The 56,383-nt window shown below is 59.5% G+C and carries 46 protein-coding genes and 1 pseudogene; 27 read left to right on the top strand and 20 right to left on the bottom strand.

Annotated elements, in window-relative coordinates:
* The first annotated feature begins 478 nt into the window (after window positions 1–478).
* The gene (locus NKJ77_RS30010) at window positions 479–664 is read left to right on the top strand and encodes a hypothetical protein (protein WP_023681021.1); all 186 of its coding nucleotides are present in this window, start codon (window positions 479–481) and stop codon (window positions 662–664) included.
* Between the two features lie 747 nt (window positions 665–1,411).
* On the opposite strand, the gene NKJ77_RS30005 is transcribed toward NKJ77_RS30010, so the two are convergent.
* Window positions 1,412–1,783 carry a response regulator gene (locus NKJ77_RS30005; protein ID WP_023670881.1) on the bottom strand — a complete coding sequence of 124 codons (372 nt, stop codon included), beginning with the start codon at window positions 1,781–1,783 and terminating at the stop codon, window positions 1,412–1,414.
* Window positions 1,784–2,269: 486 nt separating this feature from the next.
* On the opposite strand from NKJ77_RS30005, the gene NKJ77_RS30000 reads away from it, so the two are divergent.
* The gene (locus tag NKJ77_RS30000; protein WP_023830916.1) at window positions 2,270–2,962 is read left to right on the top strand and encodes a N5-glutamine methyltransferase family protein; all 693 of its coding nucleotides are present in this window, start codon (window positions 2,270–2,272) and stop codon (window positions 2,960–2,962) included.
* 54 nt (window positions 2,963–3,016) lie between these two features.
* On the opposite strand, the gene NKJ77_RS29995 is transcribed toward NKJ77_RS30000, so the two are convergent.
* The 5 genes from NKJ77_RS29995 to NKJ77_RS29975 are packed head-to-tail and all read right to left on the bottom strand — an operon-like array spanning window position 3,017 to window position 10,646.
* Entirely contained in the window at window positions 3,017–3,283 is a 267-nt protein-coding gene (locus NKJ77_RS29995; protein WP_023670883.1) for an acyl carrier protein, read from the bottom strand.
* Between the two features lie 55 nt (window positions 3,284–3,338).
* Complete coding sequence (locus NKJ77_RS29990) at window positions 3,339–4,895, bottom strand: class I adenylate-forming enzyme family protein (RefSeq protein ID WP_023830100.1); 1,557 nt, start codon at window positions 4,893–4,895, stop codon at window positions 3,339–3,341.
* Window positions 4,885–6,912 carry an asparagine synthase (glutamine-hydrolyzing) gene (gene asnB, locus NKJ77_RS29985; RefSeq protein ID WP_023697128.1) on the bottom strand — a complete coding sequence of 676 codons (2,028 nt, stop codon included), beginning with the start codon at window positions 6,910–6,912 and terminating at the stop codon, window positions 4,885–4,887. The genes NKJ77_RS29990 and asnB (NKJ77_RS29985) overlap by 11 nt, the downstream gene beginning before the upstream one ends.
* 6 nt (window positions 6,913–6,918) lie before the next feature.
* Window positions 6,919–7,899, bottom strand: a complete 981-nt coding sequence (gene nadE / locus NKJ77_RS29980) for an NAD(+) synthase (protein WP_280790677.1) — start codon at window positions 7,897–7,899, stop codon at window positions 6,919–6,921.
* A complete protein-coding gene (locus NKJ77_RS29975) occupies window positions 7,896–10,646 on the bottom strand; it encodes a non-ribosomal peptide synthetase (RefSeq protein WP_023691500.1) in 2,751 nt (916 codons plus the stop codon). The genes nadE and NKJ77_RS29975 overlap by 4 nt, the downstream gene beginning before the upstream one ends.
* 342 nt (window positions 10,647–10,988) lie before the next feature.
* Between NKJ77_RS29975 and NKJ77_RS29970 the strand changes: the two genes are divergently transcribed.
* The gene (locus NKJ77_RS29970; RefSeq protein WP_023670888.1) at window positions 10,989–11,714 is read left to right on the top strand and encodes an AAA family ATPase; all 726 of its coding nucleotides are present in this window, start codon (window positions 10,989–10,991) and stop codon (window positions 11,712–11,714) included.
* Window positions 11,715–11,793: 79 nt separating this feature from the next.
* Here the strand turns inward: NKJ77_RS29970 and NKJ77_RS29965 are convergent, their stop codons facing one another.
* Together NKJ77_RS29965 and NKJ77_RS29960 are read right to left on the bottom strand one after the other, a co-directional pair.
* Window positions 11,794–12,006 (bottom strand): DUF768 domain-containing protein, encoded by a 213-nt coding sequence (locus NKJ77_RS29965; RefSeq protein WP_023670889.1) that lies wholly within the window; start codon window positions 12,004–12,006, stop codon window positions 11,794–11,796.
* Between the two features lie 89 nt (window positions 12,007–12,095).
* Window positions 12,096–13,574 (bottom strand): M10 family metallopeptidase C-terminal domain-containing protein, encoded by a 1,479-nt coding sequence (locus NKJ77_RS29960; RefSeq protein ID WP_023670890.1) that lies wholly within the window; start codon window positions 13,572–13,574, stop codon window positions 12,096–12,098.
* A gap of 1,001 nt (window positions 13,575–14,575) precedes the next feature.
* Between NKJ77_RS29960 and NKJ77_RS29955 the strand changes: the two genes are divergently transcribed.
* The 6 genes from NKJ77_RS29955 (at window position 14,576) to NKJ77_RS29930 (ending at window position 24,919) form a co-directional block, all read left to right on the top strand.
* Window positions 14,576–15,802 (top strand): glycosyltransferase family 4 protein, encoded by a 1,227-nt coding sequence (locus tag NKJ77_RS29955; RefSeq protein WP_023670892.1) that lies wholly within the window; start codon window positions 14,576–14,578, stop codon window positions 15,800–15,802.
* Window positions 15,799–17,058, top strand: coding sequence for an O-antigen ligase family protein (locus tag NKJ77_RS29950; protein ID WP_023691498.1), 1,260 nt, complete (start codon window positions 15,799–15,801; stop codon window positions 17,056–17,058). Before NKJ77_RS29955 ends, NKJ77_RS29950 begins: the two co-directional genes overlap by 4 nt.
* A gap of 1 nt (window position 17,059) precedes the next feature.
* Window positions 17,060–19,057: an asparagine synthase (glutamine-hydrolyzing) gene (gene asnB / locus NKJ77_RS29945; protein WP_023706585.1), complete on the top strand. Its 1,998-nt coding sequence runs from the start codon at window positions 17,060–17,062 to the stop codon at window positions 19,055–19,057.
* A gap of 1 nt (window position 19,058) precedes the next feature.
* Window positions 19,059–21,260: a GumC family protein gene (locus tag NKJ77_RS29940; protein ID WP_023706586.1), complete on the top strand. Its 2,202-nt coding sequence runs from the start codon at window positions 19,059–19,061 to the stop codon at window positions 21,258–21,260.
* Between the two features lie 69 nt (window positions 21,261–21,329).
* On the top strand, window positions 21,330–23,498 hold the full coding sequence (locus tag NKJ77_RS29935; RefSeq protein ID WP_031194976.1) for a polysaccharide biosynthesis C-terminal domain-containing protein: 2,169 nt from the start codon (window positions 21,330–21,332) through the stop codon (window positions 23,496–23,498).
* A gap of 215 nt (window positions 23,499–23,713) precedes the next feature.
* Window positions 23,714–24,919 (top strand): acyltransferase family protein, encoded by a 1,206-nt coding sequence (locus NKJ77_RS29930; protein ID WP_050589855.1) that lies wholly within the window; start codon window positions 23,714–23,716, stop codon window positions 24,917–24,919.
* A 49-nt stretch (window positions 24,920–24,968) separates the two neighbouring features.
* On the opposite strand, the gene NKJ77_RS29925 is transcribed toward NKJ77_RS29930, so the two are convergent.
* Window positions 24,969–26,105 (bottom strand): NAD-dependent epimerase/dehydratase family protein, encoded by a 1,137-nt coding sequence (locus tag NKJ77_RS29925; RefSeq protein ID WP_023737042.1) that lies wholly within the window; start codon window positions 26,103–26,105, stop codon window positions 24,969–24,971.
* A gap of 158 nt (window positions 26,106–26,263) precedes the next feature.
* Window positions 26,264–26,941: a helix-turn-helix transcriptional regulator gene (locus NKJ77_RS29920; RefSeq protein WP_023689781.1), complete on the bottom strand. Its 678-nt coding sequence runs from the start codon at window positions 26,939–26,941 to the stop codon at window positions 26,264–26,266.
* A 254-nt stretch (window positions 26,942–27,195) separates the two neighbouring features.
* On the opposite strand from NKJ77_RS29920, the gene NKJ77_RS29915 reads away from it, so the two are divergent.
* Window positions 27,196–28,914, top strand: coding sequence for a PAS domain S-box protein (locus tag NKJ77_RS29915; protein WP_023824741.1), 1,719 nt, complete (start codon window positions 27,196–27,198; stop codon window positions 28,912–28,914).
* A gap of 101 nt (window positions 28,915–29,015) precedes the next feature.
* On the opposite strand, the gene NKJ77_RS29910 is transcribed toward NKJ77_RS29915, so the two are convergent.
* On the bottom strand, window positions 29,016–29,693 hold the full coding sequence (locus NKJ77_RS29910) for a LuxR C-terminal-related transcriptional regulator (RefSeq protein WP_023670902.1): 678 nt from the start codon (window positions 29,691–29,693) through the stop codon (window positions 29,016–29,018).
* Between the two features lie 634 nt (window positions 29,694–30,327).
* On the opposite strand from NKJ77_RS29910, the gene NKJ77_RS29905 reads away from it, so the two are divergent.
* The 9 genes from NKJ77_RS29905 to NKJ77_RS29865 all read left to right on the top strand — a co-directional run bounded on the left by NKJ77_RS29905 (window position 30,328) and on the right by NKJ77_RS29865 (window position 40,898).
* On the top strand, window positions 30,328–31,056 hold the full coding sequence (locus NKJ77_RS29905) for a nucleotidyltransferase family protein (RefSeq protein WP_023681041.1): 729 nt from the start codon (window positions 30,328–30,330) through the stop codon (window positions 31,054–31,056).
* A gap of 49 nt (window positions 31,057–31,105) precedes the next feature.
* Window positions 31,106–32,257, top strand: a complete 1,152-nt coding sequence (locus NKJ77_RS29900; RefSeq protein WP_023670904.1) for a DegT/DnrJ/EryC1/StrS family aminotransferase — start codon at window positions 31,106–31,108, stop codon at window positions 32,255–32,257.
* A complete protein-coding gene (locus NKJ77_RS29895) occupies window positions 32,254–32,928 on the top strand; it encodes a sugar transferase (protein ID WP_023681043.1) in 675 nt (224 codons plus the stop codon). The genes NKJ77_RS29900 and NKJ77_RS29895 overlap by 4 nt, the downstream gene beginning before the upstream one ends.
* A 44-nt stretch (window positions 32,929–32,972) precedes the next feature.
* Entirely contained in the window at window positions 32,973–33,977 is a 1,005-nt protein-coding gene (locus tag NKJ77_RS29890) for an SDR family NAD(P)-dependent oxidoreductase (RefSeq protein WP_023711226.1), read from the top strand.
* Complete coding sequence (locus tag NKJ77_RS29885; RefSeq protein ID WP_023741171.1) at window positions 33,974–35,251, top strand: hypothetical protein; 1,278 nt, start codon at window positions 33,974–33,976, stop codon at window positions 35,249–35,251. Before NKJ77_RS29890 ends, NKJ77_RS29885 begins: the two co-directional genes overlap by 4 nt.
* Window positions 35,238–36,497: a polysaccharide biosynthesis/export family protein gene (locus NKJ77_RS29880; RefSeq protein WP_023681046.1), complete on the top strand. Its 1,260-nt coding sequence runs from the start codon at window positions 35,238–35,240 to the stop codon at window positions 36,495–36,497. Before NKJ77_RS29885 ends, NKJ77_RS29880 begins: the two co-directional genes overlap by 14 nt.
* A 71-nt stretch (window positions 36,498–36,568) precedes the next feature.
* Window positions 36,569–37,483 carry a class I SAM-dependent methyltransferase gene (locus NKJ77_RS29875; RefSeq protein WP_245266077.1) on the top strand — a complete coding sequence of 305 codons (915 nt, stop codon included), beginning with the start codon at window positions 36,569–36,571 and terminating at the stop codon, window positions 37,481–37,483.
* A gap of 335 nt (window positions 37,484–37,818) precedes the next feature.
* Window positions 37,819–39,531, top strand: coding sequence for a type I secretion system permease/ATPase (locus NKJ77_RS29870; protein WP_023737037.1), 1,713 nt, complete (start codon window positions 37,819–37,821; stop codon window positions 39,529–39,531).
* A gap of 71 nt (window positions 39,532–39,602) precedes the next feature.
* Entirely contained in the window at window positions 39,603–40,898 is a 1,296-nt protein-coding gene (locus tag NKJ77_RS29865) for an HlyD family type I secretion periplasmic adaptor subunit (protein ID WP_348528062.1), read from the top strand.
* Between the two features lie 289 nt (window positions 40,899–41,187).
* Here NKJ77_RS29865 and NKJ77_RS29860 read toward each other — a convergent pair whose 3' ends face one another.
* Window positions 41,188–42,618: a coiled-coil domain-containing protein gene (locus tag NKJ77_RS29860; RefSeq protein WP_023830914.1), complete on the bottom strand. Its 1,431-nt coding sequence runs from the start codon at window positions 42,616–42,618 to the stop codon at window positions 41,188–41,190.
* Between the two features lie 523 nt (window positions 42,619–43,141).
* On the opposite strand from NKJ77_RS29860, the gene NKJ77_RS29855 reads away from it, so the two are divergent.
* Window positions 43,142–43,402 carry an aminotransferase class I/II-fold pyridoxal phosphate-dependent enzyme gene (locus NKJ77_RS29855; protein ID WP_081732334.1) on the top strand — a complete coding sequence of 87 codons (261 nt, stop codon included), beginning with the start codon at window positions 43,142–43,144 and terminating at the stop codon, window positions 43,400–43,402.
* A complete protein-coding gene (locus NKJ77_RS29850) occupies window positions 43,399–43,875 on the top strand; it encodes an aminotransferase class I/II-fold pyridoxal phosphate-dependent enzyme (RefSeq protein WP_155923931.1) in 477 nt (158 codons plus the stop codon). The genes NKJ77_RS29855 and NKJ77_RS29850 overlap by 4 nt, the downstream gene beginning before the upstream one ends.
* An 821-nt stretch (window positions 43,876–44,696) precedes the next feature.
* Here NKJ77_RS29850 and NKJ77_RS29845 read toward each other — a convergent pair.
* Entirely contained in the window at window positions 44,697–45,209 is a 513-nt protein-coding gene (locus NKJ77_RS29845; RefSeq protein ID WP_023753040.1) for a response regulator, read from the bottom strand.
* A gap of 53 nt (window positions 45,210–45,262) precedes the next feature.
* Between NKJ77_RS29845 and NKJ77_RS29840 the strand changes: the two genes are divergently transcribed.
* The 5 genes from NKJ77_RS29840 to NKJ77_RS29820 all read left to right on the top strand — a co-directional run bounded on the left by NKJ77_RS29840 (window position 45,263) and on the right by NKJ77_RS29820 (window position 47,587).
* Window positions 45,263–45,685, top strand: coding sequence for a hypothetical protein (locus NKJ77_RS29840; protein WP_245263538.1), 423 nt, complete (start codon window positions 45,263–45,265; stop codon window positions 45,683–45,685).
* A complete protein-coding gene (locus tag NKJ77_RS29835) occupies window positions 45,678–45,905 on the top strand; it encodes a hypothetical protein (RefSeq protein WP_245263537.1) in 228 nt (75 codons plus the stop codon). The genes NKJ77_RS29840 and NKJ77_RS29835 overlap by 8 nt, the downstream gene beginning before the upstream one ends.
* A 98-nt stretch (window positions 45,906–46,003) precedes the next feature.
* Window positions 46,004–46,249, top strand: a complete 246-nt coding sequence (locus tag NKJ77_RS29830) for a hypothetical protein (protein WP_023670916.1) — start codon at window positions 46,004–46,006, stop codon at window positions 46,247–46,249.
* 117 nt (window positions 46,250–46,366) lie between these two features.
* On the top strand, window positions 46,367–46,681 hold the full coding sequence (locus NKJ77_RS29825; protein ID WP_155923930.1) for a hypothetical protein: 315 nt from the start codon (window positions 46,367–46,369) through the stop codon (window positions 46,679–46,681).
* A gap of 729 nt (window positions 46,682–47,410) precedes the next feature.
* On the top strand, window positions 47,411–47,587 hold the full coding sequence (locus NKJ77_RS29820) for a hypothetical protein (protein WP_155929682.1): 177 nt from the start codon (window positions 47,411–47,413) through the stop codon (window positions 47,585–47,587).
* Here the strand turns inward: NKJ77_RS29820 and NKJ77_RS29815 are convergent.
* A pseudogene (locus NKJ77_RS29815) lies at window positions 47,515–47,849 on the bottom strand (sunset domain-containing protein). The gene NKJ77_RS29820 and the pseudogene NKJ77_RS29815 overlap by 73 nt on opposite strands.
* 798 nt (window positions 47,850–48,647) lie before the next feature.
* On the opposite strand from NKJ77_RS29815, the gene NKJ77_RS29810 reads away from it, so the two are divergent.
* Window positions 48,648–49,070 (top strand): acetate/propionate family kinase, encoded by a 423-nt coding sequence (locus tag NKJ77_RS29810; protein WP_023830908.1) that lies wholly within the window; start codon window positions 48,648–48,650, stop codon window positions 49,068–49,070.
* A gap of 305 nt (window positions 49,071–49,375) precedes the next feature.
* On the opposite strand, the gene NKJ77_RS29805 is transcribed toward NKJ77_RS29810, so the two are convergent.
* The 6 genes from NKJ77_RS29805 to NKJ77_RS29780 form a co-directional block, all read right to left on the bottom strand.
* Window positions 49,376–50,128 carry a GGDEF domain-containing protein gene (locus NKJ77_RS29805; RefSeq protein WP_023729554.1) on the bottom strand — a complete coding sequence of 251 codons (753 nt, stop codon included), beginning with the start codon at window positions 50,126–50,128 and terminating at the stop codon, window positions 49,376–49,378.
* 165 nt (window positions 50,129–50,293) lie between these two features.
* Window positions 50,294–51,001: a thermonuclease family protein gene (locus NKJ77_RS29800; protein WP_352536207.1), complete on the bottom strand. Its 708-nt coding sequence runs from the start codon at window positions 50,999–51,001 to the stop codon at window positions 50,294–50,296.
* A gap of 13 nt (window positions 51,002–51,014) precedes the next feature.
* Window positions 51,015–52,214 (bottom strand): ABC transporter substrate-binding protein, encoded by a 1,200-nt coding sequence (locus tag NKJ77_RS29795; protein WP_023830906.1) that lies wholly within the window; start codon window positions 52,212–52,214, stop codon window positions 51,015–51,017.
* A 98-nt stretch (window positions 52,215–52,312) separates the two neighbouring features.
* Window positions 52,313–52,939 (bottom strand): lytic transglycosylase domain-containing protein, encoded by a 627-nt coding sequence (locus NKJ77_RS29790; protein ID WP_502902135.1) that lies wholly within the window; start codon window positions 52,937–52,939, stop codon window positions 52,313–52,315.
* Window positions 52,940–53,096: 157 nt separating this feature from the next.
* Window positions 53,097–53,465, bottom strand: coding sequence for a hypothetical protein (locus NKJ77_RS29785; RefSeq protein ID WP_023830904.1), 369 nt, complete (start codon window positions 53,463–53,465; stop codon window positions 53,097–53,099).
* A 73-nt stretch (window positions 53,466–53,538) separates the two neighbouring features.
* The coding region (locus NKJ77_RS29780; RefSeq protein WP_352536206.1) for an SPM autocatalytic domain-containing protein at window positions 53,539–56,383 on the bottom strand (2,845 nt) is incomplete at its 5' end.

Raw genomic sequence — 56,383 nt, 5'->3', positions numbered from 1 at the left:
GGAATCGGTGACGTTGAACATCACCAGCCTGCCATGACCGCCCTCTCTCAGCGAATTTGCAGAACTCTCAGCACACTACCCAGAGCACCTGCCGACGTGATCTTCGATCGCTCGCGTCCTTGCGGCGGGGCGACTATCCAAGCCGGCTCGGTTCGTCGCTCCTGACGGGTTCGGCGGTCCCACCACAGCAGGATGATCATTCGGCAATTTTTGGCAGCGCCGGTATTCAACTCACGCCCAAAGCGATTGAACTGAAGCTGGCCGTCGATGTCGTGACTGACGCAGCATGAGCCGAACAGGCGAGGCAAGCGCAAGCCTTGGGGCCCAACCTCAGACAGACGAAGCACGCTCGTGCAGTCTGGAGACAGCGCAACGAGTTATTCATTCGGGCGCCTTCGCATCACCAGCGGAACGAAAGAGTTAACTGGCGGTTTACTAGGGAAGGATTGCAGGACGAAAAACATTGAGGATTTCTGCCATGACAATGTTGTTCGAACCACTCGACTCTGAAGGTTACAAGCGCAGCGTGGTCTACCATGCGGCACGCTTGTCCATGCTCCACAATCGAATGCTGAAGCGTTTCGACAAGGTCGATAAAGCGGCTGAAAAGGTTGAAGCCGAGGTGGAGTTGTTTGATGAAGCTGTTCGCACTCTCTACGAATGAGCGGCATGTTGACCGCCGACGTTCCTGCTAGCGCGTATACGGGCGCGGGGTTCACCGTTGCGTCACCAGGCGATGTCGCGCCGCGTATTTGGGCTTGATAAGCACGATCTAATGTATACGATTCACCCAGCCGGCCTGGCTCCCCCGCCATCGGGCCGGTCAGGCCCGACGGTTCAACGCACCACCCCAAACGACTGTCGGGCCGCTAGGACTCTCACTGCGCAGCCGGGTTCATGCTTTGCCTTTTTTTCTCGAAAAGCGCGAGCTTGGTCATATAACCAATTCTGATTTTTGCATGGCATTGGGTGCAGTTGAAGTTGGATATCACCTTCAACCACGATCCCTTTTTTATGATGACATGAGAACAGTTTGGACATTCCAGTTCCAGGTACTCGTCCCCCATATCGTTTGAAATCGGCACTACGACACTCCCCAACAGTTGCCCGTGAAACTTGCGCTTCGAGATCGGCCGGCACCTCCGTGCTCAAACCCCGAACGTGGGTCCTTGGCAGATGTTCCGCAATCCGACCTCTGGCGACCGGGATCGGACCAAAGTCCAAATCGCCGCAACAGGCCGAGAAGTGGAACCCCGGCGGATGCTTTTTGAACGCTGAATTTCCGTCCTCGCCGGTCGTAGTCCGCCGTCCTCATGGCCAAAGCGCCAATGTTGCCCTTTGTGAGACTGACCTCGTCCGGCCTACCAGGTCGCCAGGGCGCAACTCCGGTAATAATGCGGCGGAGCGAATGTCAGCGCGAAGCTGTGCGCAGGGACGCCAACTCGCTGACAGCAGCAAGGATGACAGCATCGGTTGCCGGCTTCGGCAGGAATCTGCAGTCGCGGAAAGCCGCGGGAACGTCGGCGGGGCCAAATCCCGACAAGAAGGCAAAGGGGATGCCTCGCGCCTGCAATATCCTCGCCACCGGCAGACCCGTTTCACCGTTCAGCTGGATGTCTAGCAACGCCACGTCAATCTTGTCCGATTCGACAAGACGCAGAGCGGCGGATACCGACGGCACAGGTCCGACCACCTGATAACCGGCGCGACGCAGCCGCGCGGCAGTGTCCTGCGCGACTAGCCATTGATCCTCAACAATCAGAACACTCACGCTTTCGCTCACGGCCCCTCTCTGCGATTGACCGGAAATGAGATGTCGATCCGAGACCTTCGGACAGTTGTTTCGACATGTCCGCAAACCTATAGGTAACCTCTCCATGCAGCAAGGTGAGGCTGATGCTGGAGCGGAGGCGCTTCCACCGACCACTTGCTGAATTACCGGAGCCGAAGATTAGCGCGTCAATGGAGCTGCGGTCCGCGCCTCCGCTCCATCAGAGTTGGATAGGCGTTTACCCCTCTCCACGATCCACAAAATCTAAAAGCCGCCGTACCGCGCCATTGGCTCTTCAAAGCATGAGCAGCACCTCTCTCTCCATCTTTGGCGACCTGAGATTGCAATCGGTCAATGAGCGTCAGAAGTGCGATGCACCGAGTTTGTGCCTGCAGTTTTTCGAAGGAAAGGCTTGAGAATTCATGATTTCGGAGCAGGTTTGGCTGGCGCATGAGCGCCGCAGATCTATACTGGGGAGATCAAGCGATGGGGTCGGCCATGAGCAAAGAGTTCAGTGTAGCTGATGCCTATGGCGCCGGCCGCGCCATGTTCATGGGACTTGAACTGCTGGTTTCGCCCGGTGCGCTCGTCCCCAGACCTGAGACCGAGTTGCTCGGCAAGACCGCGCTTGGTGTGTTGCATCAGATGAACCTGCCGGCTCCGCGCATAGTTGATATGTGCTGCGGCACTGGGAATCTGGCGTGCGCGATCGCCTACCATGTGCCCAGCGCCCTTGTCTGGGCAAGCGATCTCACCGATGAATGCGTCGAAACGGCACGCCGCAACACCTCACATCACGGCATGGCTGAGCGTCTTTCGGTGCTTCAGGGCGACTTGTTCGACTCTCTCATCGGCCTTGGGTTAGACGGAACTATCGACGTAATCGTCTGCAATCCGCCTTACATTTCTGAAAAGCGGCTCGAGGGCGACCGCGCCCATCTGATCGAGCTTGAGCCGCGCGAGGCGTTTGCAGCCGGCCCTTACGGCCTGAGCATTCATATGCGCGTACTGAAAGACGCACCGCGATACCTGCGGCGTGGCGGCATCCTGCTCTTCGAGGTCGGGCTTGGCCAAGACCGACAGGTAGCGGGTCTGCTGGAACGCAGCAAGGCATTCGAGAACATCCGTTCGGTCTCGAACGAAGCGGGCGAGGGCCGGGTGGTTCTGGGGCAAGTCAAGAGGCAGGCATGAATCCTGCGACAATCAGACCAAATACGGGGCTGCTCTGGGCGTTACGCTTACCCATCAGTTCATTTTGCGGATGATGTATTGCTCGATCCCCTGGATGGAATCGAGGTTTTCAGGCAGAAGTTCGCTATCCTCGACGGTAATGCCAAAGGTCTCCTCGATGAAGCCGATAATCTCAAGCACACCCGTCGAGTCGACAATGCCTTGATCGAGCAAGGATGCGTCATCCAGCAATGCCTTGACGTCGCTGACGTAGAAATTCGAAACCAAGAAACTACGAATCTGCTCGCTGTAGATTCCGGTGCGTTCCTTGATGGTCAACATGAATTCGTCCTCCGTGGCGTCACCATTAAATCAGCGACTTGGTTCTGGCCCCGTATCATGACAGCGCCGTTTTCTTGAGTTTTCCCGTGTCCGTCATCGGCAGGTTCGCCACAACGACGATGGATTTCGGGACCATGAAGTTTTCCAGACGCTTCTGGCACTCCTTCTGCAGTTCCCTTTCGCCAATGGCTCTTCCATGCTCCATCACCACAAAAGCTTTCACCGCTTGCCCGAGGAGCTCGTCGGGAACACCTATGACAGCCGCTTCTCGGACTCCTGGAATGTCCATCAGTACATTTTCCACTTCCCTTGGCGCCACCTTCTCGCCTCGCGACTTTATGATCTCATCCCCACGGCCAACGAAGTAGAGGTAACCCTCCGTATCCATCCGGCAGTAGTCGCCGGTGTATAGGACCTGCTCGCCGGGCAGCGGGCCGGGTTTGAGTTTCCTGGCCGTTGCCTCGGGCTTGCCCCAATACCCGTTCATCACCGTTGCGCCGCGAATGACGAGTTGGCCGACAACGCCTGGGCCTATCCGCCTGTCATGCTCGTCAACGATCCACATCTCCGTATTCGGGATTGCGATCCCTACGCTCAATGGCTTTCGCTCGAGGTCCTCTGGCGGCAAATAGGTGCAACGTTTGCATTCGGTGAGACCGTACATCGAATAGATGCGTGCACCCGAAAACAGCTCGCGAAGCATGAAAATATGCTTGAGGGGTAGGGCTGCCGCAGTGTTTGTGACGTAGCGGATGCTCGAGAAATCCTGGTCTTTGAGGGACCTGAGTTCGGAGAGTGCGGCAAAGATTGTGGGCACGCCGGGAAAGCCCGTAACTCCCTCCTGCCTGATCAACCCGAGGATCTGTGCCGGGAAAGCGAACGAGCGTTCGAGCACCAGCCGGGCGCCGGTACGAAAAGCCATGATCATCTGGTACAGTCCATAATCGAAGGCGAGGGGTAGGACATTGAGGATCACCTCGTCCTCGGCAATCGCCAGGTAGGAAGCGACAGACGCGCACGCGGCCATCATGTTTCTGTGCGTCAGCATCACGCCCTTGGGTTCGCCCGTCGACCCGGACGTGTAGATGATGGCTGCCAGATCAACATCGATGCACTGCCGTGCCGGCGGCGTATCCGCGCCATTGGCGAGGGCGGCGTCCCAGCGCACGGCAAACGGCAGCTGGGCGAGTTCGACGTCGTCGATCGGTCCCGATACGATCACCCGCAGAAGTGACGGGCAGCCGCGCGCCGGCTCGCGGAAGATCGCTTGCAGATGGCCGTCCGTGATGAGCGCCGTCGGCCGGCAGTCGTTGAGCAGATAATCGAGCTTGTCGCTCTTGGTGAGCGGGTTGACGATGCACACCACCGCATTCGCCTTTAGCACCGCCCAGAAGCTAACCACCGTCTCGACGGTGTTGTCGGCGAAGATCATCACGCGATCACCGCGAACGACTCCGGATGCGGACAGGTCCCAGGCGATCGCGTTGGCTCGCGTTTCGAGTTCGAGGTAGGTGACACGCTGCCTGTTGCACACCAGCGCCACCTTACTTCCGTGTCGGACGGCGGAATGGGCGAGGTAGTCATGCAGCAATGGTACGGCATCATGCAACATACAGGCGCTCTTCCCGATGTTCGCAGTCGACGTCGACGCTGAGCGTGCATTCGAGCGTTGCACTGGGACAACCCGCGACGAACTGCTGATGAAGAAGTTGGGTCGACAACACGCCGACCAGCGCCATGTTGTCGGCATTGGACAGGTCGCCATCGCCAGTTCTGGCCTGGCATTTGGCAAGCAGGTGCGTGACCCCCTTTGGATCGAAGACATTCGCCTCGCGCAGGGCCTTCTGCGAAACCGCCTCGCGAGCGTAATCCGGAGCGTCTGCGCCGACGAAGCAAAGCGCGTTGGGCGCGCGGAAGGGCTGCTTCTTGCGGGCTACGATCTCGGAGGGCAGGATGGGTGCCGCCATGCGCTTCAGCACGTGCTTTTCGTCGAGGCCGCGGAGTTTGAAGGAGGGCGGCAGCGAATTCGCGAGCCTCACAAGTTCATCGTCCAGGAACGGGAAGCGCCCCTCGACGGAGTGAGCCATCAGCATCCTGTCGCCTTGCGAGGAGAGCAGATAGCCCGACATCAGTGTTTGCACCTCGAGATACTGGTCCTGCGCAAGGGGACTCCAACGGGCAAACTGCGCGGGCAGACGGGCGAGCAACTCGGACACGGCGTCGCGGCCCTGCGTTCGAGCCCGCATATCGGCCGTAAACAAGCGCTTGATGGCCCTGGTGGTTTGCCAGCGGGTTTCATGAGCAAAGCCCGGCGCGTCGTAAGCCTGAATATTTCGCCCGAAGAACTGACGCGCCATCGCCTGCTGTTGCACCGGCGAGCGGGTGAGATAGGGGTAAAGGCGTTCCAGGAGCCGAGAGCGTCGTGTCGAAGTCGGGTGGCGCCCCCAGAAGCGGCGGACCTTGCCTTCGCGGAACAGGTCGTAGCCGGCGAACATTTCGTCAGCGCCTTCGCCGGTCAGCACGACCTTGATTCCACGCTCGCGCACTAGGCGCGAGAGCAGGAAGAGTGGCGCCGGGGCAGTCCTCAGTATCGGGCGTTCGGTGTGTCGGATTACCTCCGGAAAGATTCCGGCTATATCTCTGCGCGAAACGACCACTTCATGGTGCTCACTGCCGGTCGCCTCGGCAACCATTCGCTGGAAGCGGGTCTCGTCATATTCGGCGTCGGCAAAACGCAAGGAGAAGGTTTGGAAGCGATCGCCCGCGAAGCGCCTCGCGAGCGCGGCCACAAGCGAACTGTCCAGCCCTCCGGAGAGGTAGCACCCGACAGGCACGTCGGCGCGCACCATTCTGAGCGCCGTCGCGGCCTCAAGAGCGCTAGACACGCGGTCCACCGCGTCGTTGGAGGACCCGGGGAACTCGCCCTGCCGCGATCCGAAATTGTCGGGATAGGAAGGCTGCCAAAAAATCCGCTCACGAACGGTGCCATCCTGATAGATGCGGACACGACCCGGCTCGAGTTCGTTGATTCCGTGGAAAACTCCTTGCGGCGGAACGACCGTCCAGAGCGTGAACGTCTGATCGATGCCGGCTGGATCAAGGGCGCGAGGTATGGTTCGATCGGCCGCGAAAATGGCTTTCACTTCGCTGGCGAAATAAAGCCGGTGCGCATGCTCGCTGAAATACAGCGGGCAAATGCCGAAGCGGTCGCGCGACAATATAAGACGATTGGCCACTGAATCCCAGATCGCAATTGCCCATTGGCCGTTCATCCGCTCGAAGGCCGTTTCTCCCCACTCACGATAGGCGTGTAGCGCGACCTCCGTGTCGCTGCGGGTTCGGAAGCGGTGGCCGAGCGCCGTGAGTTTTTCACGCAATTCGACGTAGTTGAATATCTCGCCGTTGAACACGATCCACGTCGTATCGCCTGTGTCCGCCATCGGTTGCTGGCCACTGGAAAGATCGACGATGGACAGGCGCACATGCGCCAGCCCCGCGCGTCTGTCCCGGTAGAGACCGCGCCCGTCGGGGCCGCGATGCGCCAGCGCGCCCATCATCTGCATCAGCGCCTGCCGCGAAGGAGAAGCCGCTGTGGCATTCAGCGCCACGATTCCAGCGATGCCGCACATGCTCGGTCAATCTCCGCCTTCCGCGGACAGCAAAGGCCGCGCGTGAAGATAGTGGGCCGCCCTTCGTTTCGCTTCGATGTCCTTGAACACTTTCTGAAGCTGGGGCTCGGTGAGGCCAGCAACCGCCGCGAGCTCATTGCTGGCGACCCCGTGGTTCAGGCCGTAGAGGCATAGATCCATCAGGTGATAGGGCAGCGCGAAATAGAATTCTTCCTGGCTTTGGGTCATGGAAAAGGTGTCGGTGGTCGGTGGCCGCTGCCGGATTTCATCATCCACCTCGAGATATTCCGCGAGTTGATAAACCTGGGTTTTGTAAAGGTGAACGATCGGCATCACGTCGGCGGCTCCGTCGCCCTGCTTGACGAAAAAGCCCTGGTCGTACTCGAGGCGATTTGGAGTGCCGACAACCGCGTATTTGAGGCGGTCGGCGTGATAGTATTCCGTCATCTTGCGCAGGCGCTGCTTGTAGTTTGTCGCAGCAACGATCTGCAGATAGGCAGCTGGCGGCAGACGCACGGTATCTACTTTACCCTGCGGATCCTGGACCGTGAGGCGGGTTATATTGAGCCCGCTGCTCTCCAGAACCGACGCGATCACCAGCTTGCATTTCCACCCTTCCCCATAGTCGGGAACGACGGTCTGGATCGCATCGATCTGCCGGCGGTAGGCCCCAATGGCCTCCAGTGCCGGTGCTATGTCCTCAAGGACGCTTTCAATGCCAAGCTGTGCCGCGACGCGGCGGCCAAGTCTCAGGGAGTCGCCGGAAGAATCCCGCTCCGGCATGAACAGTCCCAGGACCTTGTCTTTCCCGAACGCGCGCATGCACAAGGTCGCGACGACGGAGCTGTCGATACCGCCGGAAAGACCGACAACCACGCCGCGACGATGCAGGGTGCCGAGAACCTGAGTGCGCAAGGTGTCAACGATGCGATCGACCTCCGCGCGGGCATCGAGCGTCAGCATGTCCTTGCTGAATTCCGGAATTATGTCGATGACAAGTCCTCCCTTTTGCGAGATTCGGCGGGGGAATAGGTCTGCACGATGGCCGTCTCGATAAGCGGACGGTTGGTGGCAAGGTTTGGTTCGACGACAAGGTCGATGTGGCTGCCCGTGATCGAAATGACGTCCAGGTGTGCCAAGACGCTGTCCCAGCCCAAGGCCCGCGGCATTCCCTCCCTGCGACATCGGAACAAGGTACCGGAGAGGGGCAGAGCCGGTTTCGGTGCCTCAAGCCACTGGAAGAATGACTTCGCCCTTAAAACTTCCTGCAGTTCCAGTTTGGTCCTGAAGATCGTCGGGTTGAACTCTCCATTGGCAAATCTGTCCAGAATCCTGGCCAGACGCGCTTCGCCGCCCACGGCGACGGTGATCTTCGCAAGGGCTCTGCAAGCCATCCGGTGCGCGGATATGCGGTTGGTGCGAATACGATAGAACGTACGGGTAAGAGTCTCCCAATGGTTGCTCGGCTCGTCCAGAAGGCTCGTGTCGAGGATGCCCAGGAACCGCACCGTTCGCCCGGCCTTCATGAGCCGTGCGGCAACCTCGAATGCAACCGCGCCACCCAGAGAATGGCCGAGAAGTCGCACGGAACCCGCAGGTTGGATGCGGCTTATCTGCTCGAGTGCGGCGCCAGCCATGGCGCTGAGGGTGTTGTGTCCGTCCAGTATCGCCGCAAGGCTCGGATATCGGATCGGGTTTACACGGGCGACTTTCCCCATGGCGGCTGCGAACGCAGCGAGGCTCGGACCATAGCCAACGGACCCTGGAAACAGGAAAAGAACCGGGGGGTGGTGCTTCTTTTCGCGCCCTTCGCCCGACCGTGCAGAGACGACCGCCTCAACCATCTCGTCCAAGCTCATGCCGACGGTGAATGCTTCGAGGCCCAGCTCTTGCCCGATGGCGTTTTCGATCGCCATCACGCAGTGCAGCAGCTGCAGCGAATCTCCTCCAGCATCATCCCAGTTTCCCGTGGCAGTGCCTGTGTTGAGAACCTGCGTCCACGCGTGCTGCACTATTTGACGTGTGTCCTTTGCTCCTCCGGCGGGCGGAGCATCGAGAGTGGACGACCGGGCGACTCGCGCCCTCCTTCCGTGCGAACGATCTATCTCGGCCAGTGTTGCCAAATCGACCTTACCTCCCGACAGGCGTGGGATTGCGTCAACGGGGTGCAATCGCAAGGGACGCAATGGTGCCGGCAAGGTCATTCTGAGGAGCTGGCGAAGGTCGTCTGCAAAAGCGCCGCCTGCGAAGCGCTGGGGAACCGCGAAGGCGATGAGTTCCTGCGCGGCCGTTACCATCACCACGGCATCCGCCACCGAAGGCGCGCAACGCAAGACCCGTTCGAGTTCGGCGGGCTCGATGCGTCGACCATTGATCTTGATCTGGCGCCCTTTGCGGCCGACGATCCTCAAGATGCCATCATCGTCGAGCCGAACGAGGTCCCCGGTCGAAAAAAGCCGAGCCTCGGGATCGTCGGGGTCCGGCTGCGCGGGAACGACCACACCGTTCTCCCAATGACCAAGCAGGACATAGCGGCTTTTGATCAGAAGCTCTCCACTTTCGCCTGGCCCTACATTGCGCTCCGCTTCGTCGACGATAGCGAATGTCATACCAGGGAGCAGCCTGCCGACGGGAACCGACGCGTCTTGCTCGGGCCAGTCAGGCGGCAAGAACCATTGCGAACCGATGGTTTCAGTCGATGAGTAGCCGATCTGGATCAGACACTGGTCCGAAACGGCTTTGCGCAGCAAAGCGATGTCCGTCCATGACACTTTCTCCCCACCGATTCGGGCCACTCTGAGCGGCCAGGAAGCGTCGGCGGGCGCCTCAGCCAGGAGGGCTCGAAGCAGTGCCGGCACAAGATAGGCGATCGTCACACCTTCGGACTGCAATCGAGCGCGCGTAGCGCGCAGGCCGACAGCCTCCACCTCGAGAAGATGCAACGTGGCGCCCGTCAGCAGCGCCGCAAAGATCTCCCGGCAACCGGCGATCGTGGCTGGCCCGGTCAGCGGCAGGAAAACGTCATCCGCGCTGATATGGCACGCATCGACATATTGCCGGACCCGCCATAGCAGGCTGCGTTGGCTGTTGACGATTCCCTTGGGGCGCCCGGTGCTGCCCGAAGTGTAAAGCACCAATGCGGGCGCATCGACCGAAACCATAGGGGGCTTATGCTGCTGTTCTGGGTGTTGATCGTTGGACGCCACGGCGGCCGCAATTTCGATCCAGACGATCTCTTGGGCCAATTCGACCGGGCGAACATTTTCGGCGCCTATAATCGCGCCGAGCCCCGCGGCACTGACTATATCGAAAATGCGAGAGGCGGGATCTCTTGTGTTGAGCGGGACCGAAGGCCGTCCCGCCGCCATGGTCGCCAACATCGCCACAGGATACCAAGCGGAGTTTGCTTGCAGGATGCCGATGGCCTGCCCTTCGGGGACGACGGCAGCGATATGAGTTGCCAGCGTCTCGACCGCCCGGAAAAGCTCAGAAAAAGTCAGGCGGTTCGCGCCGTCGCTGATTGCGAGCTTGTCAGGATACCGCCTGGCGACATCTCCAAGGTGGTCGAAGATTGGAGTGTCCGCAAATTTGGCACCCATCTGTCGGTAACGGCGCCAGACTGGCCCCCCTTGGTCAAGATCATATTCGGGAACGACTGACCACTTTCGGGTGGGTCGCAGATCCACCTGTAGGTTTTGATTTGCCACTTCCGAATGCAAACACACTGAGGACATTCAGGGCCCCGCCAAGCTGACGGTCGAACATCGCTCGCCGCGGAGATCTTTTCATCAATCATTCGGATGATGCCTCGATCTTGCCTAGCCAGCGCTTCCCGAGCGTCCTTCAGAAGTTTTGCCATCTGTGTCCAGCACCGGTCGTTTTTCCTTGCAAGCTCCGTCGAGCGCAAGACGGCTTGCCCAGGCAAACGGAGCGATCGGCATCTCCGCTAGAATCCGGGCTCGGTGCCCAGATTCACTGACTGGAACAATCATTCAAATGAACGTTGGTGTGATCGGAAATCCGGCTAAGCTTGATCCGTAGGGGAATGACTGCTCGTTTCGGAGACGCTTGAGCATATGATCATCGAGTTGTTTGGGCCGCCTGGCGCGGGTAAAACCACGCTGCTTCGCGGCCTCTGCCAAGGGCTGGCGAGACACGGCATCAATGTGAAGACAGTAAATGGGTATCGCCTGATTGAACCTGGATCGGCTCAGGATGACGCTCCGGAAATCCGCCATGGCATAGGAAGAATTGGCAAAAAGATTGCCACATCCGGTCCTATCTTGCTGTCGACCTTGCCAAAGGACAGTGTCGCGGCCCGGCTTCTGGCATCGATCCCTCTTCGAAGCCGCGTGTGGTCATGGCGAATGAAGGTCGACATCGCCCAACTGTGCCAGTCCTGGCGCCAAGCGCGGGAGTCGCCCGGTTGCTTCATCTTCGAAGAGGGCATGATTCAGGCTTTGTGTGCGCTGGGTGTGCTGGCTAGAACTCCAAGCCTCGACGCGGTCCGCGAGTGCCTGGCGTTCCTGCCGCGGCCGGATCTCGTTGTGCAACTCGACGCGCCCCAGGAAACGTTACGCCGCCGTCTTGTGGATAGGCATGCGCAGCAACCGCTCCTCGAGGTTATGCTGTTCGAACTTGGCGTGGACAAAGGATTAAGGCAGGCCGAAATCTCAAGAGAGGTCGGCGAGTGCCTGCGCCAGGACCGATGGCCGTTGATACAAGTCAATGGTGCTGAACCTCACGACGTGGACGGGGTCGTCGCGCGCGTTCTGGGAGAGCATGTTGGTCATGCTGCCTAGGCTGGCCCATGACCTATGATCCATGACACATTTATGCATTTGGCGCCAAGCCGGGCAGCATCTGCCGCCAAGCGCGCAATCATGTCGAATCGTGCTGATCGAGCACTTCGAGCATGGTCGTCAACATGCTTCCGACTTCCTCAGAGATTTCCTCGGGGCGGATTCCCGCTCTGATGGCATCCGCCGTTGCTTGGTCCGCAAGTTTCGCCGCAAGAGCCGGATCGGCCTTGGTGTAGAGTGGGATCTTATCCTCTACCCATTTCTGCAGGAATTCGATGCCGCGCGCGCTCATACCAAGTACAAGCTCGGCGGGGCTTCTTGGTTCCGTCAGCCAATATTCAAGAACGTCAGACCATCTTGCTCAGGCTGACGTTCCCGCGGTCACGTCACGATGAACGAGGACGCCGTCAGAGCCAAGTGTGGCGATAGAGTGGCAAATTGGATCTGATGTGCGCCGCCCGAGCCGTCGCTGTCAAAGGAAAGCGCGCCGGTCGTGCTGTTATAGACGATGTGATCGCCGCTGTCGTGCGCGGCCCTGCCGGCGTAAAACGCCGAAGGGGGAAGGGCGCCTGTATGCAGGCCGGCAAACACGGTGTGGTCGAGTTGGATCTTGTCGTGGCCCACTTTGAAATCGGTGACCTTGTCGATATTGCCGACCTTGAGAGCCGAATCGAAGACAAAGACGTCGTTGCCGCCATGTCCCGTCAGAACGTCTCTCCCGCCACCGCCGTTGATAGTGTTGCTCCCGGAATTGCCATCAATGGTTTGGGCGAATTCGTTTCCCGTGAGCTTGATGGCGGCAGTTCCCAATTTGCTGGTGGTCGCAAGATGCTCGACCTGCGAGCCGGCCGACAGCGCGTAGCTGACCGATGCCAGCACGCTATCGTTGCCGCTGTGCCGCAGTTCCACCACCTTGTCGCCGGCGTTGTTGACATAGTAGGTGTCGTTGTAGCCGCGGCCCATCATCGTGTCCGCGCCAGCGGTGCCGCGAAGCACATCCGCGCTACCCGTGCCGTAGAAAATGTGATCGCCGGTGCTGGTCGGAGGGACACTTGTGGGCGGAGGCACTGTGCTGGTAGGCGGCGGCGTCGGTTCGCTGGCCGAAGGACCGCTTGCGGTGCTCTGGTTGTGTTGAAGGAACAGAGCCTGCAGCGTCGGCGAGCTCTCAAGCGCCGTGTCGCCCTGTTGAGAACCCCAAGCATAGGCATAGTCGAAGGCCGGCGAAGGCGCTACCTTGGCCCAGTGGTCCAACATGGTCTTTTCCTGAGCAACGCTGGGCAGGACATAGCGACCGCCCGTGTCGGTCGTCCAGTCGCCGCCGCCGAAGGTCTGATACACGGGAACGACCTGACTGAGCGGGATGCCCGAGGCGACGGCCGCCGCCACAGTCCTGTCGATCATGTTGTAATCAATCGTGCTTGTTCCGGTCCGTACCGGGTAGGGATCCAAGCCGTAATAGTCGATATGCGTGTTGGCAGGATTGAATGTGTTTGAAAAGTCGGGGTTAGCGGAAGACCCCATGTTCATCATGGTTATGAAGGTCTTGGCGCCGGGCAGGTGGCTGTGGATCCAGTCTGACTCCGCCTTCAGATCAGCGGCGGTGGCATAAGTTCCCCATTTGCCGGTCGGGTCCGGCTCATCGACTAGGAAGAAGCCAAACACTTTCGGATTGCCGATGAAGGGCGTGACCTTCTGGATAAAGGAGGAGGTTGCACCATCGGCTTCATTGAGCCACACCAGGCCTTTCTGGCCGGCCGGCAAGGCGTTGAGCTGGTCCAAGGAAGATACATCAACAAGATTGAATCCGGCTTTCGCGACCTCGGAGGCCGACCCGCCCGAGGCGTAATGGAGTGTTGTCATTGACATACCCTTCGTCCGATTCGGTAGGCGCCCCACACCTGCCTAGGGAAAGGATCCATTAGCGACAAATCAAATACCGGCGCCCCTTGATAGAATCTTTGATCAGCGTCCGAAAAACACAACAGCCTCGATGCTACGCTTGCCTCAGAGGTATGTAGATGATCCAAGTATGGGGTGCTCAAGCCTGCAACGAAAGCATTGCAGCGACGTCTGCCGGAGCGCCTTGTGCGTTTGCAGTGGCGGTAATCGGCCAATGCGCGCTTCGGTTGAGCCACCGCCCAAATGCGCGCTCCCGCAGGACTTCTTCGAGCTCAGACCGCAAAGGAATCGCGTCCTGGCGAAGCCCTCCCATTGCAGCCGCTCAATGCTCCTCGTGAAAAGCCTCGGCGCCAAAATGAGCAAGGCAGTACTCCACAAGGTCATGCGAGGCGCGCGCCGCTGGCAATTGCGGAGAGGCACTGAACTGGATCCCACCGGGTTCAACGGAAAGGCGGGCGTGCCGGTCCGAATGACGGCGAGCATGGCAACGCGGTCGCCCATCCGCGGGAAGAGGCGGCTGGTGGTCCGACCATATCCAGACACCGGGTGAAAGCCTGTTCCAGACGAAGCGCTCGGGAGAACTGGCGGTGCGAGTCATCACACCATCTGGGCGCGATGTTGATCCGGCGTGAGAAGGCGGGCGGAAGTTGCTTTGAACGCGGCGCGCGGACCTTTCGAACACAGCCCTTTTTTATATCCGGCCCGCCGTGTCGTACGCGAAGGTGCCGTCATTGCACCGTCAGACCGGATGATCCAACGCACTGACCGAGGCGACAGCGATTGTGGCTGCATTGCCGCATCGTTGATCAGCTTGCTTCATGCAAACAGACGAGGACAGCACGAAAGCCTGCTCCTAGCGTGGGACTGGCTGTTGTGTGTTCAGGGGCGATGAAACCGGCCATGGAAACCGCGGATAGGGTCAGCTGTTTAACGAGATTGGGATCGCATCCAGGAGCGACAGGATGAGTCCGCATCTGGTTTGCGTTGGCGGCGAGGATCATAGACTAAGAATCCCGTTTCTTTTGGCGCTTCGCGAAAGGGGTTTTCAAGTCACTGCCGTTTCGAGTGATCTCGGAGCCGCCTTCTCACCCCATGGCATTGCCCATCGCCGATTTGGGTTCGACCGCTTTGGCAGCGGCGGTGCAGAATGGGGTGCTGTCAGCGCGATCCGTGAACTGATGTCCGAACTGCGTCCGGACATCATTCAAAGTTTCGACACCAAGCCCAATATCCTAACTCCACTGGCGGTGCGCGGGCACGTTCCCGTCGTTCGCACCATCAACGGGCTTGGTTGGACATTCTCGTCGCGGGAGCCGCGGGCCCTGGCATTGCGTCCTTTCTTTTGCGGCCTTCAGGGGGTGGCGTCTCGTTGGACAGCCATGACCGTCTTCCAGAATAGTGATGATCAGGCCTTCTTCGAGCGCTACCGGCTGGTGGCTCGCGGCAAAGGGCGACTGATCCGGAGTTCTGGCATCGACCCCGATGCATTCTCGATGGCAAGGTATCGTGGTCCTTCGGCTGCCACGATGCGCGAGGAACTTGGCCTACAATCGGCCCAGGTCATAATATTTGTCGGTCGGCTCACGCGGCAGAAGGGGATTCCAACCCTCATCGAGGCGGTTCCTCGCGTTATCCGCGAGAGGCCCAACGCGCGTTTCGTACTTGTCGGCCCGCAAGACTCCGAAGGTCCGTTTGCCGTCAGCAGAGCCGATATCGAGCGCCATGTTCCCCACGTTGTCGCATTGGGGCCAAGGCGCGACATTCCAGCCCTCCTGGGGATGGCGGATCTGTTTGCGTTTCCGACGCAATATCGCGAGGGAATTCCGCGTGTCCTGCTGGAGGCGGGATTGTCCGGATTACCGATCGTCGCCTCCAACATGCCGGGCTGCAACGATGTGGTTGAGGATGGCTGGAACGGCTATCTCGTGGCGCCGCGCGATGCGGATGGCTTGGCCTCGCGGATAGTCGATATTCTTTCCGACCCCGCCCGTGGCAAGACCATGGGGAGCCGTTCCGTCGGATTCGTGCGGGAGCGGTTCTCGTTGTCGTGGGTCATCGACCAGTATTGCGACCTGTACAAGACAATCCTGGGTGGCAGATATCGCAGCAGGCTTGTTCAAGCTGCGCAGGCGAATCCGAGGGAAGAGGCGGTGCCGAGCCCCCATCGACTGGGCGAGGCGCGGCAATGATGCGTGATGCGCTTCTGGCCTTCGGCGTCGCGATGTCCTACGCGGCGCAACTCAGCATCCCAGGGCTGCCCTTCGGCTACAGCGAACTGTGCCTCACGCTCTGGATAATGCTGTCGATGACGCGAATCCTTGCTGGCGGCCAACTGGAGGTTACGCCGGCACTGGCTAAGCTTGGGCTTTTCTGGCTGATCCTGGCGCTTGCCATGGGCGTGGGTTACATCATCGGTTTTCTGACAACCACGTTGTTCCTGGATCCGTTGTTGCACGACACGCTGGCCTATGTGCTGTTGGCGTGCGTCACCTGTCTGGCCGCTGCGGAGCCCAACGCGTCTTTCCGTTTGCGTCGTATCGCCTGGTGGATGGTTGCTGTCGCGAATGCGGGCTTCATCATTCAGGTAGGGCTTGGTTTCGGCTGGCTCCATCAGGCTGGGGTCGAACCCTGGTACTGGGACCGCTTCTGCGGGTGGTCCGACAATCCGAACCAGCTTGCGCTCTACTGCGCCCTACTCGGTCCACTGGCCTTGCATCTTGCCACAACCACCAGCAATAAATGGGGAAGATGCCTTGCCCTATGCAGCCTCATATTCACCGTTTACGTCGGAAGGCTGACAAAAAGCGATACCTACCTTTATACCACGGTCCTGGCTTGTCTGATCCTTCTCGGGCTGCGGGTCCGGGCCTGGCTGGCGAGCGACGGCAATAAGGCGAGCCTTTCAAGGCAGCTTGCCGTCCTGATGGCCGTTGGCTTCCTGCCGCTGGCCCTGTCTATAGCGCCCTATGCCCTCAGCGAGGCTTCCAGCGCCGAAGACTTCGCCAAGAGCCTGACCAAAGACAAGGGCGGGGAAGCGACTGCCCAAACCGCGGCGCTTCGCCTCTACCTCTGGAATGCAGCCTTGGAGAAGGGGGCACGATCGGGATCGCTTGGACTGGGTCCGGGCCCGCATCTAGATAGTCCGCCCGTGGTCAATCAACAGTTTTTGCCGCGGCCCTTCGAGGCGCACAGCACCATCCTGGATCTCTACACTCAGGGCGGCCTGATTTCGGTTCTAGCCCTGATGTGGATCTTCGGCTCGGCTGCGTTGTCCGCCTGGCGGGCGAAGCTGGACGCTCTCGTGGCGCTCGTGGCATCGATCGCCGTTTTCAGTGCTCCGCATTTGGTCATCCGCCATCCGATCGTGTGGTTCTGTCTGACCCTCTGCCTTGCCGCCGGGACGCCGGAAGCGATCCCCGCGATTGTTCGCCAGAGGAGATGCTAGAATGTGTGGGATCGCCGGAATTTTGTTGGCGCCCGATGCAGCCAACGCAAGTGCGCTCAGGGCCATCGGACCGATGGCGACGACGCTTCGTCATCGCGGACCTGACGGTGAGGCCTTCTGGGTGAGCCGTGAAGGGGGGGTAGCCTTCGGCCACCGGCGACTGGCCATCGTCGACCTGTCCGAAGCGGGTCGCCAGCCAATGCTCTCCGCGAGCGGTCGGTATGTCATCACCTTCAATGGCGAGATATACAATTTTCGCGATCTGCGCCGTGAACTGGAAGGGGCGGGCCATCATTTCCGCGGCGCCAGCGACACGGAGGTCATGCTGTGCGCGATTGAAAGCTGGGGCCTTGATGCAGCCCTCGCGCGCTTCGCTGGCATGTTTGCTTTTGGGCTGTGGGACCTGAAGAACCGAACGCTTCAGCTTGCCCGCGACCGAATGGGGAAGAAGCCACTTTATGTCGCCCTGACACGTGATGCGCTCGTCTTCGCCTCGGAGTTGAAGGCGATCACTCGCTTCCCAGGCTTCACCCCGGAACTCGATGTCGATGCGGCGACGACAATGGTTTCCAAAGGCTGGGTGCCGGATGACCGTTGCATTTGGCAAGGCGTGTTCAAGCTGCCACCTGGATCAGTCCTGTCGGTCACTGCGGCGCAATTCGCCAACGCCCGAGGCACCGGTTCGCTTGCGCATCGCATTCACCCTTGGTGGTCGCTGGCCGATGTCGCCTGCAAGGGACAGCGCGATCCGATAGCTGCCAGCGACGAGGACCTCGCAACCGAGCTCGACAGCCTGCTCCGCCTGGCCGTCAAGGAACGAATGATTGCAGATGTGCCGCTGGGCGCCTTTCTGTCGGGCGGGATCGACAGCTCGACTGTCGTCGCCCTGATGCAGGCACAGTCCCGAAACCCCGTTCGGACGTTCACCATAGCGTTCGGGGAAGGTGGGTTTGATGAAGCTCCCCATGCGGCCGCGGTTGCTCGGCATCTGGGCACCGATCATACGGAACTTCATCTCTCGCCGGCTGCCGCGCTTGAGGTCATTCCGGAGCTGCCCCGGATTTGGGACGAGCCGTTTGCCGATGAATCGCAGATACCGACGCTGCTGGTGTCGCGCCTCGCGCGGCAACACGTAACCGTGGCGCTTTCAGGCGATGGCGGCGACGAGTGCTTCGCAGGCTATTCTCGACACTTCCTGGCAACCCGCCTCACAAAGCAGCATGAGCTGCCATTGTCATTTCGCCGGCTGTTGGCATCGGGGGCTGGGTTGCTGGCCCAAGCCTCTCAGAAAGATATCTTCGGCAATCTGCCGCTTTCGGCGAATATGCGGCATGGCTTGCGCGGTGACCGCCTGGCTCGCCTTGCCCGCCTGCTCGCGGCGCGAGATGAGGACGAACTCTTTCTGCAACTGACAAAATCTTCAGCCAACGACCTTGTTCATCGCAAGCCGTCGACAGCACCTACCGACACCACAAAGCTCGACGGCCTGCTCTCGCGTCTCCTATTCGCCGACATGACAGGCTATCTACCGGGCGACATTTTGGTGAAGCTCGATCGAGCCACCATGGCCAACAGCCTTGAGGGGCGATGCCCGATCCTGGACCATCGCGTCGTTGAATTTGCCTGGCGGTTGCCAGCCCGTGCCAAAGTCCGAAACGGGAAGGGCAAATGGTTGCTTCGACGACTGCTTGATCGTTATGTACCACGCCGACTGGTCGACCGGCCCAAGCAAGGTTTCGACGTTCCGGTCGGGACTTGGTTGAAAGGGCCCTTGCGCGGCTGGGCAACCGATATCATTGCCACGATCGGCCGCTCCGGGGACGGGGTCATCGACCGTGAGAAGGTTGACGCATGCTGGCGCAATCATCTGCATGGAAGCCAAGATAATTTCCGCGACCTGTGGCCGGTGCTCATGTTTCAGGCGTGGCGCAACGAAGCCATGCGGCCATCGACGGTCGCCACGCACCCTTCTTACCATATCGAACTGACAGGGGATTGAGATGGAAGGTTCCATAGCCAACCGCGCCCGGCGTCCGCGCGCCAAGCAGATGGAAGTTGGGACACTTGAAACCAATCTGCGCTTGATGCGGCCGCCACGCGAGCCAACGCAATCGTCACCCTTCCACCAGCTCGTCATCATCCTGACGACGCGAAAATGGTTCTTGCTTGCCGTGGCCCTTCTGGGCGGCATCCTGGCCGGACTGGCGGGCTTCACCCGCCCGGTGCTGTTCGAGGCAACGACCCAGGTCATTATCGATGCCCCGAGCAGCAGTGCTTCGGGCGGCGTGGCATCCGCCCAGGACTCGCTGGAATCGAACATCGATGATCATCTGACGATGCTCTCCTCGCAAGGCCACCTGCGTCGGGTCCTGGCAGCACTGCGCAAAGCCCAACCAGTCGACGGTAACGGAAAGACCGTCGTCAATGCCGTCCCGCCCGCGGCTGGCTCGTTCCTCATCGATCTCCTGAACAGGGCCTGGAGACAGGATAACAAGGTGGCGGAAAATCCGGACGCAGCGGACGCGCCCGAGCTGAAGGCGCTACGCAACGGAATGAGGGTCGGACAAGAGCTGCGATCGCGCGTCATCACCATCGGCTTCACCGATCCAAGTCCGGCGCGTGCGGCACTTGTCGCGAACACGTTTGCCCAGGTCTACATTCAAGATCTGGTACAAAAAAGCCGGGCATCGGATCAGGTTCATCTGGATTCGATAGTCGCCAGCCTTCCGCAAGTACAAAGGGATCTTGTCGAAGCGACAGATCGGCTGGAGACATACCGGCTCACGCATGGCGCCGTCGATCAGACTGCGGCCAACAACGCAGCCAGTGAGACAGCGGAACTCGGCCGGCAGATATTCCTATCGAAAGCCAGTCTTTCCGCGTCGGAAGCGCGCCTTCGCCGTATTGAGGACCTGCGCAAGGCGGGCGCCCCGGTCACGGCCATCGCTGAAGAAATCGGGTCGCCCGTGTTGACGGACCTGGTGGCACGCCAGTCGGGTGCCGCCGCCGACGGCGATCTGCGCAACGCGATCGCCCGCGAAATGGAGCAAAGCGTTGCCCGAATCGCTGCCGAGGCAAATGTCTACCGGTCTCAGGCTACGGCTCTTGAAAGTCGCAAGGCGATGCTCGACGCGGCCGTGGCCGACACGGCGAGCCAACTTTCGGGGCTGCGTTCCCTTGAACCTAGGGTAGCCATCGTGACGCAGCATTACAACGAACTCCTGAGCCGGCAGCAGGACTTGACACGTCGCATCGCCGCTCCTTCGCCAGGCGTAGCGGTCCTTTCGACCGCCTGGCCGCCGTCGGCCCCCACGACATTGTCGCCAATTTTCCTGATTCCTCCCGGCATGGTCGTCTTTGGTCTCATGGGGGCGGTCATTGTCCTGGTCCGCAACGGTTTCAACCAAACCTTGCGCAGTGAAGCCGAAGCCGAGGCCGAGCTTGGGGTCCCGTGCGTAGGACTGCTTCCCAGGGTTGCGGGACTTAACGCCAGAAAGCTGCGGCATCTGGTTCTGAGCCAGCAGAACTTGCCGTTCAGCCGCGCCGTGACTTCGCTGCTCGTCACTGCGGCGCCAACTCAGGGAAAGGGACAGCCGCCGCATATCATTCTCGTGACATCCAGCATCCAGGACGATGCCAAGACCGAGTTGGCATGGAGCCTGGCGCTGGCGGCAACGCGGCTGGGAGGAAGAGTGCTTTTCCTCGATCTCGATCGCAAGGATGTACGGCTCACGAACGGGTTTCGTGGTGAATTCAGCACCGACAAGGCCCGGAACTCCTTCGGCGACTATGTGAATGAACGTTGCGTGCTGAAGGATGCAATTACGAGGATGCCGGAAATCGGTATCGACCTCATGGCCGCTCCAGCACCTTCCGATGATCTCCTGACGCTTCTGTCCACCGTCGACAAATGCCAGTTCACCGAGGAGCTGCGTTCGGCCTACGACGTGGTCATCATGAACGGTCCCCTGGGCCTCGGGGGGCCTGAAACCAGGCTGCTTAAGCGCTGGGCCGATTCGGTGCTTTTTGCCGTTCGCTGGGCAAGGACGAGGCGCAGCATTGCCCGTGGTGCTCTGGATGCAATAGGAGCCGGCGGATCCGCCACCGTTCCAGTAGGGAGTGTGCTCACCCGGGTGAACCTGAAGAGGCTAGCCGGCTCCAGGCTCGGAGACAACGCCGATCTTCTGTTGGAGAGGGTTTGAAGATGCGTGTGCGATCTTCAACAGAAGCTCCAGGGAGCGATCGAGCCCCTAAATCGAGCCAGCTACACGATGATCATTGAATTTTTCGGACCTCCAGGATCCGGCAAAACAACCTTCGCACATGCGCTTGCGCAGCAGCTGCGCGGGAAAGGCTATCACGCCAAGGTCGCTCTCAGCTACAAGCCAAGCACCAGGGCCGCCAAATATGATCTCGGAATCTTTCTGTTCATATCACGGATCGTATCGGCGATGTTTTCAACAGCCAGAATACTGCTTTTTTCGGCAGGGCGAGCCGATGATATTTCCAATTCCTTTGCAATAGTGAGGATGATACCGCCAAAAAACCGAATATGGCGCGCGCGAATCTGGCGATACATCCTGCACCTTTCGCGTTGCTGGAAGTCTGCGGAGCAATCGCCCGAAATTATAATCTTCGATCAAGGATATGTTCAAGCGATTGGTTCGCTTGCGATGTTTAATGGGAGCACCAACCCCAGAGCGCTGGAAAAGGCGCTCAGCCTCGCACCGGCGGCCGATCTCACCGTCAGGCTCTTGGTGCCAGCTGCGGTCGTGGAAAGTCGCCTTCGTCGGCGGATGGAGCTTGAGCCGCCGGCGGAACGGATTTTCGAGGCCGACTTGAGCGTTAACATGCGCTCATTCGCCGTTTTTGAAGCGATGCATGACCTCCTGACAACATCTGGCCGGGAAATCATCTCCGTCGAAAACACCGATGGTCCATCGACCTTTAAAAGTATTTGTCGGATTGAGAGACAAATACTTTCTGCATTGTCGCGCTTCGATAGGTCGGTCGGCGAAAAGCAAATTGAGTTGCCGGCTCATCGCGCAGATGTAACTGGTTCAGCAACCGCACCGCCGCGCAACAAGGACATGGGCTCGCGGCTGGCTTGGGCAAGCATATTCGCCTTGTTGATCTATATTGGTGGCGCTGGTTTGACCAGTCTTGCACAGTTGGCAATTGCACGCCTTATCGGACCTCACAACTACGGTATCTATTCCTACGTTCAGGCTTGGACGTCAGTGCTCGCCTATCTGGCAACGCTTGGCTTTAATGTATCATTGTTGCGTTTCCTCCCGGCCTATAGGGCCAGTGGCAGGCTTGATCTAGCCCGCGGGGTGATAAGATTTGCGCTGCAGAGATCGCTGATAGCGGCAACCTTGTTCGGGATGATCGGCGCTGCGTCCGTCCTGTTCCTTTCAGATCCAACGGAAAGAGGGCTTGAGACAAGCATCGTGCTCGGCATGATGGCTGTGCCCTTGGTTACGGCCTATGCTCTCGGAGCCACGCTTGTGCGTGCTTTCGGCGGCGTTGTCTCGGCGTTGTTGCCGGAGCGCATCATGCGAGACGGACTCCTGCTCGTGTTGGTAGCGCTCCTGGCATTGTCGGGATTTCGAACAGTGGATGCGCCCTCGGTGACGATGGCGGTGCTTGTGAGTTCCGCTTTCACAGCGGCGCTGGTGTTCATCATCGCGAGGAGGTTTGAACCACCCGGCCTGGGACACGCCAAGCCAAGTTATGCCTCGAGGGAATGGTGGCTTGCCGTCCCCCCGCTCATGCTCATCACTGGGCTCGATGTTTTCGTCAGTCGGGCAGGAGTCCTGGTTTTGGGCTGGACAAGCCATATTGCTGAAGCGGGTATTTTCGCGCTGGCCTTGAATGTCGCGATGCTCGTGGGCCTGTCCCGTATCGCCGTGGCAACCATGTTTTCGCCAACAGCAGCCGATCTCTACGTCAGAGGCGATCGCAGAGGCCTACAACAGCTGTTCGCGCGCGCAACCCTGCTTTCTGCTGGCGGTGCCATCCTGGTGGCCGTCCCAATGATGGTGATAGTCGAGCCGTTCTTGAGCTATTTCGGTGAGGGTTATAGCGCGGGAGCGCCGATCGCACGGGTTCTGATTTTGGGATATGTCTTTGTCGCGCTGTGCGGGCCCCAACAGAATCTCCTGACCATGACTGGAAATGAATGGGCTGCGGCAACGACGATGGTAGCGGGTGCTGTGGCCAATATAATTGCCTGTGCAGCCGGAGTTGCGGTGTACGGCCTGCTTGGCGCTGCGGTGGGTGTGGCACTTGCACTGAGCATCTGGAGCATTGCCATGGCCGTCTATATCCGCAAGCGACTGAAAATCATGCCAGGCTTGGTTTTTGCCTTGCTGTCGATCAGGCCGAGCGCGGTCGATGCCCGTCAATGGCATTGGTTCTTGAGGGCGAGCAAATGAGAGCACTGTTTTCGCTACGGTGATTGCCGTCGTTCGGGCAGGAAGTCACGAAGCCCGGATCGCACAAAGGCCATAGGGCTGCACAGACGCTTCGGCGTATCTCTGTTCCGGACACCCGCGCGGGCAGCCGATACTTCGCGGGCTGTGTCCGTCATTTGAAGGATGCATCAGTTTCGGAGGCGCCCCAGGGTGTGCTCACAATCTGCGGAGCATCCATGGAACAAGCCCGAATGGCGAGCGCCTCGGCGCCTGCAGTGCGCCGTCGCTCGGAGAGATCGACGCCTGTCGAGCGCAGCCAACGCGAAACCCTCACCCAGGTCCAGGTCCTGCGCGCCCTCGCGGCTAGTTCGGTCGCGCTGCGACACGCCCAGCATGATGCGGCCACCCTGGAATTACAGGCCGGCCGCACCTTTCAGAGCTGGAATCCGATACCATGGAGCGCTGGAGTCGATATTTTCTTCGTGATTTCCGGCCTTATCATGGTGCATACGTCGCGACAGCTGTTCGCAAAGCCCGGGGGCGCGCGTCTCTTCATTTCCCGCCGGATCGCGCGAATTGTCCCGCTATATTGGGCGCTCACCTCGCTCTACATTGCGGTGGCGGTGGCCGCCCCAAATCTTCTCAACCAGAGCTACGTCGATTTCAGGTTTGTAGTCGAATCCTACTTATTCGTTCCGGCCAGTCGCCCTGACGGCGTCGTTCAGCCGGTCTACGAGTTGGGTTGGACGCTCAATTATGAGATGCTGTTTTACGTGCTGTTCACGGCGACGATCGTGCTGCCCATGCGGTGGGCAGTTACGGTCCTGCTCACGATCCTGGTTGGGATGGTGCTCTTGGGCGCTCTTGCGGCTCCTTTGCCAGAGCCTTGGGGTTTCTGGACCAATCCGATCATCCTCGAATTCGCTTTCGGCGCGATGATCGGGGTCATGTGCGCCTCGGGCCTGCGGCCTTCCGGCCCAATCAGGGCCTGTGTCGCCGCAACGGGACTGGGTGCCCTGATGCTTGCGGCGGCGTTTCCCGATATCTCGGCCGGCCTTGGTCGCCCTGTCGTGTATGGCATTCCGGCGTCTCTAATTGTTTGGAGTGCTGCCCTGGCAGAGCCGGGTAAACTGAGGCATGACAGCCTGGCGGCGAGGTGGGCCGCTGGCGTTGGCGATGCGTCATACGCTCTTTACCTCATGCATCCATTCGTGATCCGCGCCATGCGCATAATTTTCTGGCGTACAGGCTTGATCTTTGTGCTCGGCCCGTGGGCTTTCATCGGTTCGGCCTTGGCGATAACCCTGGGCGTGGCATTTATCACCCACCGTCTGTTCGAGAAGCCGCTCACCCGCTATGCGCGGCGCCTTTTGGGGGTCGGGCACAGCACAGGGCGGCAGCTTGGGTCCCTTCCATTGCCGGCGTATCCCAAGACAGATTGAAGGCGAGCCGCGACCCTGCCACACCAAGGAAATGCCGCTGTTGTGCTCACTATGCCGTTGCCGTAAGGCCGGCTGGTCGCACCTGTCCGACGGGGCATGCATGGAATTCCCGATACCATTCCACGAAACGTTGCACGCCGTCCTCCAGTGTTGTCGCCGGTGCGAAGCCAACGGCGCGGCGGAGGTCCCTGACATCGGCGCGGGTTTCCAGGACGTCACCTGGTGGTAAAGGTACGTTGACGCGAAGGGCGCGGCGGCCAAGGGCCGTCTCGATGAGCGCGATCAGATGGTTGATTTCTTCAGGCCGATCATTGCCGATATTGTAGAGCCGATACGGCGCCGAGCTGGTGGCAGGATCGGCAGCGCGACCGTCCCAATCGGGATCCTGACACGGTGGTTTGGCGAGCACGCGAACAACCCCCTCTACGATGTCGTCGATATAGGTGAAATCCCGCCATACGCGCCCGGCATTGGCGATTTCGATCGTTCGGCCCTCGGCGATGGCATGGGTGAAAGTATAGACAGCCATGTCGGGCCTGCCCCAGGGACCATAGACGGTGAAGAAGCGCAGTCCGGTTGCGGGCAAGCCGAACAGATGGCTGTAGGAATGCGCCATGCACTCGTTGGCGGCCTTGGTGGCGGCGTAGAAGCTCACCGGATGATTGGCACCATGATGCTCGGAAAAGGGTATGCGTCGATTGGCACCATATACGGAGCTCGACGAGGCATAAACGAGATGGCTGACGCCGGCGTGTCGGCAGCCCTCCAGAACGTTGAGAAACGCGACTATGTTTGACTCCACATAGGCATGCGGGTCCACGAGCGAATGACGTACCCCGGCCTGGGCGGCCAGATGCACGAAGTGCGATGGCTGGAATTCGCAGAACAGCGCTTTCACCAGCGACCGGTCCGCCAGGTCGAAGCGCATCGGCGTGAACCTCGGCTCGGCGCAGAGCCGTGTAAATCGCGCCTCCTTCAGCTTCAGGTCGTAGTAAGGCGTGAAGTTGTCGACGCCGATGACCTCGGCGCCGAGCCGCAAAAGGCGTAACGCAACATGAAATCCGATGAACCCAGCGGCGCCCGTGACGATGATCGGCCCCGTGTGCGTAAGGGTCGACGCAGCACCATCCTGCAGCCCGTGAACGATATCCGCCAGCTTGTTGACCTTCGAATCTGCTTCGGCCATGGCAAGTCACTCCCGTTTCCAGGTTCCGCGTTCCGCGCTATCTCGGCAGCGCTTGAACGATCGGAAATGGCGCGCCGGCCTTGTGATCTACGCGACAGCGCGCTCAATGCGGGCCGCCGCTGTCTGAATCAAAGCGGATGCAGACAGCAGTCGATTTCTCATGGCAAAACCGAAATGCGCCCCAAAAGAGCCACTAGTTCCGCCTGACGCCTCGTGTCGGTCTTGGCGAACAGCGAGGCGAGCTGAGAGCGAATAGTCGTGCGACTGAGATGCCAGCTACGGGCGATCTCCAAGGGCGCGTCGCCATGGGCCAGGCGTAGCGCCAACTGCGTTTCCGCACTGGTCAAACCGAACATCCTTTGCAACGTGCGAGGGTTGGCCGCCGATTTGTTATCCCGGTCCAGCAATGCGACGACGGTTGTCCCGTCCGGTGTAACGACGCCCGTCTCGTTCATGGTCACCGGCCTGTCGCCTCTGCTGTGGATCACTACCCATGAGAGTGAGCCCGGCTGGAGGTGGACCGGAACATTCGCGACCAGCCGCCTCAACCCGGCAGCAAGCTCGACGGCTGTATCAGTTGCTTCGCCCTGGCGTGCGAGGGTGTCCCGAGCGGCAGCGTTCCATTCTATTACTTTCTTGTCTCGGTCCAGGACGAGATAGCCGCAACCCATACGATCAAGCATGCCGGTGATGGATTCCAGGCTGCGTCGTCGAGATCCGCCGACCCTTGCGTCCGGCCGGTCCACAAGGCTTATCGGCCTTTCGTGGCGGGTATCGTTCAATACAATGTATTGCCTGCCTGCAAGCGCATCGTTTCGCGTTTCAATCAGTGTCATCGCTTCCACCCAACCCATTGCTACTGACGCAAATCAAATCTGATGAAGTTGCTGCTTCAACTTGAATTTCCACATACTGCGAGAAATCTGCGAATGGTTTTTCCGCAGCGTCTCTTGGATATATCTTTCTGAAGAGCGCTCCTGACACCATGATTTTATTCGCCGGCAAAGTCATGGCAATCGGGCATTGGGATTAGGTGCCACCCCTTCGGCCTAGTCTCGACGGACTAGACCGAAAGTTGTAGTCTTTGCGCATGGGTTCGGACCTGCGCTGGCTCAAATCGAATGTGTCGAGCACTACGTGGGCTCATCTAGCTTCGCTTTTGGTGTTTGCAGCATCGATAGCATTCGAGGCGATAAGTACGGTATATGGCGGCCAGCCGTTGCCGCTTGTTGCGTTTATCCCCATAACCGTTGTCATCGTGTATCTTGAGGGCCGTTTTGTTGCCATCGCAGCAACGCTTCTGATGGCGGTCGCCGGCTTGTGGATGCGACACCTGTTGGACGGTCACCTCACTGGTGGAGACTGGACCGGGGCCGTCTTCCTTCTGGGTTCGGGTAGCCTGATCGCAGCTGTGTTCCACCGCCTGCGACAAGATCTGCATGGTGCGCTCAGGGTGGCAGAAGCGAGGCTCGGTGCCATCGACGCTGCCGCCTTGGGCTTTGCTAATACCAATCGCCATGGCGAACTGCTGCAGTCGAATAGACGGCTTTTGGAGATGACCGGCTACGCGCACAAGGAACTTGCCCAACTCAAGCTGGAGGAACTCATTGTCCCCGACGATCGAGGTACTGTGCGGAAACTTTTGGAAGATTTGGGCAATGGGACCGCGTCTGCTACGGATATCCGCGTTTTGCGCAAGGATGGCACGGCATTCTGGGCTCACCTGGCCCTGTCTTCGTCGCGGCCGGAAGAGGCGCCAAATGAGAGCGTATTCGCGGTGATTGACGATATTTCCGAGCGACAAGCGGCACGCGAGGCCCTTCGGGCTCAGAAGGAATGGCTCGATCTCGCCGTATCTGCCGGGCGCCTGGGCACATGGCAAATAGACATTGAGGATGGGACAGTCGCCGGCTCCGGCAAGTTCTGGGACATCCTTGGTCTGCCTCCGGCCCCAGTCCGCCGCTTGGAAGAACTCTCGGCCGTAATCCATCCCGTCGACTGGCCGAAGTTGTCCGCCTCGGCAAAGCCTTCATCGGCATTGAACTTTGACGTCGAGATTCGCGTCCGGCAAGTGGATGGTCACACACGCTGGATTGCATTGCGTGGACGGCAGGAAGAGCACGGCGACCGCAAAATGCGCATCGGGGTGGCGGCGGATCTGACCGAACGTCGACAAACAACTTTGCTTCGCGCCGCCGTAAAGAGACGCGAGCGCATAATGCGCGAAGAGCGCCATCGGTTCAGCAATGTGTTTCCAGTGATTAGAGCTCTGGTCAACATGATCGATATTCCCGACAATGATGTTGCCAAATACAAGGAGATGTTGATCGATTGGATTCGAACACTGGAGGCGACCCATCGCATCCTTTCTCGTCATGCCAACCTGTCAGGGATGCTCCATGAACTCGTGGACCGGGAATTGCAGCCCTTCAAGGAGACACGCGACATTACGATCAGTGGACCTTCCCTCACTGTGCCAAGCGGCGCCGCCGAGGGCTTGGCGATGATCCTTCACGAGTTGACGACAAACTCGGTGAAACATGGTGCGCTGGGTGACCCGAATGGCAAGGTCGAAGTTAAGTGGCGATTTGCATCCGAGGACGAAGGTGACGACCTCGTGTTCGATTGGGTGGAATCGGGCCGACGGAAGAGTTCAAAAGTCGTACGCCGCGGGTTCGGGTCACTGATAATCGGTGTGGACAGCACGCCGCTTGTCGGGCATTCCCCGAATATGGAAATAACCGAAGATGGCCTTCGATATTCGCTGCGTGTATCGCGCAAAGAAATTGAGGAATTTGGATTGCAATAGAGCCCCTCCAAGTCGAAGCCGAATTGGCCAATTAACCGATGGTGTGGGCCCTTTGCTGCGATTTCCTGCAAGCAAACTCGGGCCGGTTCGAGGGGCATACGTCAACTCGCCTGTCTCGTCAGCCAGCTTTGGAGCAACACAGCTGCTTCGGTACGGTTTCTAACCCCAAGCTCACGCAGCACGGCTGCGGCATGGATTTTCGTTGTCGCCTCGGCAATGTCCAGATTACGGGCAATCTCCTTATTCGAGTACCCCTCTGCCATCAGCTTGAGGACGTCCTTCTGTCTAGACGTCAGCCTAGCGACGTCGCCCGAGCCCTCGTGCCGGCGGCTGGGATTTTGAACCGGAGGTGGGGGGGCATGCGATCTCTGGTCGGCAGACGTTCGAGATAGCAGAGATGGCACATAGATCCGGCCAGCGAGGATTTCGTTTACAGCCAGCACGACTTCTTCGTCGCTCTGCGATTTGACGATATACCCGTGAAGTCCGATCGAAAGCGCGGTCAGTATCTCCGAGCGGGAATCATCCCCGGAAACGATCGCAAAGCGAGTGTCAGGATAGGCAGCCATAAAGTCGCTGAGCACTTCCTGATGGAACAGCCCAGGCATGTTCAGATCGAGGATCGCAAGATCGATGGAAGCCTGCTCCTCTAGAAGATTGACCGCGGCATCGAAACACGAAGCTTCGAATATTTCGGCGCTTGGAATTCCAGCCATGAGAGCCAGCCGGAGACCACGCCGATATAAGCCGTGATCGTCGGCAATGACGATCCGAGCCATGCAACTACCCCAACGCGTTACTCGGTTCCCGACGAGAAAACCCGCTGGAACCTCCCATTCGCCTATGATCGACAATCCGTGGTGGTCCTAAAATGGCGGCCATCCACTGGTCAACGCATCACAGTGATGTCCGCAGCGTCCCATCCACGCACATCCAGAACGTCTAATATAATACTAAATTGCGAAGCTCATCCATAGATTTTTAACCCTGGCGTGCGGTGCCCGTCCGCAAAACGATGCCGGTTTCCCATTTCTGGGTCCAAAGCCAGCTGTTCAGGACCATCGTAATCATGTGACATCTGTTATGTCGCCACCCGCTGTCGCCGGACCTGTAGGCCGGTCCGGCCCTGGCGGATCGCAGCTTTCTTGAAAGCAACTGCTTTCGTTTTATCGGCGTCATGATCAGTGCCCAATCGCGCTTCTATCGGCTGTTGATCTCGTGGCCATCTAATACCTTGAACGTTTTGAATCCCTACCATTCGAATGCACGACGACAGCCGCCCCGGCTGTCACATACCTTTTCGCATATGATGTTCGGATTGCCGCCGAGGTTTGGCCGGATTTGAGGGTGTGCCCTGGCCGGACAATGGAACACCGATCCCGAACAAAGCCAACTGCAGATCAGGAGGATCGAATGAAAGCGGTGATTCAATGTGGTGGGATGGGTACGCGCCTTCGACCGTTTACATCGGTCCTGCCGAAACCATTAATGCCGATAGGGGCCAGGCCTGTTCTTGAGTTGCTTTTGAAGTGGCTGCGGCGCAACGGCATTGAAGAGGTATATATTACGACAGGGTATCTAGGACATTTGATCCGGAGCGTCTGCGGCGACGGATCGCAATGGAACTTGAAGATCAAATATACCCAGGAAATGGAGCCACTCGGCACCGTCGGACCTCTCTCTCTGATTAGGGATGAACTGAACGAAACATTTGTCGTTCTGAACGGCGATGTCCTCACAGATCTAAGCCTGAGCCGGTTTGTAGCCGCGCACCGCTTGCATAGGGATCCCGTTACGATCGCCACGGCGTGCCGTCATATCAAGATGGACTTCGGGGTCATCGACGAGATCGACAATACCGTCCAGCTCTTCCGGGAAAAGCCGACGCTTTCCCATCTCGTCAGCATGGGTATTTACTGCATGAACCCAGATGTCCTGCGGTTCATTCCGTCCGGGATCCCATTTGGGTTCGATGACCTGATGCTGCAGATGATGCAGGGCGGCACGACCGTGCATGTTTACAAGCATGACGGTCTTTGGCTCGACATCGGTCGTGTCGATGACTTCCAGAATGCACAGGCAATTGCCTGGGAAGATCAGTCGTCCTCAATCGAGGTCGCGGCTGCCGCTGCAGCCGCATGAAAGTCTGATGCAGAGGTCTAGCCACTAACAAGGCTTTCAGGAGGTCAAGATGCTCTTGGTGAGCGCCCCGATCCTAGGCGTGCCAGAGAAGGCAGCCCTGTCGCAGGTGATTGATAGCGGCTGGCTTACGATGGGGGACAGGGTACGAGAGTTCGAACAGGCCTTTGCCAGCATGCATGGCGCGCGAGATTGCGTCGCGGTTGGTTCCTGCACCGCAGCGCTCCATCTTCTCCTCCATGCTTTGGGCATCGGCCCTGGCGACGAAGTACTGGTTCCTTCGCTGACGTTCGTGGCGACGGCGAATGCGGTGCTGTATGTAGGGGCGACGCCGGTCTTCGTCGACATCGAGTCCGTCGACGTGCCGTTGATCTCGGTTGCGGAAGCCGAAGCGCGGTGCACGACGCGCACGAAAGCGGTCATTCTCGTTCACTTCGCCGGGTATCTCGCCGATCGGGAACAATGGCAGCGGTTCGCCCGGCTTCGCGGGCTGCATATCATCGAGGACGCTGCGCACGCGCCCGGGCTTAGGGAAGTCGGGACCTTCGGCGCCGCGGCCGCGTTCAGCTTCTATGGCAACAAGAACATGACAACGGCCGAAGGGGGCGCCGTGATTGCACGTGACCCCGATCTGCTCGACAGGGTTCGCCTGGCCCGCGGGCACGGAATGACCACGGGGACGCATCAGCGGCTGAACAGTCGTACGCCGCAATATGATGTCACGATGCTCGGGTTCAACTACCGAATGGACGAGATGCGAGCGGCAATAGGGCTGGTTCAGTTGCAGAACCTGCAAGAGTGGAACGAAATCAGGCGTATCATAGCTGTCTTGTACCGACGCCTGATCGCGGACCGTTGCCCAGCCATTGTCATTCCATTTAGCGAACCCCGGACGTCGGCTTACCACATCATGCCGATCGTCCTGCCGCGCTACGCGAGCCGGCAGGATGTCATCGACGAGCTGCGGACACAGGGCATACAGACCACCATCCACTACCCGCCGGTGCACCAAATGACGTTCTACCGCGAGCGCTTTCCCGGCGTGAGTTTGCCCCGAACAGAGGATTTCGCTGAGCGAGAGCTCACAATTCCGCTGCACCCCCAGATCACTTCCGCCGCCGCCGAATCAGTCGTGGCTGCCCTCGCAGCCGCGCTCAAAACAGGCGCGCTCAAAGCAGGCGCCCAAAGAGGAACTGCTGCATGAATGCGTTAGACCCTGCCTTTCACCGGATGTTCGTTCCCAATCCTGATCACGGCTTTGCGAGACGCGCAATCGATCTTGCGGTGGCGGGCATCGCTACCGTCGCATTGGCGCCATTGATGCTGCTGATCGCCGGAGCGCTTCTGCTCGAGGGCGGTGGCTCGATCTTGTTCGCTCAGACCCGCATCGGGGCCGGCGGCCGAACCTTCCGCATGTACAAATTTCGCAAATTCGGTGTGAACTGCGGCTCTCAAGGCCTTGCGCTGACGGTCGTGGGCGATACACGCATGACCACCGTTGGCCGCTTTCTCGCAGCGACGAAGCTGGACGAACTACCGCAGCTGTGGAATGTCCTCAAAGGCGAAATGGCGATCGTCGGCCCACGGCCCGAGAGCCTGGCTTTCGCCGATTGTTTCCGGGGCGAGCTTAGGGCCGTGCTGCAATACAAGCCAGGCCTGCTGGGACCAGCCCAGGTCGTTTTTCGGCACGAAGCGCATTACTTCCCCCAATCCGTAGATCCGATCGTGTTCTACCGGGAGGTCATGTTCCCCGCCAAGGCAACACTGGACCTCTCATATTATCCGCGACGCACCATCGTCTCCGACCTCGCGTGGATGGTGCGGGGAGTGCTGGCAGTGGTCGGTTGGGTTCCGGTACCGCCGATCGACGTTTGAATATCCAAGGGAAGCGTTCCAAACAGCCAAAGGAATGCGCAGTGATGAGCTACAATGGAAAGAAAGTCCTGGTGACCGGCGCGGACGGATTCATCGGTTCGCATGTCACGGAGGCGCTTGTTCGCAACGGGGCAGATGTCACAGCCCTTGCCCTTTACAATTCCTTCGACAGCCATGGATGGCTAGACGATCTGCCGGACACCATCCGCAGCCAGTTGAGGCTCGTCCGTGGTGACGTCCGCGACAGTGCGTTCCTTAACCGGATCATGCGCGGCCAAGCCGCGGTTTTTCATCTGGCGGCGCTTATTGCGATTCCATACTCCTACGCCGCTGCCCAGTCCTATGTGGAAACCAACATCTTAGGCACGGTGAATGTCCTCGAAGCGGCGCGCCTGTGGGAGACGGAGCGGGTGATCCATACCTCGACGAGCGAGGTCTATGGAACTGCCCAAACCATGCCGATCGGCGAAACACACCCCCTGCAGGGACAGTCACCGTATTCGGCGTCCAAAATCGGCGCTGACATGATGGCGGAGTCCTACGCCAGGTCGTTCGATGTCCCTGTGGTCATCATGCGACCCTTCAACACGTATGGCCCGCGCCAGAGTGAACGCGCCATCGTGCCGACCATTATCCGGCAGGTCCTCGACCCGAAATGTCCTGCAATCATGATCGGGGATACCAGCCCGATCCGCGACCTGACCTATGTCGAAGATACCGCGACAGCGTTCCTGACCGCAGGTCTCGCCCAGCTCGAGTTCGGCCACGCCTACAACGCTGGCAGCCAACGCGCTGCGACCGTCTCGGACGTATTGGCCATTGTTCTTGAGTTGACCGATTGCAAAAAGCCGGTCCGTCGTGATGAAAGGCGCCTGAGGCCGCAAAATTCCGAAGTTCGCGCCTTGCTCGCCGACTCCTCGCGCTTTGAACGCGAGACTGGATGGCGGACACAGACCAGCCTGCGCGATGGGCTGGAGCGAACAATCACGTGGTGGCGCGAGCGCCTTAGTGAAGGCCGGGTACGGCGCGAAGTGGGTTACATGACATGACCCTGGGCGGCCGTCATGCGTTGGCGCTGTTGCTGGCTGCCGGTGCCATATCTCCCAACATCTACGTTGCCGGTGGCCGTCAAAGCAAGGCAGCGGAGGCGGCGGCCACTGCGGTCCTGAACAACCTGCCGGGCTATGTGCGCGAAACAAGGGATCCTTGGTCTGGCATGGTTTTCGCACGGATCACCAGACCGGGCGTTCTCGGCCGGGCGGGTGTATGCGGGAAGAAGTACTGCACCCACCGTTACTCAAGCGCACAGGCTTGGAATGCCGACCAGAGCCTGCTCCTGATCGCCAATGGCTGCGGTGGCCTGTGCTTTCTCGACGGACAAACCTACTTGCCTTTGTTCCACCGCAACCGCGCGACCGAATGCGAATGGCATCCCACCGATCCCGAGTTGATGATCTGCGTCGGGGGCCGGCAGATTGCGACATGGGCCCCACGTACCGATCATGAGGACGTCGTGTTCGCCTCCGGAGCGTACTCCAACCTCAAATTTGGACCCAACAAAGGCAATCCGAGCCGCGACGGCAGCCGGATTGCGGTGCGTGCAACGAACAATGACGGCAGAGCGGTGGTCTTTGGCTACGATCTAAAGCTACGGCAGAAATTCCCCGATATCGATCTTGCCGAATTCCCGGGAACAACCGGCTCCTGCTCGATCTCACCACTCGGAATCAACATAGTGTGTTCCCAGCAATTACCGGACGGAATCGAAGCGAGTTTCGTCTTCTCCATCGACGGCATATTGCGCCAGAAGTGGATGGAGCACCATCGACCGGGCCATGGCGACATGACGGTCGATTCCGACGGAAGCGAAATCTATGTCGGGATCAGCAAATCGGATCCTGACAAATATCAGGTGATCAAGCGCCGCTTGGCTGATGGCAAGGCTACCTCGCTGATGAAATATGGCGAGGCCATGCATGCGTCACTCAGGTCGCTCGGCAGGCCCGGCTGGGTGTTTCTGAGTTATGGCGGCACGCCAGCCGAACTATCGCAGCACCCGGATTGGGCGCCTTACGCTCAGCAAGTCATTGCGCTGCGTCTAGACGGCAGTCGAGAGGTCCGCCGTGTCGCAGACACGCACAACGCGCCCTTCGACTACTGGAGCGAGACGCATGCCTCTCCGTCTCCAGACGGCTCCCAGGTGGTCTGGTCCAGCAACTGGGGCGTGCCCGGTGGCCCGGTATACGATTTCGTTACTCGTGTTGAATGGCCTTTGAAGCCGGTGTTCGACCGGAAGGAGATTGTCGCAAATGATCTTCAGTAGACGATACGTTCTTGGCGCAGTCGTGATGATGTCGCTAACCTCGATGGCTTGCGCAGGCGAGGTCGAGCCCTATCAACTCTCACCTGGCGATACGGTCGAGATAGGAATAGCGCCTATCCCTGATCGGACGCAGCGCGCCATAGTCCAGATGGATGGCAATATCGCCCTTCCGGAGGCGGGGATGATCATGGTCGCAGGCCTGACGGCGTCTCAATTGCAAAGGCGAATGCAAGAGCTCTTGCCAAGCAAGATTTTTCACGTGCGTCTGACTGACGGGCGGGAGCAGACAGTTACTGTCGAGCCCGACGATGTCACAGCAATCATAGCGGACTATCGCCCGATCTATGTAACGGGCGATGTGCTCACCCCAGGACAACAGGCCTACCGTCCGCTCATGACTGTACGGCAGGCGCTGGCCGTTTCCGGCGGCTTCAGTTTTTTGCGATCACGGGCGGGCCAGGCCGGGCCTGATCCGGTCGATCTCAAGCGCGATTACGAAATGCTCTGGGGAGATTACACGAAAGAATACCTTCACGCTGCCCGCATTCGCGCCGAGCTTCAGGGCCAGGCGGATTTCGACAAGAAGACACCACAGGGATCACCTCTTTCGCCGAGCGTTGTAGCCGCGATGGCTCAGGCTGAAGCAGAGGCGCTAAAGGTTGCGCTGAGTGATTTCCGGCAAGAGCAGGATTTTCTGGAGAAGGGCCGGACGGACGCTGCCGAGCAAATTGGCGTTTTGCAGAAACGCGAACGAGTCGAGGGCGAGAGCGTGAAGGCGGATGAGCAAGATTTGGCGCGAGTGACGAAGGCATTCGATGCAGGCAATCTGACCAACACCCGGCTCGCGGATGTCAGGCGCGCGTTGCTTCTGTCTTCAAGCGGCGCGCTTCAAACCTCGGTCGAGCTGATGAGGGCGCGACGCCAGCAGGAGGACTTTGTCAGACAGCACGAACGCAACGACAATCAAAGAAGGATTGGCTTGCTGACGGATCTGAAGGACACCAACGCTCGGCTAGCGGATGTCACCGCCAGGCTCCATGCCGCCAGCGAGAAGCTGCAGCCGACCGGAGCATCCACACAGCCATTGCCGATTGCCGGCGAAACGGTACGGGCCCAGGTGACCATCGTGCGCAAGATCGGCAATGAATGGCGCAAGCTGTTGGTTGACGAAGATGCGATTGTGCTGCCGGGGGATACTCTCGAAGCCAGATTCAGCAGTGAACTGCAAAGTGTGGCAGTCCAATAGGGCGTCAGCGCAGTCCGTGCGGAGCTTACTGTTCTATCGGGGGGGCGAACCCAACTGAACGGAGATCCAAGGTGAGGCGCATTTTCAACCAGGGAGCGACCCTGACACCCTCAACGAACGCGGATCAGATGACGCAGTCTGCAAGTTATGCTTCCCATATGCCGTCAGCGCGAATTGTGCGGTCCAGGTCGCGCGCCGGTGAGTCCGGAAATTGGCAGGAATTTACGTCCAGCAAGGAGAGCAATGCGCAGGGCGGCTGGGTGTCGGACGGCTATAGGACCAGCCATTGCGCGCCCGGCTACGGCCTACATTACAACAAAACGCACAGTTCCGGCTATTATGGCGCGCTTTGGGAGAACATCGAAAAGCCCCTGATCCTCAACGTTCTTCGCCCCTTGAGCGGAGCGAGCCGAAACTGCCTCGATTTCGCATGCGGAACAGGTCGCATCGCCGAGGTAGCCGCCGGCCTCTTCAGCGAGGTGGTTGGCGCCGACGTTTCCAGAACTATGCTCGACAGCGCTCAAGTACCGCCCAATGTGAGTTTGCGTCACGTCGACGTGACAAGGGAGAATTTGGGTATGACGTTCGATGTGGTAACCGCATTTCGTTTTTTCCTGAACGCAGAGGATGAACTGAAATGGCATGCACTGAAAGCGATCAATGAGCACCTGAAAGATGGCGGGCGGCTTGTGTGCAACGTTCACATGAATGCGACGTCGCCCGTCGGCCTGGCGTGCCGGCTGCTCAATCGAGTGTCTGGACGCACAATTCGCCACACGCTGAGCGCGGCGAGGTTCAAGGCCCTCCTGACTGCCTCGGGATTCACCGTCGAGCAGACGATACCGTACGGTTACCTGCCTCGGCCGGGAAACCTGTTGCCAGGGTTCTGTGAAATGATGATGCAGCCTGTCGAGAAGGCCTGCAGAAGGCTTTGCGTTCCTGGCCAGCTGGCGCAACACTTCCTGGTTGTTGCGAGGAAGCGCTAAAGCGCGAAAATGTCCCGAAAAAGGGCAGGGGGTGGTTTTCTTGGGCCGCTCCGCCCGGCATGAAGCCCCGCCCAAATACCATGGAACGGCAGTTTTCCCCCGATTTGACATGTGGGTTCCGGGTTTCTGAGGGCAGCGCCACGATTTTGCTACATTTTGACTAAAGTCCAAGCATGTTAGTGGGGCGTAATATTAGAAGGCTAAGGGGATACGCTCCTGAACAGCAAGAGATTGTCGGTGCCCAGTGGGGCCAGTGAGCTTGCGCAACGATCTCTCACGGGAGGTCGAAGCCTATGAACCCTGGTGGAAGGAGTTCGTCGGATCTGCGAGGCGCAATGCTTGGGACCGTGCCTGGCCTGGTAGGCGTCGGCATCTTCTCGGCAGTCATAAACCTTCTCGCCCTGACCGGCTCGGTCTATATGCTGCAAATTTACGATCGCGTTTTACCTTCGCAGAGCGTTCCGACGCTTGTCGGGTTCACCATCGGAATGCTGGGTCTTTACGCTGTCTACGGGCTGCTGGATTTCGTGCGGCTGCGCCTGCTGGTTCGAGTGGGCAATCGTGTCCATAGGAATTTGAAGCAGAGGGTGTTCGGCCTCTCGCTGTCCTTGCCGCTCATTGGCGGGCAGGATGCGAACCGGATACAGCCCCTCCGTGATCTCGATCAGTTACGCGGCTTCCTTTCCGGAATGGGGCCGACTGTTATATTCGACGCTCCGTGGATTCCATTTTACCTGCTGATCATCTATTTCCTGCATCCTGCGCTCGGTCTGTTGTCCACAAGCGGTGCGATCATTGTCGTGCTGCTCACGGTCATGGCGGAAGTTCTTGGCCGCACATCGGTGACACGCGCGTCCGAGACGCTGGTGTCGCAACGCAATCTCGCCGAATCCGGACGCCGCAACGCGGAAGTCGTACGCGCGATGGGCCTTTCCGCACGGCTTGCCCACCGCTGGGGCGAGATCAATAACGCATATCTGCGGCACCAAGAGAGGCTTTCCGACGTCGTCGGCGCCACCGGGGCACTCTCTAGGGCACTGCGTTTGGCCTTGCAGTCCTGCGTTCTTGGACTGGGTGCCTACCTGGTGATAGGAGGCGAAGCCTCGCCAGGTGTGATCATCGCATCCTCCATCTTGCTGGGTCGCTCATTGGCTCCTGTTGACGCCGCTATCGCGAACTGGCGAGGCTTCGCCGCGTTCCGGCAAAGCTATTCGCAACTGGCAACGGCGCTGGCCGCTTTTCCTGACCGGGACGAACATATGGAACTTCCGCGCCCCCAAGCGGAGCTTGCGGTCGAGGACCTGACCATAGCGCCACCGGGCCAGCAAAAACCGACGGTAGCCAATGTCAACTTCCGCCTGGCTGCAGGGACGGGAATGGCCGTTGTCGGCCCGAGCGGCTCTGGCAAAAGCACGCTTGTGCGCGCGCTGGTGGGCGTCTGGCAGCCACTTCGCGGCACGGTGAGGCTGGACGACGCCTCGCTTGACCAATGGGACCAAGAACACCTTGGAGCACATATTGGCTACCTGCCCCAGGACGTCGAACTGTTTGATGGAACGGTTGCCGATAACATTTCGCGATTTGGCGGGAAGGGCGACGCCAAGGGCGTGCTGGCAGCTGCCAAGGCAGCGGGCGTCGACAAAATGATAATGCGATTGCCGAACGGTTTTCAAACACGCATGGGCGAGGGAGGAACAGCCTTGTCGGCTGGACAGCGGCAACTCGTAGGGCTTGCAAGGGCACTTTACGGCGATCCGTTTCTTGTCGTTCTGGACGAGCCGAATTCAAATCTGGACGTCGATGGCGATACCGCCTTGGCCGGCGCGATCCTGGCAGTGCGCAGACGTGGAGGCATCGTCATCGTAGTTGCGCACCGTCCTTCTGCCCTTACCAACATCGACAGGGTACTCGTAATGTCCAATGGGATGCTTCACGCCTTCGGCTCACGCGAGGAGGTCCTGGCCAACGTCATCCGCCCCTTTGCTGCGCCGGTTGAACGCCCGGCAGCGGCCGTCGCGATGCACAAAGGGGTGAGCGGTCACGCATGAGGAATATTTTTTTGTCTGAGGCGACGATGGCTCCATCGGCCCCGATCGGCAATGGGAGCCGGCGCAACGCGATGATTTCGGGCACGCGCGATGGAATCAGGGCCAACCTGATCCTGGGGGCGGCGGTCACGGTTACGTTAATTGCCGGCGGCGGGCTCTGGCTCGGTCTGACCAAGATTGCTGGCGCGGTAATTGCGCCTGCGACCGTGGTGGTCGAGAGCAACATAAAGAAGGTCCAGCATCTGACGGGCGGCACGATAGGGGGCATCTTCGCGCAAGATGGGGATCATGTACGGGCCGGCGATGTGATGGCACGGTTGGACGACACACTGACACGGGCCAATCTGCAGATAATTAGCAAGGATCTTGATCGGGCAACGGTTCGGCTTGTGCGGCTGGAGGCAGAGCGGCAAGGCCTGTCGGAGATGCAGCTTCCGTTCAGCCTTCAAGCGCGAATGGGCGAGCCGGAGCTGGCTGCGCTGGTGAACGGCGAGCGCACGCTGTTCGACAGCCGCGCTACGGCCCTCAACGGGCAGAAGGCACAGTTGCAAAGCCGCTCAAAGCAACTCGAACGCCAAGTTGAGGGACTCAAGGCGCAACAGACCGCGGAAGAACAATCCGTGGTCCTGCTGGATGGCGATCTTGTCGATGTACAGGCGCTTTTTACAAAGAAGCTGGTGTCCAAAGAGCGACTTAGCAACATCAGACTGGATGCCACCCGGGCGCACGGAGAATCAGGGCGCCTCGCGGCGGCGGTTGCCGAGGCGCAGGCCAGGATCAGCGAGACCGAACTGCAGATACTTCAGCTCGATGAACAAAGGCGTAGTGACGTAACGAGCGAACTTCGTGAAACGGAAGCCAAGCAGACCGAACTCAGCGAGCGCAAGGTTGTGGCGCAGGACGAACTGGCCAAAACCACCATCCGCGCTCCGCAATCGGGAACGGTACAGGAATCTTCCATTCACACGATCGGCGGCGTGATTGCCGCGGGCGAAGTTCTGATGATGATCGTCCCTGACACCGGCAACCTTGTGGTCGACGCGCTGATTGCGCCGTCGCGCATAGATGACGTTCGTCCAGGTCAGCGGGTCTCGATCCGGTTTCCGGCTTTCGACGCCGGTACCACGCCTGCCTGCCAAGGGTCTGTCAAGCGCATCTCGGCGGACCTGATAAAAGATCAACAGCGCCAGCTTTCTTATTTCTCGGCGCGCATCAATGTCGAAGACAAGTCCACATGTCTGACCGATGCCAAAGTGCTCAAACCCGGTATGCCAGCGGAGGTTCACATAAGTACGGACGAACACAGCGTCTGGTCTTATCTGCTGAAGCCACTTACCGACCAGATGTCGAGGGCTTTCCGGCAATGACATGGCGGCTGTGGGCGGTCGACCGCGGGCACACTGCAGGCGTGCTTGCTGACATACTGGCTGGTAGGCGACGTGATGCCGGACAGGGGTGACGCCGGCGGACGACGCGCGAGCTCGTCTGGGACATTGTCCCGGCTACAAGGCCCCAACAGGATTTTCCTGGCCGCCTCACCAAGTCCTGCTCCGACAACAGCGTTAGCGTCCTGTCATCTTTTGCGCAACAAAGAGCGCATACCGTTCCACGATCATCGACAGGGGCAATTGCCTCACGAGGAGAGGTTCTTTGCCCCTACGACGCGGCGAGGGCCCTCCGGCGGACACGGCGTGCGGCATGCACCGTTCGGTCTGCAGTCACCGCTACATTTGCCACGTCAGATGTATGCGGCAAGGCGTTCGCGCTTCCATGCGACCTCTTGTAGGGCAGCAATTCCCTGACCCGAGCATTGACCGAGGCAATTTCGACCCGCAAGTCCTCACATTCCTGCCGTCTCACATCGAGTTCAATCTGATCGGACGCCTGCTGCATGGACAGTTGCGCAAAATCTGCGGTGATCTTGGAAAGGTTCACCTTGTTGGTTTCGGCCTCCTCAGCGAGTGCGGCCAACCTTTCGTCAGTCACCTGTTTTTCCGCCAGGGCGTCGCTCCATTGTAGCTGGAGCCTGGCGATCTCGGCCGCGGCCTCGTTGTTTGCGATTGAGGCGAGTTCGAAGCGCGATTGGAGGCTTTGAACTTCTGAGCGCAATCCTCGGTTCTCAGCCTGGCAGCGTTTAAGCTCGCCATCCATGTCCGCCTGCATAATCCTGGCTGCTTCGGTCACCTCCCATAACTTGGCCTGCGCAACCTCGAGTGAGGTGTGCAATTTGATTGCCTCTTTTTCGCTCTTGCCGAGCGCACTCAGCATTTCGGAATTTCGCGCAGCTTCGTTGGCATGGATCGTCGAGAAGGCATCCAGCCTATGCCGTGCCTCTTCCTCCCGCTTCATGGCCTTTTCCAGGTCAATAGACAGGCTCACATTTTTTTCACGCAGCTGTTTGTTCTCTCGGGAGCGCCTGTCGGCCTCGACATTTGCGGCGGCAAGCATGTTCGTGAGGTCGCCAAATTCCGCTTCGTTCTTTGTGGTGGTGTTCGCCGCTTCGACCAGCTCCAGCCTTGCCGCGGCCAACGCGCCACGGAGCACTTCACACTCCTGAACAAGGCTTGCCTGGCGCTGCTGCAATGTCTCGATGGTGCCTTGACGCTCACAGTACCGTCTGTTCAGGTCATTGAGTGTTTCCGACAAGTTCCTTTGATCTGCGATCAGATTTTGATTCGCCAGCTCCAGTTCGTTCGCACGGAGAATGTCCGCGTGAAGGATGTGAAAAAACTCGAACGTCAGTTGACATGTGCCTGTAATTTCGGAAATTTTTGCGTTGATGTCCTCGAAATGGAGCTTGGCATCGTGGAACAAGCCGTTAAACGAGCTCACGGCAGCAATTCGGCTCTGCGTGTGTGAGGTCAGCCGATGCGCTGGTATCGGCGAGCTATCATCGTCGTCGCCGGCACCGCCCTCACTCCGTACGCTGTCATCCTGTTCGTTGTTGTCGCCTGCCATGTTTGGCACGTCGGCGACATCCTCCAAATCGAGGCACTGGTCGACAGCGTTAGCCAAGTCAGCTTCGAGATCGTCGAACGACCTCTCCACATTGTCCTCGGCGCGTCTGATCAAATCCCTGAACTTCATAACTTCATCCCCTGCAGCCGCATGCCCGGAACCATTGAGGCACGAGGACTGAGATGCTTTTGTATCGAGAGCTCAACTCAGCGTCTTCGTTCAATCAAACGATGCCAGGGCGCCGGCGCCGCGAGGAGCCGAGAGCTGCGATTGGAATGCCCTACATCGGTCTAGGTGCCTGCTGACTTATTCTTGAGGACTGCGCGGCTCCCCTTCTTGCCATCGTCTTGGCGTCAATGGTGTGTTGCCTGGGCACATTAACGCTCAGGTGCAGAAGCCCCGACGAACGGCCCGGCACAGCCTCTTGTGGGGCGCATCAGGCGGCCGGGCCTAACCGGCGGTTGAGTGTTTTGGTTTGCCGGCTGACTCACCATGCGACATTGGCGAGGCAAGCGCATCATTCGAACGAATTGGGAACCGGCCGCCTGGCCGCTCAATCACACTAAGCTTCCGTTGCCGGAGCTGGCGACGAGGTGCTTTGCCTCGAGCCTTGGTATCTACATACGAAGCGGCAATACGCGCCGATTGAGCAGTGGTCCGACCCGTCAAACTATCGCTGCAAAATGCGCGGCGGAAGGCATCCGAGGATATTCTCAGAGCAGCGGTAGGAGATCGAACGCGGGCGATCTTGCTGAATTCCCCAAACAATCCCGGCGGATATGAGTTCGGCAGGGACGATCTGGAAACAATTGCCACATTTGCCGAGCGGCACAATCTATGGATCATCAGCGATGAGGTTTACCGCAGAACAGTGTTCGACGGCGAGTTCCTCTCAATAGCATTCCCGGAATGAGAGAGCGGACGATAATTGTGAACAGCCTGTCGAAGTCTCATGCAATGACCGGCTGGAGGCTAGCGTGGACGCTTGGGCCGGTCTCGGCATCAGTTCATCTGGAAAATCTTGCGCAATGCATGCTCTTCGGATCGCCGACCTGTATTCAGGATGCCGCTGCGGTGACTCTCGATGAGGCGGTGACGCATGCGTTTCTTTTCGGACGCCCTTCTGCCGTTGATGTTGACCATTGCTGTGCGGATGTTCGCCGGGATATGCGTGAACCTTATCGTCCGCTGCGGCGCTCAATTTGCTCGGGGTTCTTGGAACCGTTCCGAACTTTCTCCTTGCGCCTCCGATCGAGTTGCGCGTGCTCATGCGGGGCGCTGAGGTGTCTCGATCCGCAGTGGCGCGGCCATTATGCGACGAAGCCGATCAGCTTAGTTGAAATTTGTCCCCAGCGGACGGGAACGACGCTTGGCCATGTTAGTTGATGTGAATGGAGCAGCTAAGAAAAGATCTGGCATTGCTTACGCGACCGGGCTTCTGGATAGCTTTCGGCATTTTGTTGCTGCTTTACGGGATTCAGGTCTTTTTTCTAATTCGGGCATGCCAATGCCTTTAGCCTGGAACATCGATCCCCCTAGCTGGAACGCGGTCTGTCCATCTCCCGGCGGCTGCGGCGATAGCGTTGATCAACGATATATTCATTTATAAGCCTGCTATTCCCGGGATGCCGAGGTTGGCAGCGCCTGCATCGTTGATTACGCACGTGGCGCTCCCCTCAAGATAGGTGGTTACCATTCTCGCGCTGCCGGTGAGCATTGGAGTCCGCACTGTGTTGGACGTGCGCTCATGCGTCGGGAAATTTCTTATAGACAGGGGAGGGTCTGTCAGGCTGGAAAATCACAAGCTGCCCCGCGAATGAGGAAGCAAAAAAGGTGCAAGACCAGATCGATTTCTTCCGGGCAACTCGGTCCTCGCATCATCGCCGATCAGCGGCCGTACCGTCGAGAACCAAAATGCGCACGATCTCAGCCGGTCGGCTTCGACCAAAACATGCGGACTACCGGACGGGGACAGTCGGTGCCGCGTCCCGTCCTGTGGCCGGCGCTATGCTGACGCTCCTACGGTATCCCGTTCACCGCCCGCGCAGGAGGGCGAATTTCCTCCGTCCTGCGCGGGACAACCGTCCACTGTTGCGGCCGCACTCAGGACTGCGGCTTATACGCCGTTCTTCCTTTGAGCGGCGTCCAGTTCGCAGGGCTAAATCACCATTGGTATGCAGACGAGCCTCTCGGCGTCTGGACAGAGATCAATTGCGCTTTGCACCAGGGTTCCTGGATCGTAAGCTCCAAACACGCTGCAGTCGCCTGATATGGTCCACTACGTTGGCCGGCTCATACGGCTTCGCAAGGTGCGGGCCTTCCTGACAAAGGTCGCCCGCCGCGATCGCAGTTCGTTCTACTGCGGCAGAAAGCACTATTTTGACCTCGGGCTTGTTCTCGCGAACCCACTTCGACAGTTGGAACCCGTTCATGTTGCCCGGCAGGTCAACGTCACACAAGACGGTGTCCACACCGAACTCCGCATAGTTCAACGCTTGTTGCGCCTCACGTGCGAAATGGGCCTCAATCACCCTGTAGCCACAGTGGCGGAGATAGTCCGCGATGACGCATCGGGCGATGACGTCGCCGTCAACCACGAGGATCGTTTGGCTCTGTTGGTTCGGGGCTTCCATTGACGGAGAACGGTCAGCAACCGGCAGGGTTCCACGCATCATGACCTGCGCGGGATGCCGACCGAAGATCGCGGCGAGATCCTGCACGAAATGATCCCTGCCGGCGGGCGCATTCAATTCAGCGGAGCGATGCCGCACTGGTGACGCCGTTTGCCACCTGGTCGACGAGACGGGCTAGAAGGCATGGTCTCGAAGCTCAAGGGCAGTCCATATCGCAGCGGCAAACGAGCGCTTGGCGCAAGATCAAGTGCTTTGAGGAAAAGGAAATGCAAATCATCGGTGCACAGCGCGAGCGCGGCAAAGCTACCCAGGTGATCATGGCTGAAAAGGGCCTCTACAAAGGCGGCGCACTCGTCAACTTCAATGCCGATGAGCGGCAAGCGCTTTGGGATCGTGTCCAGGGCAAGGTTGGCGGCCCGGTCCCGAAGGGACATAAAAAGGAAAAGGCCGAGTGGCTGAAGCCCGGACTGGTTGGCTGGGTCGAGACCCTCAAAGGCGAAGAGAAGCTGCGGCACGCAAGGCTGCTGGATTTCCGGGAGGATGATGCAAATGGCCATGCCTAAGAAAGATCAGGAACGCGCCACCTACGCCTGGATGTACGGCGCCCAAGCGCGCAAGGATGGCAAGGAGCGTGAGGTGCCAGCTTACTGGCAGGAACATGCCGACGCGTGGCTGCAGGGCTTTGACGGTGTGGCGATGGACGGTTTTGGCAAGACCAAGACCGTCAACGACGAGATGGAGGCCGAGGTCGACGAAGCTGCCGTCGAGCGCCCCGACGAATAGCCATTTTGCCGTATGCCGTATGGTCGTTTTTAATTGGAGAAGGGTTTCGTTGGGCCTATAAAGATTGCGTTTACCATTGCCTTTTTAGGGAGAATGCGATGGTTGCAACGCCCATAGAAATCGCTCAAGCCGCTACTGCGACTACGGCCACCTTGCTGAAGTGGCAGAAGTCCATGGAGGAACGCGCCACGTTTCGCCAGAACATGGATCAATCGCGAAGGGCGATTCAAGCCTCACGCGATCTGCTGAAGCGCCTTCGCCAACGTCATCGCGACGACATGGCGGAAAGTTCGGAAAATGCCAACCCGTCTACTGTGCCGATATCGCAACGCGCCGGCAGCTAGCGGGAGGCGACCAGAGCCGATGTGAAGGAGAAAGTTTCAGTGGGCTGTTCCTGGGGTCGGCAACGAAGTTTAAGCCTTGTCAACCAGCGACTTTTTTCGCCCGCGTGGAAGTGCCACATGTCTTTCGACAAGGCGCACGTGCTCGGCCTCGACAGTCACCAATGGCCGGAGGCTGACGGTTACCTTGTCCCCGTCGATGCGTGTGACAGGGCCGATCAATTCCATATGCTGGCCAATCACAGTCTTCCAAGTCGAATCGACAACAGAATGCGGGAAGCCGTAGGAGGGGATCGTCACGCTCATGCGATCGGGCGTCACCCGGCCGCGCACAATCGCCGTGACTGCGACCTCGTCGCCAACTTTGATACTTCCCCGAGCGATGCCCAAGACTTTGGAGCAGCCGGCGCCGGCGTCAAGATGAGGGCGAGCTAATAAAACCCTTCCGCGCCGCGATTGTGACGCGGGGCGATCCGATCGCCGCCAGCGACTTAGCAGACCAATTGACGACGGCGGCCGAGAAGCCTGGCATCCCTGCCGACCAAATCAACGGCGAAATCGAAAGCGTCTTCGAACTGCTCTTAGAGGTGATGCGGCGCGAGAGTTGCGCGAGGAACCAGCCCGGAGGCTTCTCCGGGGCTGTGCCGGTCCTGTCCCGTTCCAGCGGATGAACTGCGCCTTCAGGCCGGTGACCGTCTCAATCGACTTCAACAGGGGTCCATGGGCCTCAGGTAGAGCTTGGCAGTGCTCCCTGTGGTACGCCAGGAGCGGCCCGCCGATGCTCTTGTGTAGCGCTTCGGCTGCCGCCAGGAAGCGCTCGATTTCAGCCCGGGAAAGCTGTTCGGAAGGTTTGTTCTGGCCATTGGCGCTCTCCATTGAGGGCGTCGCCGCAACGAGGACCATAATCCTACATGCCAGGCCGTCTGACAAGCGCCTCGCCGGCCTTACCCGAAGGAAGACGCAGGGCCACGGCGCCAAGCGGAGCCATCAGGAGCAACCCGCAAAGATGAGCAACGGCAGGCCCGGCGACCTCCTTTGGCACATGGGACAAACAAAAAGGGCGCCGAGCCTTACCGGCGCTGCTTTGTGAGGGAGACGACGCCGGATGATGAGAGTATGCGATCATGCTAATGTCTGCGAACCATGCGAATGAAGGAAAGCCGCGTGGCAGTGCCAATCAACGACGTTGAGACCAAGGTCGGCGGGTGCGATCAGGTTCGGACCATGATGACGGGCTGGTGGGCCTGCACATGGTGGTGGCTACCGCGCTACCGCCTTGCTTTGCGCCAGCCGGCGGCCCATGCCTCTGCCTCGCTGCACAGCCAGCGCTCGCTGTACTGAAACTGATCGTCGTTTTCCAGTAATGCTCCTGCCCTGGAACGTGATAAATCGCTCATCGGTACTGGTGGAAATGTTGCCCTTGATATCGCAGCTCCCCGCGCCGGCCGTGCGGGTGCCACTCAGCCAGCCAGCTGGGATGAGCCGGTCAGGGAACCATCACCAGCGCCGGCAGATATTGCCGTCGCCACATCCACCGCCCCTTTGCGTTCTTGCGCCAGCGGTCGGCCTGATCCGCACCTTGATGACGCTGGACTTTGCCCACGCCCTCTGCCCCGAGTGCAGAATGCTTCCAAAGCGGTAGCGAATCCAGACCGGAACATTAGCGCCGTCTAACGGTCATTTCGGCAGTGTTCCGAACCGTGATTGGTAGAGCGTTGGTGGCGTTTCATCTTGTCTATTTTTCCGGCCTGACGGCAGACCAGCTGCTAGGCAGCGCCGTTTCTATGATAGTGTGTTTGCTGCTTTATCACGGTCTAGCTACGGACCCTTAACTGATGGTCCACTTCCCGGCTACCCGGCAATCGAAGGTCGCGCGACGTTCCCGACTTTTTCAGCATGATGAGAAGCGCCTCTAGGATTTGTTGTGCGCCCGTAGCCAGTGCCCATGCATTCGCGACGATCTCTTGCTCACGCTCTGTCATCCCGCCCTCCTAAAATATGTGGTCGGCGCGTGCTTTAGAAAGCTTCGCCCCAGCAGGGGCGTGCTTGACGATTTCGGCGAACAGAAAAAGTCGCCGGCTCCGCCCGACCAGGCCGGGATGGTCGTTGGGAAATTTGTTGACGGCGCTCGTGTTCACCTCACGTCCAACGCGGTTGAACTGCAGCTGACCGTCGAAGTCGTGGCTGAGAATGTCCTTGAGGCTGGTCCTTTGGTCCCCGGGTCCAGCCAGGCGTCATAGTATGCCTGGTAGAGAATGAGAGGCTGTTGATCATGTGATGATGGTGCAGCTGGTTATGTCGAGATTGGAATTGTAAGCCCAAAGCCCGGCGAACGAGAAAGGCGCGTGGCCTGGCTGGGGCAAAGCGCGCAGCTGAATGACCGGAAGCTGCAGACGGACGATTGGTCACCCTTCTCTACGAGCAATCCGGCCTGCTCGGAGTGTCAGGGATATCCGGTGGTACGCGGACGCTAATCGACTCCGATGATCCTCTTGCCGCCGAAGCAGTCGATCTCTTCGTCTATCGTATCGCACGCGAGATCGGGTCGCTGGCCGCTGCGATAGGCGGACTGGACACGCTGGTGTTCAAGGCAGGCATACGCCAAAACGCGCCATATATTCGAGAGAGGGCCGGGGCTGTGGCCGGCTGGCTTGCGGTTAATATCGACCACAAGCTGAATGGGCGAGGCGACGAGGTCATCAGCCTTGCTGGTTCCGACGTCGACGCGCTTGTGATCCCCACCGATGAAGAGAGAGCCGTGGGGATCCAGCTGCTATCTGTGTGCCTCAAGCTTTGTCGCTCGTGCCCTGAGCGCCGAACCTGATGCTACTCGCGCGGCGGGTGTCTCGGCCTGTCAGGAGTTCGGCGGCAGGAGCATGGTCCCATAGCCGGCCATCAAGGCGATCAAGGTTGCTGCAACCAGCGGCAACCAGAACTTGATCGGTCCGGCAAATGCTGCCAGCGATGCGCGGCGATGCCGTCAGCACCGTCAGGAACCAGACCTCCCACGGGTTGAAACCGCCCCATGGGTCAATCGTCCGGTTTGGCAACAAGGGCCAAGATGATCGCTGCCGCAGCCGTGCGGCAAGACATTTGCGGCGGTGTTCCTCCGGCAACGACTTGTTTCAGCTAGTTGTGGAGGTGCGACAATTGAAATCCGGGCTGGCGTTCGACGCCGGATAACAGCGATTCCGCCGATCGGAACATGTCCTCGAATTCCAACTCGTTTTCAAACACCACGCCGCCGACGCTGATGGTCAGCGTGTCCGCGGTTCCTTTTGGCGCGAAATAGGCTTGGGCCACGCGCGCCCGGATACGGTCGCCGATCTCCCTGGCGTCGTCTTCTGTCGCACCGGGCAGAAAGACCCCGAACATGGAGGTTCCGATCCGGCCCACCAGATCTTCCTTGCGTACCGATGACTGGATGGTCGAGGCTATGAGCCGCAAGGCTTCGTCACCCCAGCCAAGGCCGAAGCGCAGATTGATGGACCTGATGTGTTCGGGATGAATGACCAGGAAGGCGCCAGATCTTGGACCAGACGATTCCGGCCTGGTTGCTCTCCTTTCGACCATCGACGTGAAGACTGTCCGGTTGAGGCAGCCTGTCAGGCTGTCAAAGGTCGCCGACTTGTTGAGTTCTCTTCGATAACGGACGAGCTCGGTCCGCTGCAGGCCAATGAACAGCAAAAGCGGGCCACCGACGATGACCGGCAACAGGATCGCTGTGACCATGCTGCGGCCGAACGGCGTCAAGGCTTCCGAGAACAGAAGCAGATAATTTAGGCCAACCGAGAGGAGCAGAATTCCCGCCGATCCCAGGGCAGTCAGCCATGCGATATCTTTCCATTGCCGGGGCGAGCTATTCGCCATTGGTGTCATCATTAGCCAATCTCCCGCCTGATCGGCTGTCATAAGGCCAAGGTGCTGCACTTTCAGTTTCGAGGAAACATACAATTTTAGTAATGGCGCAATCACCTACCATCGGCCCGAAATCAGGCCTTCAAAAGCAAGGCTACGGCGGTAAAAGCGACGACACCGAATTATCGGCTATTGCGGCGGGCCGAATATCCCCATCTGCGCGTCTCTGGCCACTGCCTCCGCCTTGCCATAGATGCCACTCGCCAAGGCCGTCGCCCAGCCATTGGAAACAAGCCACGCGCCGACATCCTGCTTGCCCAAGCTGCACGGTGCCGCAATGGCAAAACGATCGATTTCCGGCGGCACGACGCATTTCAGCGCCCGGCCGCGCAGCCAGGAATTGAACGTCGCGCGCGCACGCTGGCCGCAAGGCCAGGCGATGCCACGAAAGGAACAGGTCTCATCCAGGTCAATGCCTTGGATCCCGCTGATGGCTACCTTGCGCCCCATGGATTCGAAGGTTGCCGACGAGGTGGCAACCGGTTGGAAAAGCAAGACCTCTGGCCAATCCTTTGGCATTCGCATCCCTGCAGGCGCGGCCAGACCAAGGTCGCTGAGCGGCGGGCGCGGCTCGACCCGTTCGATTTGCGCCGGATCAAGCTGTGGCGGCGCGATAAGGTCCTGAGCAATCTTGCGTGCCCGTCCTCGCCATGGCGTATTGGCGGCGCTCGGAGGTGGTCGCATTGCCTGGCTATGATCGATGGATTGACGTGGCGCCGGCCGATTGTTCGGAAGCAGATCTGCGGCCCGGATGATCAACAAGACCCCTGCCAGGAGGAGCAGGCTTCCGAGCGCTATCAAGCGATTGTGCCTCAGCCAGCCCATCAACTCAAGCAAGGTTCCTTGCCCCTCAATACCCCGATGTCGATTTGGCGACCAGCTTGAGTGCACCTTTTCGAACCTGGTAGAAGGGCATGGATCGCTCACTGGAGCCATCCGCCCGAAACCGGAACAGGCCGGTCGATCCGCGAAATCCGCTCCGATTTTCGAGCACCTGCTTGCTGAAGCCGTCAGGCCCGGCCGAACTTGCAATTCCTGCTGTCAGGGCGACCATATCATAGGCGTAGGCGACATTGGCGTCGGCTGGATAATTGTAGGTCGTCTTGAAGCGGTCGGCGATCGGGCCGGTTTCGGTTGGGTCGAGCGTGGCGATGTAGGAGCTCTCAAACAGCGGCTCCATCGGATGTTCCAGCCAGCGGTTGGTTCCAATGACGGCGACTGCTTTTCCAGGAATGCCTTTCGTTTTGAGCGCCGCAAGGATCTGCGCCGGATTGTCGTCGCCGCTGGCGATGATGATGGCATCGGGAGCCTCGACCAGCGAGCCCATATCATTGACCACTTTGGTGCCGCCATCGCCGGCCGGATACGGAATGGTGACGGCGAGCGTCGCGCCATAGATGCTGAGGCTGTTGGCGACCCGCTTTTCAACCGCGCCGGCATTCGCTCCTGCCGCGACGAGCAACACGAACTTCTTGCTGCCTTTGGCCGCCAGGCCGGCTGCGCCCGCGGCCGCGCTGTCGGCCTCGTTGAGGCGCACCGCATAGACGCCCGGGCCGCCGGCGAAATTGTCGGCCAGCGCCAGCACCGGCGGTCGCTTCGATCCCGAGAGCTTGGCTATGTGCTGCGCGGCCGCGAGTTCGACCGGGCCGATGACGATCTTAGTTCCAGTGGTGATCGCCTTCACAGCCAATTCGCTGGCGTGCGCGCTGTCGCCCTTGGTGTCCTCGACCGTGACCGTGAGCAGGACATTTCCAAGGTCGGCCATCGCCAGCTTGGTCGCATCGAGCATCTTCCTGCCGTTTTCGCCGGCGTTGCCCGGGGCCGACAAAGGCAGCAGCATCGTGACCTTCGTCGATCCCGTGCCGAGCGATTGCGTCGCCTGGGCGGGACCGGCAACAGCGCCGGCGGCCGGCGCCCCGGGTGCGGCGATCGCCGCCGGGTCGAGCGCGTCCGAGACGCTGCCCTTCGACTGGCAGCCCGACACTATGCCCGCGAACGCAAAGACGATCGCCCACGTCCACGAACCGTGTCGCTGCCGGCCAGAATCCATGATGCCTCCCTCATATCCCGCCGGGTATTTGTCCCGGTCTCATCCGTTCATCTTACGGCAGACTTGCCTCGCCGTCTTTGCAATTGCTGGATTATGGCTCAGCCGTCGAAAAGTCTTGCCCGGAGCGCCTTGATCATTCTGGCTTGCCCGGCGCTTCGATAGTCCGTGCATTTCATGTATCGCGGGCCCGGCACGAACAGCCGGCGCACACAAATCCGCCTCGCCGGGGCAGGGGCACGATCGTCTCCTGCTGTCGGGAATGCGGAGAATCCGAACGTCGCCACCGGCAATGGCCCGGCCACCGCAAAACCTTCTCTCGCCAGGATTGCACGCGCACGCCGGCAGTAGCGGACCGAAAGTTCGGAGAACCGGGTTTCACCGTGCCCGGCACGATACTTCATGACGGTGGTGCAGAGATCGCCTGCGGCAAGGCTGTTTGCCTGCGCCAGATATCTGACGCCGAGCGCGATGTTGGTCGCCGGCGCGCCAAGCTCGTCGAGCGAGCCGCGAAAGCCGAGCATTCGCGCCGTTCCCGGCATCACCTGCATCAACCCGACCTCACCATCGGCGCCGCGCACATCGGGATCGAATTCGCTTTCGATCTCCATTACCGCGTGCGCCAGCACCGGTTCCAAGCCGTAGAGCGATGCCTGGCATGTCGCAAAGGCCTTGAATGTCGCGCGCGTCCATTCGGAGGCGGCGTCGCAGCGAACCGGCCGCGTCAAGCCGGACGGAGCTTGCTGCTCGAGGGCAGGTCGTTCCAGCCAGTTGGCACGGGCTTCAGGGGCAAAAACGGCCAGTGCGATCGCTCCGGCAATCGCTCTCGACAATCTTCCACGGGCGATCATCGTCAGCCTGTCGGCGCGACTTGATCCCTTTCGGTCAGTTCATGTACTCGACCATGCGGTCGTGGAAGCACTCGCACTTGTTGAGCGTGTCCTCGTCCTTGTAGTTCGTCTTGAGGTAGCCATAGGCCATGCCGCAGGCGACCTTGGCTTCCGACGCCCAGACGAAGGCGGGGCGGGACGAATTGATCCATTCCGAGCTGTTGGCGACGGCCACCGACTCGTCCATCAGCTTGACCACCTGGACCTTGAGATCGACGATGTTGTCGTTCAACACCAGGTTCGATGTGCCGACGGTCCGGCAATAGTCGGCCACCGGCCCGTCGATGATGTCGGCGGCATAGCCAGTCGATCCAGCCAACAGCAGCGCCGCGGCCGAAGCCAGCAATCTTGCACAACGCTTCATTTAAGTCCCTCTCCAAACTGGGGTTTTATTGTTTCGCTAATATGTAGCATGAGAGTACGGCCACGCATAAGTGCTAAATCGTGGCCGTGTGCTGTTGATGTTGTGTGTCGTCGTAGAGGATGTTGATCGTGCCGGTGGCAGGCGCATTCTGCAGAACGGCGACATCCACGAAGTTGGCCGCGTTGCCCGAGCCGCTGGTATCGACGCTCACGGTGCTGGTCGCGGTGTCGTAATGCACATAGTCGGCCATGTTGCCGGCCGGCGCCTTGTCGAACAACGCGCTCAAGTCGATCTTGTCCCCTTCACCGGCATGGTAGTCGGCGATCAGATCCTTGATGTTTAGATTGTCGATCTTGAACGTGTCGGCTCCCGAAGTGCCGGCGATGTCCGCCGACGGCTGCGTCGGGGCAACCAGCGAAGTATTGAGTTCCACCTCGATGTAGTTGCCGCTCGTGCCGTCGGCCATCTGGAAAGTGCCATTGTCGGTCACAGTCTGCCCGTCGATCTCGCCAACAGCCGGTTGCGCTGCGGTACTGATGGAGACAATACCGTTGTCGGCGAGGTGCGACAATTCCCCGGCGTCGCTGATGCCGTTGGCATTGGCGTCCTGCCAGATCAGCAAGCTGTCGAATGCCGCGTCGTTGTGGTCGATGAGGCCGTCATGGTTGCTGTCGAGCGAGGCAAGTGCTGCCGCCCCGCTGGCGAAGTTGCCACCGCCGAAGCTCGGCGTGAACAGTTCGGTGCCGTCGTCGATCTTGCCGTCATGGTTGAGGTCCACCGCCAGCATGCCATCATGGGATGTGTTCCAGGCGAGCTGTTCCTTGGCGCCATCGCCATTCATATCGAACTGGACGCCGTGGCCGACATCGGAGAAGGCAAAGCCGTCGTGGTTCAGGTCGAGGATGATGGGATCGATCGACCCTGTGATCAGGGTGTTCAGGTCCGCTATCGTGACCCCCTGGAGATCGACGAGGGTTCCCACGCCGGCACCTGCACCGGTCTGGGTGTAGACAAATGTATGGCTCACTGCCGCTATCGTTGCCGTGAAGGCGAGCGTCGCCCCCGCGTTTCCGATATCCGTTATCGTCAGATACTGGACAACCGCGGCCAGGCTTGCGGTGGATGTGACCGCCAGTGGCTGGGTAAAGGAGTCGGTCCCGAAGAAGCTGGCAATACCGTTCGTGAGCGAATGGGACTGAACCGTGTCCCCGCCGATCGTCAAGGTGGAGTCCCCGCCATTGACGTTGCCGCCGGTCGCGGCCACCAGTGTCCCGGGCAGGCTCAATTTGTCGGTGCCGGCGACGAAGTCCGTAATAATGTCGTAGCCGGAGATCGTGCCGGCGTTGCCCGCTCCGCCTATGACAGGCGTCGAGTCACCGGCCCCGATCACGAAGGTGTCGGCACCGATGCCACCGGTCATCGTGTCTTTGCCGGCGCCGCCAACGAGAATGTCATTGCCGTCGCCGCCATTGAGGGTGTCGTCACCCGAGCCGCCAATGAGCAAATCGTTTCCACCGGCACCGTTCAGGGTGTCGTTCCCGTCCAACCCAGCCAGTACGTTCGCCGAGCCATTCCCGGTAAGCGAATCCCCAAAGTTGGAACCGATGATGTTGTCCACTCCCGCGCCGGCGGTTTCAGTCACCAAAGAGCCGGAACTTGAATGATCCGCGGTCGCGCTACCTGACGAAAGCAGATCGACGACCAGAGGACTGGTAGAAGTATCACCGTCTGCATCCTTCAATAGGAGTTCGAAGTTGAGTTCGACTGACGGGACGTTTGTGACGGAGGTGACGAATGCAAATGCGCCAATGTCGAAAGACTCGCCATCGAGGCTGGGGGTTGCACCGTTGATGGAACGGGCATTCTCGATTTCAACCCTGTCATATCCGGTCCCGGACGCCGTGACGAGAACGGTGTCGTTGAGGTCGAGACCTGTGACCAGGTAACCGCCATTTCCGTCCGTCGTCAGCAGAGCGAGATTCAAACTCACGCCGTTCACCTTGATATCGGTGATCGTGTTGAGCTGCGCGTCGTTCGCTAGCGCGGCGGAGTCGTTCGCAGTGTTGGGGTCATCGCCCGCATTGTAGATGCGCACCCAGGTCTCGATGGAGTCCGCCGGGGGACTACCGTTCACCTGGACAATGGCGAACTGGAAACTATTGACGTTGTAGTGCGTCGTGTAACCATACGAATTGTTGTTTCCGGAGGTAATCGTCGCACTGTTGACGAAATCAATCCGCAGGTTGTCTCCGTCATTCATCGAGTTGTTGGCGACGCCGATACCAGTCGTACTTGCCGAGACCGACGATCCCGATGCAGCGTTGCTGGTGCCATTCGCCAGGCGCTCGAAGCCGGAGAACAACAAGTCCTGAGTGGTACCGGCCACGTCCAGCGCCTTGAATTGCTGTGTGTTAGAGCCAAGCGCGGAAAAATTGTCGATGTGGGTCTGCTGCGTGGCGCCAATCGCGGCGAACACTTCAACTTGGTAATGGTCGGCGCTGGACGCCGCGCTTCCGTCTGGTTGCAGTGTTATCTGGAAGATCTCGGTTCCGGTGCCCAGACCGCCTGTCCACCCTTGCAGCTGCATTGGGGTGGCAGGATTGGAGTCGTGGTCGACAAGGAACAGCTGGATGGGCTGACCTCCCGATGTCAGATTGACCGAACTCCCATTTATGATGCCGGTGGCCAGCTGGCCGTTTGTGATGTTGGAGAAACTGATCGCGCCAAGCTGGTCAGCGCCGACATTGTTGTCGATGTTGGCATCCGCATCCAGATCGAATGTCGCCGTGCTGCCGGCGACGTTGACGAGGACTGCCCTCTCGGGAGATAGCATCGTCGGCACATCGTCGACGACGTGCACCACCAGATTGTCGCTTGCCGTGGTGCCGCCGACGCCGTTGACGGTCAGCGCGACGCTG

It is taken from the genome of Mesorhizobium sp. M0052, assembly GCF_040323255.1.
Lineage (GTDB): Bacteria > Pseudomonadota > Alphaproteobacteria > Rhizobiales > Rhizobiaceae > Mesorhizobium.
This window is presented reverse-complemented; position numbering and strand designations above follow the sequence as displayed.

Coding starts and splice junctions, on each gene's coding strand:
- NKJ77_RS30000 (WP_023830916.1), top strand. CDS start 2,270: ATGAGCAAAGAGTTCAGTGTAGCTGATGCCTATGGCGCCGGCCGCGCC.
- NKJ77_RS30010 (WP_023681021.1), top strand. CDS start 479: ATGACAATGTTGTTCGAACCACTCGACTCTGAAGGTTACAAGCGCAGC.
- NKJ77_RS29850 (WP_155923931.1), top strand. CDS start 43,399: ATGAGAGAGCGGACGATAATTGTGAACAGCCTGTCGAAGTCTCATGCA.
- NKJ77_RS29890 (WP_023711226.1), top strand. CDS start 32,973: ATGAGCTACAATGGAAAGAAAGTCCTGGTGACCGGCGCGGACGGATTC.
- NKJ77_RS29835 (WP_245263537.1), top strand. CDS start 45,678: ATGCCTAAGAAAGATCAGGAACGCGCCACCTACGCCTGGATGTACGGC.
- NKJ77_RS29955 (WP_023670892.1), top strand. CDS start 14,576: ATGAGTCCGCATCTGGTTTGCGTTGGCGGCGAGGATCATAGACTAAGA.
- NKJ77_RS29795 (WP_023830906.1), bottom strand. CDS start 52,214: ATGGATTCTGGCCGGCAGCGACACGGTTCGTGGACGTGGGCGATCGTC.
- NKJ77_RS29805 (WP_023729554.1), bottom strand. CDS start 50,128: ATGATGACACCAATGGCGAATAGCTCGCCCCGGCAATGGAAAGATATC.
- NKJ77_RS29870 (WP_023737037.1), top strand. CDS start 37,819: ATGCTTGGGACCGTGCCTGGCCTGGTAGGCGTCGGCATCTTCTCGGCA.
- NKJ77_RS29865 (WP_348528062.1), top strand. CDS start 39,603: ATGATTTCGGGCACGCGCGATGGAATCAGGGCCAACCTGATCCTGGGG.
- NKJ77_RS29965 (WP_023670889.1), bottom strand. CDS start 12,006: ATGAGCGCGCGCGGCATCGAATTCCTGCAGAAATGGGTAGAGGATAAG.
- NKJ77_RS29950 (WP_023691498.1), top strand. CDS start 15,799: ATGATGCGTGATGCGCTTCTGGCCTTCGGCGTCGCGATGTCCTACGCG.
- NKJ77_RS29910 (WP_023670902.1), bottom strand. CDS start 29,693: ATGGCTCGGATCGTCATTGCCGACGATCACGGCTTATATCGGCGTGGT.
- NKJ77_RS29940 (WP_023706586.1), top strand. CDS start 19,059: ATGGAAGGTTCCATAGCCAACCGCGCCCGGCGTCCGCGCGCCAAGCAG.
- NKJ77_RS29990 (WP_023830100.1), bottom strand. CDS start 4,895: ATGTTGCATGATGCCGTACCATTGCTGCATGACTACCTCGCCCATTCC.
- NKJ77_RS29880 (WP_023681046.1), top strand. CDS start 35,238: ATGATCTTCAGTAGACGATACGTTCTTGGCGCAGTCGTGATGATGTCG.
- asnB (WP_023706585.1), top strand. CDS start 17,060: ATGTGTGGGATCGCCGGAATTTTGTTGGCGCCCGATGCAGCCAACGCA.
- NKJ77_RS29920 (WP_023689781.1), bottom strand. CDS start 26,941: ATGACACTGATTGAAACGCGAAACGATGCGCTTGCAGGCAGGCAATAC.
- NKJ77_RS29970 (WP_023670888.1), top strand. CDS start 10,989: ATGATCATCGAGTTGTTTGGGCCGCCTGGCGCGGGTAAAACCACGCTG.
- NKJ77_RS29915 (WP_023824741.1), top strand. CDS start 27,196: ATGGGTTCGGACCTGCGCTGGCTCAAATCGAATGTGTCGAGCACTACG.
- NKJ77_RS29885 (WP_023741171.1), top strand. CDS start 33,974: ATGACCCTGGGCGGCCGTCATGCGTTGGCGCTGTTGCTGGCTGCCGGT.
- NKJ77_RS29905 (WP_023681041.1), top strand. CDS start 30,328: ATGAAAGCGGTGATTCAATGTGGTGGGATGGGTACGCGCCTTCGACCG.
- NKJ77_RS29935 (WP_031194976.1), top strand. CDS start 21,330: ATGATCATTGAATTTTTCGGACCTCCAGGATCCGGCAAAACAACCTTC.
- NKJ77_RS29960 (WP_023670890.1), bottom strand. CDS start 13,574: ATGACAACACTCCATTACGCCTCGGGCGGGTCGGCCTCCGAGGTCGCG.
- NKJ77_RS29925 (WP_023737042.1), bottom strand. CDS start 26,105: ATGGCCGAAGCAGATTCGAAGGTCAACAAGCTGGCGGATATCGTTCAC.
- asnB (WP_023697128.1), bottom strand. CDS start 6,912: ATGTGCGGCATCGCTGGAATCGTGGCGCTGAATGCCACAGCGGCTTCT.
- NKJ77_RS29930 (WP_050589855.1), top strand. CDS start 23,714: ATGGAACAAGCCCGAATGGCGAGCGCCTCGGCGCCTGCAGTGCGCCGT.
- NKJ77_RS29975 (WP_023691500.1), bottom strand. CDS start 10,646: ATGTCCTCAGTGTGTTTGCATTCGGAAGTGGCAAATCAAAACCTACAG.
- NKJ77_RS29860 (WP_023830914.1), bottom strand. CDS start 42,618: ATGAAGTTCAGGGATTTGATCAGACGCGCCGAGGACAATGTGGAGAGG.
- NKJ77_RS29895 (WP_023681043.1), top strand. CDS start 32,254: ATGAATGCGTTAGACCCTGCCTTTCACCGGATGTTCGTTCCCAATCCT.
- NKJ77_RS29900 (WP_023670904.1), top strand. CDS start 31,106: ATGCTCTTGGTGAGCGCCCCGATCCTAGGCGTGCCAGAGAAGGCAGCC.
- NKJ77_RS29995 (WP_023670883.1), bottom strand. CDS start 3,283: ATGTTGACCATCAAGGAACGCACCGGAATCTACAGCGAGCAGATTCGT.
- NKJ77_RS29785 (WP_023830904.1), bottom strand. CDS start 53,465: ATGAAGCGTTGTGCAAGATTGCTGGCTTCGGCCGCGGCGCTGCTGTTG.
- NKJ77_RS29825 (WP_155923930.1), top strand. CDS start 46,367: ATGTCTTTCGACAAGGCGCACGTGCTCGGCCTCGACAGTCACCAATGG.
- NKJ77_RS29830 (WP_023670916.1), top strand. CDS start 46,004: ATGGTTGCAACGCCCATAGAAATCGCTCAAGCCGCTACTGCGACTACG.